The sequence below is a fragment of the Pseudomonas sp. Sample_11 genome (genome assembly GCF_004307505.1).
GTDB lineage: Bacteria > Pseudomonadota > Gammaproteobacteria > Pseudomonadales > Pseudomonadaceae > Aquipseudomonas > Aquipseudomonas atacamensis.
In genome coordinates this window covers 1-57,326 of sequence record NZ_RCOD01000017.1, presented here as the reverse complement: position 1 = coordinate 57,326, position 57,326 = coordinate 1, and the positions used below count along the sequence as shown (strand labels likewise).

The window sequence follows — 57,326 nt, the reverse complement described above, 5'->3', positions numbered from 1 at the left end:
GGTTTTCGTAACTAAAAGCGAATCCACTCTTACTGAGCGTTTTTTTTATCCAGGTCTTCGGAATCGCTCGACGTCGCGGCATCCTTTTCTGTCTCATGCGGCTCTGATCCCGCGTTGGCGCCTGAGGACTCTTCGCCTTTCTTGTTCGCCTTCTCGTCATGGTCGCGAGAGCTTTCTGCATGATTGACGCCGGGCAAGGCCGTGGCAGGGGTTGCTGCGCCCGCCGTGGATTCGGCTGCCGAAGCGTGAATCGGGCCGATCAGGCACAGGCTGAAAAACGACAGGGCGAAAATTTTCTTGTTCATCACGTGGGCCTTCTGCGCGGTGGGATGTACAGCGTTGGATAGGCCTGTCTGGCGAAGGTGCGCGGTACTGGACGAACGGCGAATTTCACCCTGATGAGAAAAATCCTGAGAGCAGGCAAATTGCTGGCCCCCAGAGACATTTCGCCCCGGCAAAATCGCCTTTTTTCAAAAGGTTAGGCTGGCTATATGCGGACGATTGTCATCACCGTTACGATGCTTTCCCTGGCTTTGATCGCCTCGGGAGTGCAGGCAAAAGAGTTAAGCAAAGGCCATCGCTTTGCCTGCACTTGGGGCTCGGATATCGCTGCCGGGGCGCAGCGATCGAAATTGTCAGGAGTTTCATTGTATGGCGCGCGCAAGCAATTGCAGGTTCGCCGGTTCCAGCAGCCTTGGATGCGCATGACCGCGATGGGGATTACCGAGCAGACCTACAACAGCAGTTCCAAGCTCAAACCGGCAGCGGTCAAGCAGACCTATTATGAGCAATGCGTACGCCACGAATTGGCTCGGCGCTGATGCCCCTTTATCCAGCACTGGTAACACAGCTTAGGAATCGCCAGAACCCTTGGCGACGGCTGGCCCGGCCACCCGCGGCAACGGCTTGCTCTGCATCAACGCATCCAGAGCCTTGCGATACCCCTGACCGCCAAGCGCCATGCTGTTGTTGTGCGTTGCTCCGGGCACCAGCAACAGGCGCTTGGGCTGCTCAGCGGCATTGAACAGCTGCTGGCTGAAGCGCGGCGGCACGAAGGCATCAGCCAGGCCATGCACCACCAAAAGCGGCATATGAATATCGGCGATCTTGTCGATGGAATCGAATTTTTGCGACAGCAACCAGCGCACCGGGAGCGAGGTGTTCGCCACGGCGGCAGCGACATCGGCCAGGGAAGTGAAGGTTGATTCGATGACCAGACCGCGTACCGGCAGAGGTGTGTGGTTGCGCGCCGCGTTCTGTCCCAGTTCGGCCGCCAGATCAATCGCCACCGCGCCACCGAGAGAGTGGCCGTAGATCAGGCGCTTGTTCGGGTCCGGTTGCAGCAACTGGAAGCGCTCCCAGGCCACGCGGGCATCCTCATAAACGCTGCTTTCGGATGGTAAATCACCCTTGCTTTGTCCGAACCCTCGATAATCGATGGCCAGCACCGAATAGCCCGCCGCGCGTAGTTGCTCTATGCGAAACAGTTGCCCGGTGAGGTTCCAGCGCACGCCATGCAAGTAAAGGATTGCCGGGGCATTGGCACGTTCCGCCGGCCACCACCAGGCATGGATGTTCTGCCCGGCCTTGAAACTCTTCGGTTGCAGATCGAGTTCCTGAACGCTGCCGGGCAGTCCGCGATACCAGCCGGCAGTGCCCGGCTCAATGCGAAAAAGCAGTTTGCGCTCGGTGTGTTCCAGCACCGCACAACTCGTCGGCACGCCAATGATCAGCGCGGCCATCATGGCGAATGCCAAGCGGCGGCGTCGCAGACGAGTCAGCAAGGACAGGAACATTAATCGTTTCACCACGGCGCAGACAAAGAACGCTTTTTACCAGATGCCTCGGTCTGCGCGTGATTATTTTCGACCACCGTGCATGTGCAACGATTACAAGATGCTGCAATCACTCACGCCACTTGCAGGACGATCTTGCCGATATGATCGCCGCCCTCCATGCGGGCATGGGCCTGAGCCGCGTCAGCCAGCGGGTAAACCTTGTCGATGATCGGCAGGCAGCGCCCGGCGCTGAGGGCAGGCCAAACGTGTTCTTGCAGTTGACCGGCGATGGCGGCTTTCTCCGCAGCGGTACGCGCGCGCAGCAGCGAACCGGTGACCACCGCGCGTTTGCCGAGGATCGCCAGCAGATCGATGTCGTTGGCGCGGGCGCCGCCGAGGAAACCGAGCATCACCAGTCGGCCGTCCATCGCCAGTGCGCTGATGTTGCCGTTCAGATACGAGCCACCCATGATGTCGAGAATCACGTTCACGCCTTGATCTGCGGTCTTCTCGGCAATGACCTTGGCAAAATCTTCTTCCCGATAGTTGATCGGCTGCCCGCCAAGTTTACTGATTGCGGCGCATTTTTCAGGACTGCCGGCGGTCGCGAACGCCTCAATACCAAATTCACGGCAGAGCATCAGCGCGGTGGTACCGATGCCGCTGGTGCCGCCGTGAATCAGCACGCGCTGGCCGGCCTTGGCACCGCCGAGGCCGAACAGGTTGGCCCAGACGGTGAAAAACGTTTCCGGAATCGCGGCGGCCTGGACCCAATCGACTCCATCCGGCACAGGCAAAGTCTGGCCGGCTGGTACCGCGCAATACTCGGCGTATCCGCCGCCATTGGTCAGTGCGCACACACGATCGCCCACAGCGAACCGCGTAACTCCGGGACCCAGTGCAACCACTTCGCCAGCCACTTCCAGGCCGGGAATCGGGTCCATCCCGGGTTTCATCGGATATTTGCCGGCGCGCTGCAAGGCATCCGGACGATTGATGCCGGCAGCGTGAACGCGGATAAGCACTTGGCCTTCGGCAACGGTCGGCAGAGGCACGCGCCTGGCTTGCAATACTTCAGGGCCGCCGGGTTCGGTGATTTCAATACGGGTCATTTCGTTGGGCAGTGACATTGTCGATTCCTGTGAAAAAGGTCGTGTAGATGGGAACGCTGGCAGCGCGCAATGATTCCCTTCAGTTCGCCGCGCAACGTGGTTCAGTTGTAGAGGGCAGCCAGCGCATGGCTTGCTCCAGCAGTAGAGCGACGACGATCGCGCCAGCGGCGATCACAAACAGCAGCGTGTGCTGGCCGCCCGAGGCATTGAACAATGCCGAATAGGCAAACCCGGCCAGCGCCTGAAAGGTTGCGAATGACACAGTGGCACGGCTCCAGGCGATCTGCTGGCGGTGATGCGACGGCACCAGTTCATGCACCCGGGCCAGGGCCAGCGGCACGATGCCCGGCGGGAACGAGCCGAGAATCACCGCCAGTAAAGCCAGCGCCAGAAATGAATGGGAGACGGCCAGCAAACCGAGGGCGATGGCTTGCACTACCAACACCAGTCGAATACCAGTGCGGGCGCCAAGCTGGTCAGCCAGAAACCCGTAAGTCACCGGCCCGACAATCGCCCCCAAGCCATACATGACCCAGACCATTGCGCCGATATGCGCCCCGGCACCCAATCCGCGCGCCACGTAATCCACCAGAAACACCATTGCAGGCACCAGCCCGGCGGCCATGAACGCGTATTGAGCGAATAACAGGTAGACGCCCGACGGTGTTGGCTCATCAGTCGACGTTGCGTGCGCAGCCACGGCATGCGTGGTATCCGCAGGCCAGCCGAACCAGCTCACCGCGGTCAGCAACAACGCCAGCGCGCCCAGTCCCAGCCAAGTTGCCTGCAAGCCAAGAGCCAGCAGCGGCGGCACGATGGTTCCGGAACCGGCAATCCCCAGGCCGATGCCCAGGAAGATTGCGCCGCTGGCCAAGCCTCTGCGTGAAGCCGGAACATGAGGCAGCACGGTTGCCGCGACCAACACCATGATTGCGCCACCAGCAATCCCGGACAGCAAACGCCAGCCGAAGAACCAGCTCACCGATAGCGGATAAGCACAGGCAAAGAATGCTCCCGTGACCGCGAGCATCATCAGGCGCAAGGCGTTGCGGTTACCCAGTCGATGGGCCATGGGCCGACCGAGCAGGGCGCCGATCAAATAGCCGACCAGATTGGCCGCGCCGAGATAGACGACATCATTGGCCGAAAACCACTGCGCCTGAATCAGCGAAGGGATCAATGGCGTGTAAGCGAAACGCGCCAGACCAATGCTGACCAGACTGGCGCAAAGTCCGGCGAAGATCGGCAGCCAGATGCCGGTAGAGTTTGCAGTACGCATGATCGCGATCTCACAAGAGGTGTATGACGCTCAGCTTATCGGCTATGGTTGCTGCGCATACGCAGCGATTAAGCGGCACGGTGATGCAAAAATGCTTCAAAGAGGATCAGTATGAATTGGGATGATGCGCGAGTGTTTCTGGCGGTCTGTCGCGAGTCGACATTGCGCGGGGCTGCGCGTGTTCTGGGCGTCGATCAGGCCACGGTCGGACGGCGCATTACTGCGCTGGAGAAGGCATTGAGCGCGACGCTGTTCCTGCGTACCTCCGACGGTTATGCGCTGACCGCCGTTGGTGAAGCGGCGCGTAAAAGTGTGGAAAAAATGGAGCATTCGGCGCTGGAACTGGAGCGACACATCCACGGGCTGGATGACCGTCTGACCGGTAACGTACGGGTCAGCACCACCGACTCGATGGCCATTGACTTCATCATTCCGGCAATGGCGCGCCTTCATGATCAACATCCAGATGTGCAGATCCAGCTGGATGCGTCGACGCAAATCCTCAGTCTGGCCAAGCGCGAGGCCGATATCGCGGTGCGCAATACCCGGCCGGATAACCCCGATCTCATCGCTCGACGGATCGCCCGTTGGCCTGTAGGACTTTTCGCAGCACAGGCCTATGTCGAGCGCCATGGAGAACCGCAGCCCGGCAGCGCTTTCGAGGGCCATGATCTGGTGGTCTATCAGCCGTACTTACAGAGCAAAAAAGACCTTACGCTGGTCTCTGAACCGTTGACCCGCGGACGCATCGTCACCACGCTCAGCTCCAGCCTTCTGGTGCGCCGTTCTATTGCCGCTGGCCTCGGGGTAGGCGAGATACCTGTGTACATGGGCGAACGCGACGGCCTGGTCAGACTCTGGCCGGAGCGGACCCGGCCGCAGCCGTATGAAGTCTGGCTGGTCACCCACGCCGACTTGCGCCACACCGCGCGGGTACGGGCCGTGATCGAGCAGATCGTGGAGGCGTTTGCGCCGGAAAACCAATAGTGAGTTCAGGCCTTTGCCGAGGCTACAACGTCTGACGAAACAGCCTACGTCCGAGGCAGAATGGGCCGGCTTGTTGTAGGCAGTGATGAGTTCTATTGTGACTGCAGCTCGATGCGAACCTCAGTTACGCATCGAAACGAAGAGCCAGGGAAGGCCGCGTAGCCATGGAAAGGTGCCGAATTGAAAATCAGGGAAGTGAATCAATATGCAGTCACGGACAGATCGGACGCGGGGCGGGACAGGCAAATCATGACCAGCATAAGTCGCGAAGAATTCGATGCCAGGATAGAAACCATCGAGACGAGGATGGATGGCCGCGTGGCAGAAATGCGCGCCGACATTCGCGGGTTCCTGGCTGCTCAGGCAGAGCGGGACAAGGTCTATCTTGAACGGGACAAGGCACTACAGGAACGGGACAAGCGTTATGACCTGATGTGGATGGGCGTGCAGAAAATTGCCGACGAATCGCGGGAAGCGATCAGACAGGCATCGACGGTCAAGGCCAATTACTGGGCTGCCACCACTGTGCATTTCCTCGGCGTGGCTTCCTTGCTTGTTGGCGCACATTTCGCCAATCAGGCGGCGGTGTTGACCACCATACAGACCACGCTGGCAGCGATTCAGATTGGCAAAGAGGTATCGTCACCCAAACCGGTCGTACAGCCCTCAACAGTGCCGCCGCAATAAAAAACGGCCTTCATTGGAAGGCCGTTCTGCATCGCGCCAGATCATGGCATTTCCGGCAACTCCTGAGGGCGCAAGTCGAACACCAGCACTTCGGCATCGACCCCGTTGCTCAAAGTGAGCAGCTGTTCTTCACGAACCCGCACGCCATCGCCTTCCTGCAAGGCTTGGCCATTGAGTTCGACACTGCCACGCGCAACGTGCACGTAGGCGTAACGATTGGCCGGCAATTTCAGCGTGGCACTTTCCTTGCCGTCGAATAACCCGGCGTAGACCCGCGCATCCTGACGGACTTTCAGAGAACCGTTGCTACCGTCCGGCGAGATGATCAGTTGCAGGCGACCACGTTTTTTCTGCGCGCTGAAGTGTTCCTGTTGATAGCGCGGCTTGGCGCCACTGACGTCCGGCACGATCCAGATTTGCAGAAAGTGCACGGGCTTGGTGGCCGAGTGGTTGAACTCGCTGTGCGCCACGCCGCTGCCGGCACTCATCAATTGCACGTCCCCGGGACGGATCACCGAGCCAGTGCCGAGGGTGTCCTTGTGTTCCAGCGCGCCTTCGAGCACATAGGAAAAGATCTCCATGTCGCGGTGCGGGTGCTGGCCAAAACCTTTGCCGGCGGCGACCCGGTCATCGTTGATCACCAGCAGATCGGAGAACCCCTGTTCACGCGGGTTGCGGTAGCTGGCGAAAGAAAAGGTGTGAAACGATTTCAACCAGCCGTGATTGGCGAGGCCGCGATCGGAGGCTTTGCGAAGAGTCAGCATGATGAAATCTCCTGGCTGGACGTGAATTCGTCCGAGTGAGGAGAAGGTTACTGGTTACCTTGGGAGGCAATAAGTAGATGGAAATTGAAAGACTGTCCGGCTCAGGTTGACAGTTTTGCGTTATGGTTCACGTATTCGATTACGCTCATCACGACTCAGTTGGCCATAATGCCCCGGCTGTAACGTGCGTCTTGACCCTTGAATATGTGTGATGCCTCCCATGAAAACCGTGGCAATGGTGCTGTTCCCCGACTTTCTGATGCTCGACATGGCCGGGCCGCTGGAAGTGTTTTCAGTCGCCAACCGTTATCTGAAACCTGATTTGCACTATCAACTGACGACACTAGGGACGGAGCGCGGCTTGCTCAAGGCTTCCAATGGTGTGCAGGTTCAGGCTGATCTGCACATCGACGAGGCGGCCGAGCGCTATGACCTGTTATTGGTGCCCGGCGGCCCCGGCGCCTATAACCAGAGATTTCCCGAGCTGTTTGGCTGGTTGAAAAAAACCGTGCCGCGCGCGGAGCGTTACGGTTCGATTTGTACCGGCGCATTCATCCTCGGCCATGCCTGCCTCCTTGATGGTTATCGCGTCACCACGCACTGGAACTACACCGAGCGCCTGATCAAGGCTTTCCCGAAAACCACGGTGACCACCGACCAGATCTACGTTGAGGATCGCAATCTCATCACTTCGGGGGGCGTGACCGCTGGCATCGATCTGGCGCTGGCGGTGGTGGCCAGGGATCACGGCAAGAAAATCGCCCAGGACGTCGCCAAGGTCTTGTTGGTGGTCATGAAGCGCCAGGGCGGGCAAGCGCAGTTCAGCCCGTTGATGGCGGCAGTCTCACCGCAAGAAACGCCCATCACCCGCGCGCAGAATTACGTACTTGAACACTTGGATGAGCCCTTCACAGTGGAGCGCATGGCCGGATTGGCCAATATGAGCGCACGGCACTTTGCTCGCCTGTTTGCTCGTGACATCAACATGACGCCGATGGAGTTTCTGCAGAATGCCCGCATTGACTGCGCGCGAAACCTGTTGGAAACCAGTGATCTGCCACTGAAAACCATCGCCTACAAAAGTGGTTTTGGCAGCGTTCGGCACATGCGCTCGCTATTCGCCGAGAAGCTCGGTCTTACGCCGTTACAATACCGCGAACAGTTCAGCTAGAGCGGTTCTGTCCGTCAGACGCAGCCGGATGTCCGTGCTGCGTCGGCTCCGGCGGTTGTATCGTCACGCAACAGTGCCAAGATGTTTGGCATGAATAATCACAACGACACAAGCCAAGGTTCGGTGCTGCGTTTTGGCCCCTACGCCTTTCATGTGCGCCAACGTCTGGTCCTTGAAGGCGAGCAGCCGCTACGCATGGGCGGGCGCGCCATGGATATCCTGCAGGTGCTGCTCGAACACGCTGGGCGGGTGGTCAGCAAAGAGCAGTTGATTGCTCGTGTGTGGCCGACATCGATCGTTGAAGAGATCAACCTGCGGGTGCACATCGCGGCGTTGCGCCGCGCACTGGGCGACGGCACCAACGGCCAGCGTTACATCATTCACGTGGCGCAGTGCGGCTACAGGTTTGTCGCCCCGTTGGAGCAGGGCACAAGTGATGCGCTGCACATGCCCGCTGCCGCCCTCACGCCACTGCACAATCTTCCGGCACGACTGACGCCAGTCAGTGGGCGCGACGCCCTGATCGGTAGTCTGGTTCGACAAATGCCGGTGTGCCGCTTGATGACCATTACCGGTGCGCCGGGTGTTGGCAAAACCACTGTGGCACTGCGCGTGGCGGAGTTGCTGCTGCAATACTTTCGCGATGGCGCCTGGTGGGTCGACCTTGCCAGGCTCGAAGATGACAAGCTCTTGCTCGACCACCTGTTGCACACCCTGAACACAGACTTTTTCACACTGACGGGCCGGCACGCCTTGTTGGTGCTGGATAACTGCGATCACCGGCGCGACAGTTGCGCGACTCTGGTAGAGACTCTGTTGCATGCCGTGCCTCGCCTGTCGATTCTGGTCACCGGCCGCGAAGCCTTGCACATTCCACAGGAAGCCGTTCATTACGTGCCGCTGCTGGCGATTCCCAAGCGCTCTACATTGAACTCCGTCGAGGAAGCCATGGGCTATCCGGCGGTGCAGTTGTTCGTCAATCGCGCGCGAGCGCGGCAACAGGGCTTCAGTTTGCGTCAACAGGATTTGTCAGGCGTGCGCGAGATCTGCCGTCAACTGGACGGTCTGCCGCTGGCGATCGAGCTCGCCGCTGCGCAGATCGACGCGCTGGGCTTGATCGGTTTACAGGCACAGGTTGAAAACGGTCTGCAGTTGCTTGGCCAAGGACGGCGCACCGCGGAGCCGCGCCATCAGTCGATGGCTGCTGCGATCGATTGGAGCTTCCAGTACCTGACGGAAATGGAACAGCGTGTTCTGCTGCGTCTGTCGGTGTTCAGCACGGGCTTTACTCTGGAGGCTGCACTTAGCGTGATCAGCAGCGTGGATCTGGCGGGATCCAGGTTGAGCGCAATTATCGAAGGGTTGGCGCGCAAGTCATTGCTCATTCAAGAACCCAACCGGGCAACGGCGCGCTATTGGATGCTCAACACCGTGCGCCGCTATGCTCGTGATCGCTTTGAGCGCAGCGACGACAGGCTCGAACTGCAACAGCGTCATGCGCGCTATTTCAGCCACACGCGCAATGCGTCACGCCGGACACTGCTCGCGCAGGCTGTCGAGTAGCCGGCAGACCTTGCGCAAGTCCGGTGTGGCGTAGCCTTCGGTGAAGCGCTGATAGATGGGGCTGAGCAAATCCAAAGCTTCGCGATGGCGGGACTGGCGTTGCCATAACTGAGCAAGGTCCGTGGCGCTGCGCAGTTCCCAGGCCAACGCGCCTTGGCTTCTGGCGATGGTCAGCGCTTGTTGCAGGATTTGTTCGGCTTCTCGAGTTTCAGCGGTGTCTGAGCGGGCCGATTCGCGAGCAGGCTCGCTCCCACAGGAAACAGCGCACAACTCGGAATTTGCGCCCGACACCGACCCCTTGTGGGAGCGAGCCTGCTCGCGAAGGGGCCACTCCGAACCCTTCACTAATGCCGCCGCCCGCGCCCGCAGTATCTCCGCTGCACTCCATCCCGCATCGCCATTGCGCGCGCGCTCCACCAGTGCATCATCGACAAAACGCTCATCCAGCGTAACCATCACTTCCCGGATCAAACCGCTGCTCTGCGTCGATATCGGCGCGGCATTATCCGGATCAATCACCAGCGCATACTGCCGGCCCCAATTATTGAACAGCAGCACCGAATGCTTCTGCGACTGCTCCAGCAGTAATTGCAACAAGGCGCGGGCGTTGGCGGCGTCGCCGTTGTAATGGGCGATCAGACAACTGGCCAGCGCCAGCGTGTAGCAGATCGATGTGCCATGGTCGATCTGCACGGCAATATCCAGCGCCTGCCGTGCCGCGCGCCATGCCTGTTCTGGCAGACCCTGCAACCACAGCACCCGGGCCAGCACCGTCAGCGAAGCGACGCTCTGGTCGTACTGCACGCCAAAGCCATGGGTGAAGCGATTGAGATGGCCGCTGTGCGCCATGCGTTGCAGCACCTGCTCGGCATGTACGCGGGCCTGCGGCTGGTCGCCGGCATAATGCAGGGCCAACACCCGCAAGCGATGAGTGCTCAGTGACAGCAGCGGTTCGCCGTGCACGCCGATGCGGTCGAATTGCTCACTCTGGGCCAAAGCCATGCGGTAATGCCCGCAACTCAGATTGACCGCCATATGCCCTGATATCGCACGCAGTTGCCCGGCCAAGTCACCGTGTTCTTCGGCTAAGCGGCAGGCGTCGACGAAGGCCTGGATCGTTTGTGGCGTGCCGCCCCAGGTGTGATAGCTGGCGCTGCCGAGCGCCAGTTTCAAGGCGATTTGCAGGCGAGGGCAGGGCGGCAGGAGCGAGTCTGCTGGCGAAGCCTCCAGCAGACTCAGTGCCCGGCGCACATAGCGGCTGTAATCGCGCAGCAACGACAGCTCCTGCCACAAAGGCGCCGACGCGGCTGCCAGTTGCACGCCCAGCTCATCTGGTCCCGGCCCGTCGAGGCTCCAGTCCAGCGCCGCGCGCAAATCCTCCAGCCCCCTGGCATAGCGCTCCATCCACAATACAGTCGGAGTATTGTCCCAATCCGCCTGCGCCTGCTGCATCAGTGTCAGGCAGCGCTCGGCGTGGCGTTGGCGGGTTGCGCTGAGCTCGTCAGCCTTTTCGAGTTTTTCCAGTGCGTAGTGGCGCGTGGTATCGAGCAACCGGTAGAAAACATCTTCGTCGCCCACTTCGACGCTCAGCAGGGATTTGGCCACCAGTTGCGTGACAGCGGTGAACACCGCGCCAGGGTCGATCTGTTGGCCGATGACCACCGCTGCCGCCGAGGCGAGGGTGAAGCTGCCGCGGAAAATTCCCAATCGCCGCAAACAGGTTTGCTCGCAGGCGTTGAGCAGGTTAAAGCTCCAGTCCATCGTTGCGCGCAGGGTCAGGTGGCGCTCGGCGCTGCTGTGGTGTCCGGCCGACAATGGCGGCAAACCCTCGCGCAATTGCTTGAGCAATCCGTCCATGCCCAATTCGCTGACCTGCGCGGCGGCCAATTCCAGAGCCAGCGGAATGCCGTCCAGGCGCAGGCAGATTTCGATCGCCTGCGGTAGCTCGGCGTGGCTCAGTCGGAAGTTTTCCCTGGCTGCGGTGGCGCGCTCGACAAACAACTGCATCGCAGCAAAGCCCAGCGCCTGAACCGGCTCCATCGGGGTCGACATGGACGGGCATTCGAGCGATTCCAGACGCTGCACAAATTCACCTTCAGCACGCAGACTCTCGCGGCTGGTGGCGAGGATATGCACTTTGGGCGCGCCGCGCAGAATCTGCTCGCTGAGCGACGCGACCGCATCGATCAAGTGCTCGCAGTTGTCGATCACCAACAACATTTGCCGTTCTCGCAGGCCGTCGACCAGACCAGCCTGCGCATCGCCTTCTGGCGCGGACAGATCAAGCAGCGTCGCCAGATGCGAGCCGATCAGCGCGGGATCGGCGATGGGCGCCAAGTCCACCAGGCGGATGCCGTCGCGATACTGGTCGAGCAATTGTTCGGCGACGCGCAGGGCGACGGTGGTCTTGCCGATGCCGCCGGGACCGACCAGAGTGATGCAGCGTCGGCGCGGCAGTTGCGCGATCAGGTGATCGATCACGGGCTGGCGCCCAATCATTCGCGTACGGCGCAGCGGCAGGTTGTGTCTGGCGACGGGCATCGCCGGTTTTTGTTCGATGCTGTCGAGCACGATCGGTGCGACAAAACTGTAGCCGCGCTGCGCCACGGTGACGATGTAGCGCTGACCGTTCTGTCCGTCGCCCAGCGCCTTACGCAGCGCCGCCATGTGCACGCGCAGATTGATGTCTTCGACGACGCTGTCTGGCCAGACCCCGGCCATCAATTGCTGTTTGCTCACCACTTCACCGGCGTGGGCCAGCAAAATCAGGAGGATGTCCATCGCCCGCCGTCCCAGGCGCAGAGGCTGTTGGCCTTCAAGTAGCAGTCGTTGCCCGGGATGAATCCGATAGGGGCCAAACGCAATGGCCTGATTCGGGGAAAAGCTCAACAGCGCGCTCCTGCGGTGACGCGGCGGACAGGGCGAATCAGTGCCTGGCGCATGCGCAGGCCGTCTGATCCGGGGTGTCCGGGCATAATCCTCAGGTTTGAGCATCAGTGCAACGGGTGGCGTAACGGCAGCAGTCAAAACACCGCAGGCTGCGCTGCGTTGTTTTTCGGTTTATCCATGACTCGACAGCGCCAGGCGAAGGGATTGATGCCCTCGCTGCGGGTGAACATGTGGCAGAAGTGCGCCTGATCGCAGAAGCCGCATTCCAGGCTGATTTGCGTGAGGCTGAGGTCGGTGTGCTGGATCAGCAACTTGGCCCGGGCCAGGCGCTGGGCGCGGATCCAGTCCTGTGGCGACAGGCCGGTGCTGCACTTGAATGCGCGGGAGAAATGACTGCGTGACAGTGAGCAGGCACGGGCCAGTTCAGCCACTTCGAGACTTTCGCCCAAGCGATCGAGGATCAACTGTTTGATCTGGCGTTCACGCTGTGGACTGAGTCCGCCAGTCGTGTTTTTCCGCGGTTCGCAGGCAGGGGCGAGGGCGACGGTTTGCTGTAGATAAGCCATGGCCAAGGTCCGTGTCGGTGGGGAATACACGGTCGGCGCATTCCCTCAGGTCAAAAAAGCAACGCTGCGCAGAGGGCTTCATTGTTGGGTGAGGGCGTGAGGCTGACGAGTTAATCGTTGTTAATTTCCTCGCTCAGGCTGGAACTCAGCACATCCTTGCAAGTCAGCGCCCGGTGCTTTGCGCGACGATGTCGACAAAGCACGGCCGCCGTTGGCCAGGTTCAAAGGGGAATGCAATGAAAGGCTTGGTGAAAGCAGCAACGACCCTGGCGGTCATGCTGGCAATGTCCGGCGCGATGGCGCAGGCACCGCAGGTGGGCACTCAGGCGCCGGGTTATTTCCGCTTGGCGGTGGGCGATTACGAAGTCACCGCGTTGTTCGACGGTTACAACGATTTGTCGCCGAAGTTGTTGCAGGGCATGAGCCAGAGTCAGATTCGCGCGCTGCTCGCACGCCGTTCGATTGAAACCCCGGGCGTGCAGACGGCGTTCAATGCCTTTCTGGTCAACACCGGCACACAACTGATTCTGGTCGACACCGGCGCAGGGCAGTGCATCGGCGCCACCGCAGGCCAACTCTCGGCCAACATGCAGGCCGCCGGTTACAAGCCTGAGCAGGTCGACACAATTTTGCTGACCCACCTGCACCTCGATCACGTCTGTGGTCTGGTCGATGCAGAGAAGAAGCCGCTGTTCGCCAATGCCACCGTCTATGCGGCCAAGGCAGAGGCCGATTACTGGCTTGATCCGGCAGCATTGGCCAAGGCTCCGGCCGGCGCCAAAGAGTTTTTCAAGATAGCCCAGGACTCTACGACGCCCTATGTTGCCGCTGGCCGCTTCAAGACGTTCGCCGCCGGGCAGTCGCCATTGCCGGGACTGGTCGAAGCAACCCTCGAAGCCGGGCATACGCCGGGCAGCACCACGTACCGCCTCACCTCGCAGCAGCAGAGCATCGTGTTCATGGGCGATCTGGTGCACAACCTCGCGGTGCAGTTCTTGCACCCGGAAGTCTCGATCGGTTTCGACGTCAACAGTCAGCAAGCGATCGCCAGTCGGCAGGCAGTGTTCAGTGCTGCGGCAGCGAGCAAGACCTGGGTGACGGCAGCGCATCTGCCGTTCCCGGGCATCGGCCACATCGCCGCCGAGGGCAAACATTTCCAGTGGGTGCCGGTGGAATACGGCCCTTACAAACGCGCGGCGAAAGTGCCGTTGATCGAGTAAAGTGCCCAGCGCCAGTGGCAAAAAGCGTCTGACACCGATAAGGAAACCACGCCCATGAACCGTAACGATCTGCGCCGCGTCGACATGAACCTGCTGGTGATTTTCGAAGCGTTGATGTTCGAAAAGAACCTGACCCGCGTTGCCGAAAAACTGTTCATGGGCCAACCGGCGGTCAGTGCTGCGCTGGGGCGCTTGCGTGATCTGTTCGACGATCCGTTGCTGCTGCGCAACGGTCGCGGTATGGAACCGACGGCGCGGGCGCTGGCGATCCTCAAGGAGCTGCAACCGGCGATGGACGTGATTTCCGGTGCAGTCAGCCGCGCCAAGGAATTCGAACCGGCGAGCAGTTGCGATGTGTTTCGCATCGGACTGTCGGACGACGCCGAGTTCGGTCTGTTTCCGCCGCTGTTGCGCCAGCTTCAGCAGGAGGCGCCGGGGATTGTCGTGGTGGTACGCCGCGCCAACTACCTGTTGATGCCGGCGCTGTTGGCCTCTGGCGAAATCTCCGTGGGCGTCAGCTACACCACGGATCTGCCGGCCAATGCCAAGCGCAAGAAGCTGCGTGATATTCCCTGCAAAGTGCTGCGCGGCGACGACCGTCCGGGGCCGCTGACGCTGGACGAATATTGCGCGCGTCCGCATGCAATGGTGTCGTTCTCCGGTGATCTGAGCGGCAATATCGACCTGGATCTGGCCAAGATCGGCCGCTGCCGCCGGGTAGTTCTTGGTGTGCCGCAGTTCAGCGGCTTGCGCGCCTTGCTCGCCGGTACCGAGATGATCGCCACGGTGCCGGATTACGCCGCCTGTGCCTTGGTCGAAGGCTGCGCCCTGCGTGCCGAAGACCCGCCATTCCCGATCGATGCCGCGCAATTGTCCATGGCGTGGAGCGGGGTGCACGACAACGACCCGGCAGAGAAATGGCTGCGCTCGCGCATTAGCCAGTTCATGTCGGCGCCGCTGGATATTCCTGTGTCGTAAACAACCGCTCGTCTGAAAGGCGGCTTAACCTGTTAGTTCTGACAGTGGCGCGATTTTGTCTTCCGATGTCTGATGGCTGAAGCCCCGAAGGCTAGCCCTCAAAGGACATGAACATGGACACGTTGATCCCTGCACTTGACAGTGACCACTTGCCGCCACCCTCGATCAAGGAAAGTCGCCCGGACGGTTTGCTGGATCCGCATGCTGCTCGATCTAACCTGACGGTGGGCGTGGACTTTCCCTGGCAGAAAGGAGACGTCATTACTATTGAGTGCGCTGGTACGCCTGGTCTCGGGTCTTACCTGTCTCCGCAGATACCGATCGGAGGGTTTGCACGGCCCTTTCAGACCCACATTGATAACCTCCTGATCGCCTTCAACTTCAACCGAACGGTCAGCTTCACTTATACCCTTTATCGTGGCACCGAGACGCCCGTTGTTTCAGAGCCTCTAGCGCTGTTCATAACCCGTATCAATCAACTGGATCTACCACGTCCGTTCATCCGCCAGGCCGAAGACGACGGGCAGGGACGCGAGCTGAAAGTCATTGATCTGGTCGACTTCACCTTGCGTATCAATGCGTGGCTGCTGGGCAGGCGCGGCAACCCCTTCTGGCTAAGGCTCAAGGGCACAAATGCCGATGGCAGCGTTTTCGAGGCGCCTTATTGGCGAACACCGGAAAATAAGGTCGATGACGAATTCAACCGCTATGGTTTTTTCGAACAGAACTTTCCCGCCGCACCACTGCAAGGATTGGCAAACCGCAGCGTGCTGACGCTGGAGTTCATGGCCGGCCTGCAGGGCAGCGAGGAGCTATCCCTTGCCGAACCTTTTGCCCATCGTAACTACATCGTCCTCACAGAATCGTCCGATGCGCCGAAAATATTGTCGGTACGCGATCAGGACGGAGAAGTACCCGATGGCACGGATACCCGTTACACCCGTGTCACTCTAAGCGGCAGTGCCCCTGGCGCAATCGATGTGTTCGATGGTCCTGTTCGCATCGACACGGTCGATCCTGTCGCGGGTAACTGGACGTACAACACGGTTGACCTGGACGCGGGATCTCATGCATTTACGGTCCGGTTGGCAGATGGAACCGGAAGTGCCTCAAGTCCGAGGCGAATCAATGTCGTGCTGTCAAACCTGACGCTGATGATTGCCGAGGCTCCCGACAACATCACCCTTGATCCGCTGAGAGCAGTCGCGACTTTCACAGCGGTGGTCAATGACGACTTGCTGCCCACTGACATGGTTTTCGTGACGGTGACAGCTGCTGAGGGCACGCCCGCTGCGGGCTCACACAGCACCACGCCGATTGCGGCCGGCACTGCGCGTCCGATCCGCACGGTGCTGCCTGTATCGCTGGTGGCATTCAGCATCGGAAAAATAATGAATGTTACTTTTTCGTACATAAGAGGCAGTGCTGATCCGGTGACCTCAAGACCCTTGCGTCTCAACGTGCTGCCAATTGCACTGGAACATCTTGTAGCGCCGGTGATTACTCAGGCCAATGGTGACATTCTTGATCTGAAAGACGTACAAGCGGGGGGGAGTCTGCAGTTTGGAGTCTGGCCGCACATTTCCCGGAGTCAGCGAATCTCGCTCTATCTGGAAGGGCAGAGCGCAACTGGCGCGCATAACCTGCGAATGTGGGTGGTGACTACGAATATGGTACATGCAGCATGGGTTACAAACGGCGGCTATGTGGCTTCTATCTCGGCAAATTATCTGCGGTTACTCAAAGATGGCAGCAAGCTTTCAATCCGGTTCATGGTCAATCTGGATCAGGTGCCGAACGAGGCTGCGGCAACGGTCTTTCAAACGCGGGAGTACACCATTCGCTCACTACCTTGAAACCGACGCCACCCGCCAGTCTCGATACCTGTAGCAACTAAGCACATTCATGCAATTTAACTGCGCCCGTCATTGGCATGCTTCCCGTCAATGACATTCAAAGGGTCGGGTCATGATTGCTACGAGGGATGAACAGGCGCGCGACATCGGGTTGCTGTTCCTGCGGGTCAGCGGCGGGTTGTTTCTGTTGTGGGTGCACGGCTTGCCGAAGTTGCTGGACTTCACCGCGCAGCTGCAACTGATCGAAGACCCGTTCCATCTCGGCGCCCACCTGACCCTGATCCTGGCGATCTTCGCCGAAGTCCTCTGCCCGTTGCTGATCGTCGCCGGTGTGCTGGCGCGTTTGGCCTGCTTGCCTATTCTCTTTGTACTGCTCGTGGCGCTGCTGGTCGTGCATCCGCAATGGAGTGTGGCTGAAGGGCAGTTTGGCTGGTTGCTGTTGATTCTTTTCACCACCGTATTGATCGCCGGGCCCGGACGGCTGGCGATTCCTGTTCGTTTGCCCGGAGTGCTGCGTTATGCCTGAAGTCCTCAATTCACAAGCACCGGGGGCCGATGAGACCGTCACGTTGATCATCAAACACTCGGTCAAAACCGGTTTCGAATCGGCGTATGAAGCATGGCTGCGCAACATCGTGCGCGTCGCCGGGCAGCGCGAAGGGCATTTGGGTGTGGACGTGGTGCGCGGCAAGCGCGGGCGTCTGGATTTTTACACGTGCGTATTGCGCTTCAGCTCCACCGAAGCGATGCAGGGCTGGTTGGAATCCTCCGAGCGTCAGGCGCTGGTGGCTGAAGCCGCACCGATGCTGGCCGATGGCGATCAGACCGAAGTCGCGCCGGTCAATGAATTCTGGTTCACACCGCTGGCCGAAGCCGGCTCGCCACCGCCGCGCTGGAAGCAGGCCGTTGTCACCCTGTTGGTGATTCTGCCGCACACCCTGCTGGTGCCGCTGATCTGGGGCCCGCTGCTGGCGCTGCATCCGCTTCTGTCCAACTACGTGGTCGCCACGTTCCTGATTACCCTGACCATCGTCCTCTCGGTGGTCTACGTGGTGATGCCGCCGGTCACCCGTTTGTTCACCCCGTGGCTGGAAGCCAGCCAAGCCCATGAACACCTCGATTCCCGAGAAACCTCGCCGCGTTGAGCGGGGTTTGCTTCTTTTCACTTTCGCTTGAGGAATTGCGATGAGCGCCGATCTGATTTTATTCAATGGCCAGTTTCATACCGTAGACCGGGAAAAACCACTGGCCAGTGCGGTGGCGATCAAGGACGGCCGTTTCGTTGCCGTCGGTAACGATGCCGAGGCCATGGCCCTCAAGGGCAGCGCCACACAAGTGGTCGACATGAAGGGCCGCTGCGTCATCCCTGGCCTCAACGACTCGCACCTGCATCTGATTCGTGGCGGTTTGAACTACAACCTCGAACTGCGCTGGGAAGGTGTGCCATCGCTCGCCGACGCGCTGCGTATGCTCAAGGACCAGGCCGATCGCACGCCGACCCCGCAGTGGGTGCGCGTGGTCGGTGGCTGGAACGAATTCCAGTTCGCCGAAAAACGCATGCCGACCCTGGAAGAAATCAACCAGGCCGCGCCGGATACTCCGGTGTTCATCCTGCACCTCTACGACCGTGCGCTGCTCAACCGCGCCGCCCTGCGTGTGGCCGGTTACACCCGCGACACGCCAAACCCGCCGGGCGGCGAGATCGTGCGCGACAGCAACGGCAACCCGACCGGCATGCTGGTCGCGCGGCCGAACGCGATGATTCTCTACTCCACACTGGCCAAGGGGCCGAAGCTGCCACTGGAATACCAGGTCAACTCGACCCGCCAGTTCATGCGCGAACTCAATCGTCTCGGCCTGACCAGTGCGATCGACGCCGGTGGTGGTTTCCAGAACTATCCGGACGATTACCAAGTGATCGAGCAACTGGCCAAAGACGATCAGTTGACCGTACGCATCGCCTACAATCTGTTCACCCAGAAGCCGAAAGAAGAGCTGACCGATTTCCAGAACTGGACCGGCAGCGTCAAGTTGCATCAGGGTGACGACTACCTGCGCCACAACGGCGCCGGCGAAATGCTGGTGTTCTCCGCCGCCGACTTCGAAGACTTCCTCGAACCGCGCCCGGACCTGCCGCAGACCATGGAACAGGAACTCGAGCCGGTGGTGCGCCACTTGGTCGAACAGCGCTGGCCGTTCCGTCTGCACGCCACGTACAACGAATCGATCAGCCGTATGCTCGATGTGTTCGAGAAGGTCAACCGCGACATTCCGTTCAACGGTCTACCGTGGTTCTTCGACCACGCTGAAACCATCACTCCGCAAAACATCGAGCGCGTGAAAGCGCTGGGCGGCGGCATCGCGATTCAGGATCGCATGGCGTTCCAGGGTGAATACTTCGTCGATCGCTACGGCAAACAAGCCGCCGAAGCCACGCCACCGATCAAGCGCATGCTCGCCGAAGGCGTGCCGGTCGGCGCCGGTACCGACGCCACCCGCGTGTCCAGCTACAACCCGTGGACCTCGCTGTACTGGATGGTCAGCGGCCGCACCGTTGGCGGTCTGGCCCTCTACGAAGAAGGCTTGCCACGCAGCACCGCGCTGGAACTGTTCACCCACGGCAGCGCCTGGTTCTCCTCGGAGCAGGGCAAAAAAGGCCAGATCCGTGTCGGCCAACTGGCAGACCTCGCTGCACTGAGCGCGGACTTCTTCAGCGTTGAAGAAGAAGCGATCAAGTGGATCGAGTCGGTGATGACCGTGGTCGGCGGCAAGATTGTCTACGCCGCCGGCGACTTCGAAGACCTCGGCCCGCGCTCGATTCCGGTGCTACCGGACTGGTCGCCGGTAGTCAAAGTCCCGGGCCACTGGCGCCCGAACTCGCCGTTGCAAGCGCAGGTTCACCAGTGCAGCGGGCCATGCGCCGTGCACACCCACAGCCATGAAAAAGCGCGGATGTCGAATGCGCCGGTCAGCGATTTCGCCGGTTTCTGGGGCGCGTTCGGCTGTTCCTGCTTCGCGTTCTGAGTTTGAAAAAAGCGCCGGGCATCAGGGCCGGCGCTTCCCGCAACAACCATCCATCCAGGAGTTTTGCCATGAGCGTTCCTTACAAGCGTCTGAACAAAGATGATGCCGTCGTCCTGCTGGTCGACCACCAGACCGGTCTGATCTCGCTGGTGCAGGATTTCTCGCCGAACGAGTTCAAGAACAACGTGCTGGCACTGGGCGACATCGCCAAGTTCTTCAAGCTGCCGACCATTCTGACCACCAGCTTCGACGCAGGTCCAAACGGCCCGATCGTGCCTGAGCTGCTCGAGCAATTCCCCGACGCGCCGTTCATTCAGCGTCCAGGCCAGATCAACGCCTGGGACAACGAAGACTTCGTCAAAGCGATCAAGGCCACCGGCCGCAAGCAACTGATCATCGCCGGTGTAGTGACCGACGTTTGCGTAGCTTTCCCGACCCTGTCGGCGATCGCTGAAGGCTTCGAAGTGTTCGTCGTCACCGACTCGTCGGGTACTTTCAACACCACCGTGCAACAAGCGGCGTGGGCGCGGATGTCCGCCGCCGGTGCACACCTGATGAACTGGTTCGCTGTGGCTTGCGAGCTGCAAGGCGACTGGCGCAACGACATGGAAGGCCTGGCGCATCTGCTGTCCGAGCGTCTGCCTAACTATCGCAACCTGATCAACAGCTACACCAAGTTCACTGCCAAGTAAGACAAAAAGATCGCAGCCTGTTGCAGGCTGCGATCTTTTGCTTTCAACGCTTCTGCAACCACCCCAAAAAACCACCTTTTTTCACCGCCACCGGTTTGGCCATCAACGCGAGGCGACTGTTCTGCTGACGCACCGCCTGCAACTTGTTCAAGGCCCGGCCGACTTCGCTGCGCTTGTCCATGCACTCACGGGTCAACTGTTTGTCGAGACGATAGATGATGCTCGACGTCAGCGCCGTGAACGTCGCCTGCGACGGTGTATCGGCAAGAATGCTCTGCTCACCCATGACTTCGCTCGGCCCCATGCGCCCGGCCTCGGTCTGGCCATTGCCGTCCGGCACCGTCGCGCTGACCACGCCCGTGGCGATCACGAACAGACTGTCCGGCACCTCGTCCAGATCCAGCACCACCTGACCGGCCGTGTACTGCTGCGCGACCATCGACTCAGCGAGGCGATCGCGTTCTTCACTGCTCAGCGAACGGAAAATCTTCACCTCGTCCAGCAACGCACGGGCGCGGCTCGACGGTTCGATCACGCCGTCGGGATGGCGCGAAATACCCGCCGCTTCGAGATGGCGGTGGGCGAGGTCGAACAGTTGATTGCGCACTTCGCTCTTCTTGCCCAGCTCAGCGATGAAACCGCTGGCAACGTATTCCGACATGGTTTCGCCGGCCTCTTTGAGCACGGCTTTCGGCGCCGGGCTGAGCAGCAGCGAACTGCTGCCCTGCAAGGTACGATCAAGGGCATCCAATACCCGCCGCGGGCGAATGTGGTTCGGCACCTTGATACTGATCGAGACGCCGTGCATGTTGCTCGGCCGGCTGAGGTTGACGATTTTCGCCTTGGCCGCCACCGAGTTCGGTACGACGGCCATGGTGCCGGCGCTGGTCAGCAGGTGCGTGGCGCGCCAGTCGATATCGAAGACCTTGCCTTCGACGCCGTCGATCATCACCAGATCGTCCACCTGATACGGCTTGGTGGTGTTGAGGACGATGCCGGAGAACACGTCGGCGAGGGTGCTTTGCAGCGCCAGACCGACCACGATGGCGACCACCCCGGAAGTGGCCAGCAGACCTTTGACTGGCAGCTCCAGCACGTAACCGGCTGCCGCAACAATGGCGACCAGAAACACCAGCGCGCCGATGACATCCTGCAACAAGCGTCCGCTGTGACCGATGCGGCGCATCAGCGCCAGGCCGATCACTTCGGTCAGCACCCGTGCTGCGTACAACCACCAGAGAATCCCCAGCGCCGTCGCCCCCAGTTGTGCCACGCGATCATCAGCGAACAGCGGAGCCTGCAACGGGCTGACACCGGCATTGATCACCAGCGCGCTGAACGCCAGAAACAGCGCCAGACGCACGCCGACTCGCGGCGCGCGGTGGCTGAAGGGCGAGAAGTGCCAGAGTGCGGCGTCGAGCAGGAGCAGGACGGCGCTCCAGGACAGCAGGTGGGCGTAGAAAAGAGTCATGACCGGTACTCCGCGACGCTGGTGAGAAAAAAGATCGCAGCCTGCGGCAGTTCCTACAGGGAATCGTATTCCAGGGTAGGCGCTGCCGCAGGCTGCGATCTTTCGCTTTTATGGATTCAGATGAGTCTTCAGTTCAGCCGCCGCTTGACGCACCGCTGCTTTGACTTCCGGAATCTGGCTCAGCGGATTGAGCAGGCCGAAGTCATGAATCATCCCGTTGTAACGCACCGAGGTCACCGGCACTCCGGCCGCATCCAGGTGCCGCGCATAGCCTTCACCTTCATCACGCAGCACGTCGAACTCGGCGGTCTGCACCAGCGCAGCGGGCAGGCCCTTGAGCTGTTCGCTGCTGGCGTTGAGCGGCGAGGCATGGATCTGCGCACGCTCGGCCGGGTTGGTGGTGTAGTTGTCCCAGAACCACTGCATCATGCCCTTGGTGAGGAAATGGCCCTCGGCAAATTGCTGGTACGAACCGTCGTCGAACTGCGCATTGGTCACCGGCCACATCAACAGCTGGAAGCGCAGGGCAGGGGTTTTCTGCTCCTTGGCCATCAACGCCACGACCGCTGCCATGTTGCCGCCGACGCTGTTGCCGGCCACCGCCAGACGCTTGCCATCGACACCGATGTCCTTGCCGTGCTCGGCCACCCATTTCGTCGCGGCGTACGCCTGGTTGATCGCGGTCGGGTACTGCGCTTCCGGCGATGGCGTGTAATCGACATACACCGCAACAGCGCCCGAGCCGACCACCAGATCACGGATCAGGCGCTGGTGCGTCGGGAAATCGCCCAGTACCCAGCCGCCACCGTGGAAGAACATGAACGCCGGCAACTCGCCTTTCACCTTGGCCGGGCGCACCACTTTCAGGTTGAGGGTCTGGCCATCGACCTTGATCGCCTTGTCGCTGACTTCCACACCGGACAGATCAACCTTCACCGAAGCCTGCGCACCGGTCAGCACCGCACGGGCGTCTTTCGGGCTCAGTTGCTCCAGCGGACGACCACCGCCAGCGGCGAGGGCATCGAGGAACGCTTGGGTGTTGTGTTCGACGCCAGGGCTGCCAGCGGCGAAAGCGCTGCTGACGGAGAGGGCGAGGAGGGACGCGGCGAGGGTTTTCTTGACGATGTTCATGGTGGAAATCCTTTTGAATGATTTTGATTTTCTGATCGTTCCCACGCTCTGCGTGGGAATGCAGCCGGGGACGCTCCGCGTCCCAACGATCAGATGGCTGCCTTCGGCAGCTCTTTGTGTTCAGGGTTGTTTTCAAACCGTGAGCACAGATTAATGGGCTGCTGAAAAGCGAAAAAGCGGCTATAAAGCGTTTAACTGTCCACCAGAGAGTGACAATGAACCCGTTCGAAGACATGCGTATTTTTTGCCAGGTCATGGACTCCGGCAGCTTCACCGCTGCGGCCGATCAGTTGGGGCTGTCCAAGCAGTTCGTCAGCCGCCGTTTGATGCAACTGGAAGAGCGCCTCGGTGTGCGCTTGTTGAACCGCTCGACCCGCCGCCTCGACGTCACCCCGCTGGGGCAGAGCTATTACGAATCGGCGTTGCGTTTGCTCGGAGAAGTCGAGCAGGTCGAGCAGGGCATCGCCGGCGAAACCGCCGAGCCGCGCGGCACGATTCGCCTCAGCGCGCCGCTGTCGTTCGCGGTGGCGCATCTGGGTTGTCTGCTGCCGTTGTTCCTGCAGCGTTATCGCGAAGTCACCGTCGAGGTCGATTTAAGCGATCGCCCGGTCGACCTGCTCGGCGAAGGTTACGACCTGGCCCTGCGCATCGGCGTGCTGGAAGACTCGACACTGATCGCCCGGCGCATCGCCAGCATCGAACGGGTCTACTGCGCCAGCCCGGCCTACCTCGCCGAACGCGGCACACCACTCAAACCCGAAGACCTCCACAGCCACGACTGCCTGCCTTACGGCCACGGGCGCTCGGTGCAATGGCGCTTCAACGAAGCGCCGGGCAAACCGCTACTGATCAACGTCACCGGGCGCATGCGCGTCAACAACGGCGAACTGCTGCGGGACGCCGCGGTGCAGGGGATGGGAATCACTTATCTGCCGACCTTCATCGTCGGCGCGGCGCTAAAGGACGGGCGGCTGGTGCCAGTGCTGGATGATTTACGCCCGGAGCCACTGACCCTGTCGGCGGTTTATCCGCAGCATCGCCAGGCTTCGCGGCCGGTGCAGGCGCTGGTGGAGTTTTTGCGTGAGCGGCTTAACCAGAGTCATGTGAATCTTTGATAGTGGTTCCTGCTGGGCAAACGGCGTGTTATCGATCGGGCGAACGTCACACCGTTTTTTCCTGCGATGTCTTTATGGATATTCCTGTCGGGTATGCAAAACGCTAAGTATCTCGATTCGATCCGTCACCTCATAAATCACTACGTAGTTAGGATGTACAACGATTTCCCGGGTGCCGGGAGATCGATCTTTACGGTAGAGATGGGGATGAACGGAGAGTGAGGTTGTGGATTCTTCGATGGATTTCGAGAGACTCACTGCGGCTGCAAAGTTTCTCTCGCCAATGTATCTGAGGATGTTCGAAAGATCGGCCTTGGCTTCGGGCCGCCACTCAATCTGCATCGGCCTTTTTTCGCATGGATTCGATCAAGGCATGCATGTCCGCCATCACGTCCTCATGGGGGAGACTCGGATGGGGATCATCTCTGGACGCCTGCACCTTGGCTCGCAACCAGCGATCATGACTGGCAGCCTGCTCGTCGTTTTCAAACCCTGAATCGTCGGGAAAGATTTTGCCGTCCATTGTGCCTCCGGGATCAATACCTGGCAGTCTATTCGGTACAGGGATTGCTGTCGTCGTTGTCTGGATGAACTGCATCTTGGTCGAGCTCCATGAGTACTTGTAGTTCGACAAATCCTAGACTGAGCGCTTCCGACGGCCAACCGACGGAAGATGTAGGAAAACGGTTGGGGTTTCCCGAGTTCCTTCCTTTTTCTGTAGGACTCGCTGAAGAGGACTGCGCAGTGTGATTACAACATTGGAACAACCGCCACCCCGGGTCTGTTCTAGACTCACGCCGCTCAATCACGAGCCTCACCCGGAGTAGCGCCATGGAAGTGCCCAACCCCAAAACCGCCATCGAAAGTAATCGACAGGCGTGGAACGATTCCGCCCGTCATCATCAGGATTCGCCGGACTGGCAGGCATTGCTCAACGATGTCGCGCAGGCGGAGTTTTGCTGCCTTGATGACACCTCGCGCGGCTTGCTGGACGTCGACGGCAAAGACGTGATTCAACTGGGCTGCAATAACGGTCGGGAGAGCCTGTCACTGTTTGCGCTGGGTGCCCGCAGTGTCGTCGGCGTCGATCAATCCGCAGCGTTTCTTGAGCAGGCCCGCGAGCTCAACAGCCGCTCGCCGCATACTGCCGAATTCGTCGAGAGCGACATCCACCATCTGCCCGCATCGCTGCATAACCGCTTCGACGTAGCCCTGATTACCATTGGTGTACTCAACTGGATGCCTGACATCGGCGAATTCTTCCGTCATGTCGCGCAGGTGCTGAAGCCGGGCGGCAAGCTGGTCATCTACGAAACCCATCCGTTTCTGGAAATGGTTGATCCGCAGGCTGAAGATCCTTTCCGCCTCGCCAGCTCGTATTTCCGTGTCGAGCCGTTTGTGCAGGAAGAACCGATTGTGTATGTCGGCAAGGTCGAGCAGCCGGCGGCGAAGTCGTACTGGTTCGTGCATACGCTGGGCGCGATCTTCAGCGGCGCCATTGGAGCGGGGCTGAGCATTGTGGATTTTCAGGAATATGCGCATTCGAACCGGGAAGAGGTGTATGACTGCTACCTGAACCAGCAGGCGCAGCTGCCGATGTGCTTTAGCCTGGTGGCGAGCAAGGCCTGAGAACCTTTTTTTGCGACGGCTGGCCTCTTCGCGAGCAGGCTCGCTCCCACATTGGTTTCGCGTACGGCGACTATCCAGTGTAGGAGCGAGGCTGCTCGCGATGGCGGCCTTGCGACCGCTACAAAATTCAGGTAACGGCGCGATTGAGTACGTGCCCCGGCTGCGCATAAAGATCAATGCCCAACGCATGAATCACCTTCAACACTGTGTCAAAGCGCGGCTTCGCTCCGGGAGCAAAAGCCTTGTACAAACTTTCACGACCCATGCCTGAATCCTTGGCGATCTGCGTCATTCCTCGCGCCTTTAACACGTAGCCGATTGCGCGAAGGAATTCTTCGCTGTCTCCGTCTGCAAGCACCTGTGACAGATACTCACTGATGGCTTCATCACTGTCGAGCAGCGCGACCATGTCGAAATTCGTCAAAGTCTGGCTCATGGTTAAACCTCCTTTGCCATTTTTTGTGCGCGTCGGATGTCTGCGCTTTGTGAGGATTTGTCGCGCCCGATGTCGTGCTTGACTCTATCCAAGTGGATAAAGATAAACAGTCGGCCAAGTCTTTCCCGAATGTTGGAAGTGTCGTCACAGTTTGTAGGCAACCAGCCAATCGCTTGTGAGAGCTGCGGGTGCAGCTACTGGCCTCTTCGCGAGCAGGCTCGCTCCCACATTGGTTTCGCGTACGGCGACTATCCAGTGTCGGAGCGAGCCTGCTCGCGATGGCGGCCTTGCGACCGCCACATTTCACAAGACCGGATCACGCTTGCGCCGCGGCACTTACCACCGGCCGGCCCGGTTTGCGCAGCGGATCCAGGCGTGAGCCTTCATAGCGGGTTTCGCGGAAGAATTTCCAGCGGCCGAACAGGCAGTAGACGTGGGTCACCCGACCTTGTTCCTGATAACCCATGCGGATATGCAGTTTAAGCGCCGGGATGTTGTGGGTTTCACAGACGTCGACCACCTTGGTGCAACCCTGCGCCGCCATCGCTTGCCACAGCGCGACCTGCACGTCCACCGACAGGCTGCTGCCGAAGTAGGCGCGGATCATTTCGCCGCCGAATTCGAAGAACTCGCCGGGTTTGACCGGGAAAGTGCAGCCGTAATAGTGGCGGTCGTGGTAGTCGCGAATGCTGCCCCAGATAAAGCCCACGGCGTGGCCATCGGCGTCCAGGTACATGTGCCCGGTGTGGCCCTCGGCAGCCAGTTCGGCCATGGTGCCGACTCGGTCGCCGAAGTGTTTGCTGAACGCCACGGCGTTCTCCGGGGTGATGTCGACTTTGCGCAGGCCTTCATACGGGCGCAGTTTGTGTGGCGGCACCGGGCTGACCAGGTCGCGCTCCATCCACAGCAGTTCCCAGTGGAAGAACACGTAGCGTTTCCACAACGTCCCGACGGTGCGGCTCAGGCCTTTGTGTCTGATGCGATCTTGCACTTTGGTGATGATGCTCATGATGCCCCTCCAGGGTCTTGGCCCGGATGTTGTGGTGAGTGTCGTTACAGCGGTGATTCATTCGAGCGCCGTAGCGCCCTGCGTTTCTTCTCGATTGAGGTCGGCATACGAGACTCGCGCGACGCCCCTCAAACCCTGTTCGAGTACCTCGCTCAACGACTCGCCGGAGTCGAGATAGGCATCACCGAAATCGACGCCGAGGCGGGTCGGGTGGGCGACGATTTCCAGCACGCCGTCGCTGGGGACGCTGGCATTGCGCACGTCCACCGGGGTGCAGACGTAGTCGGCGGTGACCCGCGCCAGGCTCTGCAAACGGCCATTGAGCAAACCCTTGAATAGGCGCTTGGGCAGCGTGAGGTTGAGCCCGAGGTTGCGCGCCAGCCGGATCGGTACGCCTTGCTCGGCGGCAAACTTCGCGACGATTTCGCCGATCGGCCAGATGTTGTGTACGTGCTGGTGCGAGTCGATATGGCTCGGGCGCATGTCGTGATCGACGCAGCGTTGCCATTGCGCCTGCAACTCGGCGCGCACCGCGTCACGATCTGCGCGACCCAGCCACAGGCTGTGGCGGGGCAGGTTGAGGTCGAACACGCCGTTGCCATCGCAGAAGGTCCGCCGCCCCAGGATCGCCTGGCTCAGAGGGCGTCCGTAGGTCAGGTTGAAGTGCAGGCCGATCCGCCCTTGCAGCGTCGGATGGCGAGCCATGGTGCAGGCGGCTTCAAACGCCGGCATGTTGGCCATGGCCGTGGCTGAGCTGATCAGGCCGGCCTGGAAGGCAGCGAAGATCACTGCGTTTTCGTTGGCGCTGAGACCGAAGTCATCAGCGTTGACTATGACTTGGCGAGGCATGGCCGCCCTCCGGAGTGATTGCGACAGGTTGCACCAGCGCTGCAGGTTTTTTGTTTGCACGGCGGGCCCGCCACTGCTGCACGGCGGGCTTGCAGCGATACCAGATGCGCAGCGCCAGACCCAATGCCAGCCCACTTGGGCGCCACGAATAGAAACTCCAGCGCCAGTGTTCCAGCTGCCCGGTCATGCGTTCGTGCAGTTGATGGCTGGAGTTTTCCAGGCTGACCCGCGAGGCATCGATCCAGTGCCAGTGCTCATCCAGGCCCCAGCGAATCCATTCCTCCAGCAACACCCGGCCACTGCCAAGGTCGGCGTATTGCGGCAGGAAGGCGAGGTTGTAATCGTAGAGCCGGCCCTGTTCGAGCAGGCCGAGGCGATAGCTGATGCAGCGGCCGTTCAGCTCGAGCATCACCACGCGCACCAGGCCTTGGCCGGCGAGGGCGGTGAAGGCGCGTTCGATCCATTGGCGGCTGCGCGGTGTGGCGAAAATACCGACGCCTTCATCGCCTTTCCAGCTCACCGCCTCGACTTCGCTGATGGTCTGCAACAAGGCAGCCATGCTCAGCGCATCTGGAGTGATCCGGCGGATCTGCGCACCGCACGCGGCGATCCGTTTGCGAGCCCGGCGCAGTTTGTAGCGCGGGTCGCCGGAGACTTCCTGATGGTCGGCTTCGCTGATCAGATGCACCGGCACCCGGCAGCTCAGGCGCCGTTCGGCAGTGGAACTGCGCGCCATCCATGCGGTGACGGCACTTTCTTCACCCGCAGGCTCCGACAATTCATTGAGTTGCAACAGCGCATGGGGCAGGCGCTGGCGAATCAGCACCAGCGCCTCGTGCATGTCCTCGCCGCCGAGCAGCGACAGCAAAGCCAGACGATCAGCCAGCGGATAACCCAAGTGATGCAAGACCCGAAACGGCACGCCGGCGAAGCGCTCGCGGCTGGCTACCAGCGGCAGGCACAGGCGTAGTTCTGCGGCTTCCCAACCGAGCAGAATGTGCAGGTGCTGATCCTCGGCCAAAGCCTGTTCGGCCGCGCACAACCAGCCGAGATTGTTGAACGGCGTATGGTCGCTCACGCCCAGGCGCAGCGTTTCATACGCGGTTGCCGGGAAGTCGGCGGCGCACAGGGACGTGCGCCATTCGAATCGCATCACCATAGGTTCAGGCCGCCGTTGCGTTGACAGGTGGACGGGAAGTTTTACCCAGCGCCGCCAGGCGCGAACCGCTGTAGCGGGTTTCGCGATAGAAGCGCCAGCGACCGAACAGCGTGTAGATATTCATGATCCGCTGTTGTTCGGTATAGCTCATGCGCAGGTGCAGCTTGAGCGCCGGGATGTTGGTCGACTCACAGACATCGACCACTTTGCGGCAGCCCTGGGCGGCCATGGCTTCCCACAGGCGCAATTGCAGGTCCACCGACAGCTCTGTACCCCAGTAGGCCCGGGCCAGTTCGCCACCGAACTCGAAGAACTCACCGGGTTTCACCGGGAACCGGCAGCCGTAGTAATGCCGGTCGAAATAATCCCGCGGCGTGCCCCAGATAAACGCTACGGCATCGCCTTGCTCGTCGACATGCATGTGCCCGGTGTGGCCCTCTTTGGCCAGCTCGGCCATCGTGCCGACACGGTCGCCAAAGTAACGCGCGAAAGCGCTGGCGTTGTCCGCCGTAATCCTGACCACGCGCAGTGGCGGATAGGGTTTGAGGCGGTGCGGCGGCACCGGGCTGACCAGGTCGCGCTCCATCCATAGCAGTTGCTGATGGGAAAAAATGTACAGTTTGCGGATCTTGCCCAAGGTCGCTCGCAGGCCTTTACGACGAATATGTCCGCTGAGTTTTTGCAAAACATCCATGGTCTCTTCTCCTGATGAGGGTGCCATGCGCGGCATCAAGCCCGCGCGGCAGAGCATCGAAGGGCGGCTCATGAAGCGCTCCAGCTCAGGGCAAACAGGGTTTGTCCCGGCAGTTCGAAACGCACGCGCCCGTTGTCGCAGGCAAACGGTGCGTCGCGGCTGCGATTGTCGGCGCCGAAGTAACGCAGGGCGCCATGGTTCAGCGGGCACCTGGCGCCGCTCAGATCGACGCGTTGCAGGCGCGTCCCTTTGTTCACTCCGAGCAACGTGCGCTGCTCGTCGCCGGCCATCGCCAGCACATCCACCTCGAAGGCGTCGTTATCCAGTTGCAGCACTTGGCGCAGCCAGTGGCGGGCGATGAATTGCTGGGCCAGACCGACCGGTTTCAGCTCGAAGCGATCCTCGCCCAATATGCGCAACATGCCTTTGGGGTAATGCGGCTCATCGGCGGCCTGAAACCAGTTGAGCATGCTCAGCAAGCCGTCCTGCGAGGCATTGATCACCACCGACGCCCACCACAGCGAGGTGTAGTGGGTTTCCTGATCGTAGGGGCTGAGGCTGGAGCCGCTGGACAGGTTGGTCTGATCGAGCAGCAAGGCCTTGCGCGGCTCACCATTGGCGTCGAGGCCGACCAGTGCGGCGGCGCGCCGCACACTGTCGCGGTATACGCGGGTGGCGAGCAGATCGCGAATCATCCATTCATGCCAGGCCAGTGCATCGATCTGGTCGGCTGACTCGCTGAGCAGGCGCCGTGCCCAATCGATTCCGCGCTTGTCTGCCGCATTATCGGCGAACGGGCCGTTGACCAGTCGCGAGCTGGCCGGCATGGCGATGCGCACACCGGCGCGGGCGTTGGCCGGGTCGCTGCGCACCTGACGCGCCATGCTGGTGAAAATCGCCTGATATTGCCCATAGCTGGAATAGTTGAGATTGGGTTCGTCGGCAAAGCCGATGTAATGCGTGCCGTTGCCGCCGAGGGCGCGGGTGCTCGCCAGCCAGGCGTCGAGGCCGCTGTTGCTCTGCACGTCGGCGCGCAGATCGGCCTGGCGCTGACTGCCGGCCAGCAGGGTGATGTCGTTGCGGATGCCGAAACGCTGCTGGTACACCCGGCGGAAAGCGTCCTCGAACTGTGGATTCTGCGCCGTGACGTCGACGAAACTGTAATAGCTCGCCGCCGTCGGCTTCAGCGCATCGAGCAGCGCATGGCTGGCTGCTGGCGGCATCACGTAGGGCAGGGCGATGCCCAGATCCGGCGTGCGCCCAAGGACTTTGTCATGCAGCACCAGCCGCACCTCTGCGACCTCTTCGCGCAGCGGTTGCAGTTGCTGCGGATTCTGCGCAAACAGATTGGCCGTGCCGTCGAGCCAGAACGCCGCTTTGCCGCTGCCTTGCAGTTGCAGACGCCAGACCTGCTCGCGGGGGCTGACTGGCAATGCAATCTGATCGAACTGCCAATAGGCGCGATAAGGCTTCAGGGCGAGGGTCAGCGCCTGGTGGTCGCCGATCCGCTGCGCCTGCAACGCGGTGACGCCGCCATGGAATTTGCCGGCGAGCACTGCGCGCTCACCGGCTGCAACTTTGAAATACAGCACGTCGCCATTTTTGCTTTCGGCACTGAAGTGCACTTTGGCCGGGGCAAACAGGGCGACGGTGCGCGCATCGTGTTCGATGCGGTAGTGGCGGAAGCTGTAGCCGGGAATTTCCAGTCGATAACTCGCCGCGCCGGGCAGCAGCGGCCAGGTCTGACTGCCACGGGTTTCGCTGGCCTTGATCAAGCGTTCGCCGAGCAATTTACCGCGACCGTCGAGCAGGTACAGCTGCTCTTCGTTGGCGTCCGCTTGCCACGCCGGGGTCCAGCGCACGGTCACGCTGTCGGGCTGATCGGTTTGCAGAAACAGACTGCCGTCACGAATCTCGCCCCAGCGCATCGACGCCGCCAAAGCGTCCAGCGACAGGCCGAGACCGAACAGCAGGTACCAGCCTTTCATGCGGGTTTCCTCTGCAGCATCGACCACATCGGCAGCACGTCGCGGGGCAGGATGATCAGGGTTTGCCAGAACGGCACAGCGCTCAAACGGCAATACAGCACCAGCATGGCCACGGTCACCGCCAGATAGGCGATCGATGAGGCGGCGGCGGCGCCGACGATGCCGTACGCCGGAATCAGCACCAGGTTCAGCGCCAGATTGAGCAGCGCGCCCAGGCCCATCAACAACGACACCGAACCGGGGCGATTCTTGCCCAGCAAGTCCAGGCGCAGAATGCTCGCGTAGCACAGACCCAACAGCCCCGGCAGCAACGCCAGCAGCGCCGGGTACGCCGGTTGATAGGCAGCGCCAAACAGAGTAACGATCAACCATTCGCCGATCACGGCCATACTCAGGCAGGCGCCAAGCATGACCGTCGCGGTCAGGCGCAGCGCCAGCGGAGTGACCTTGTCCATGCCTTCATCCTGTTGCAGCAGGCGTTTCATCAGCGGTGTGGTCACCGCTTCGGGAACGATCAGCAGCAATTCGGCAGCAGCGCTGGCCATGGCGTAATGGCCCAGCGCGGTGCTGCCGAGCAGGGCGCCGATGAACAGGTAATCGGAGCGCAGAATCACTTGCTGGAACAGCAGATCGGGATGGCTGCGCGCGCTGTAGCGCAGCAGCTCCTTCTGGCTGGCGCGATCCCATTGCAGCTGCAATGGCTGCGCCCGCTTCAGCCAGACCCAACCGGCGAGCACCACCAGACTGATCCCGGCCAGCCAACTGATCAGCGCTGCCTCCAGCGCCGCGCTCTGCCACATCCAGAACAGTGCGACGAACAGCAACAGCGGCGCCAGCGATTCGATCAGGCGCAAGACGTTGAACGCGACCACGCCACCCGAGGCGTTGTGCAGAGTCAGCAGGCCGCTTTTCAACACGGTCAACGGCACCGCCAGCAGCAACAGCCAGGCGAGCAGGCCCAGTTGCGTGGTCACGTCCAGTTGCGTGCCAAATTCGCGCACCAGCGCCACCACCAGCAAAGTCAGCAAACCGGCCAGCAGACAACCGAACACCAGCACCTGGCTGAGCAGTAAACCCATCGGCCGCTGCTTCGCTGCCTGATAACCGACCGCCGAATTCAGACCGCCGCTGGTGGCCGCGCTGATCAGGTCAGGCAGGGTGCTGAGCAGGGCGAACAGGCCGCGTTCGCTGGGGCCGAGAATCCGCGCGAGCAACACGTTGCGCAGCAAACGCAAGGCGATCATCGCCAGTTTGGTGCCCATGCTCAGCGCCAGATGCTTGAGGTAGTTGCCTCGGCTCATGGCCGCGCTCCCCGGTAAATCCGCCACGACAGCAATTGCGGATGGCGCGCGGTGCGCTGGCTGACGCCGAAACGCGGCAGGTTCAGCGGATCGCCGTCGCCGCGATAGATTCCGGTGCCGGTGCCCAGCGCAAACGGGTAATCGTGATCGGCGACCTGCTGGCGAACGCGATCATCGTTGTCGCCGTTGGGGTAGCAATACACCGGTAGAGGTCGGTTGCAGCCGTTGTTCAATGCGTCGCGGCTGCGGCGGATTTCTTCGCTCAGGCGCGCATCATCGAGACCGGTGAGGATTGCGTGGCTGGCGCCGTGCGGGCCGAACCGCACCAGACCGGAGGCTTCCATCGCCCGCACCTGATGCCAGTCCAGTGCCTGTGGCAGCGAGTCCTTCGGGCATTCGTCGGTGAGCTCTTCCAGTTCCTGCGGAGCCAGGCTTTTCAACCCTTGCAGGTAATGCAGCAGCGCCAGACTGCGGCGCTCGACATCGATGTCATCAAGCAGCACCGGCAGCGGATGCTTGCGCGCATGCAGGCATTCGATCAGGTGCATGCGTGCTTTATCGCCATGGCTGCCCCAAAGGGTTTCGCCGAGGCTTTCCCACCAGAAGCGCTGGCGGCTGCCGATGAAATCGGTGGAGAGAAAAATGCTCGCCGGCACCTGATGTTTTTGCAGCAGCGCGAAGGCGTTGACGGCGTTGTCACGCCAGCCATCGTCAAAGGTCAGCGCCACCCGTGGGCGCTCGCTGCGCAGGGCGTTGGGCTGGAGAATTTCCATCAGCGGCACGCAGTCGAAATGCTTGCGCAGCCACACCAGCAAATGCTCGAACGCTTTCGGTCCGACGCACAGTTCATTGCGGTGCGGCAGGTCGGCGGCGCGGTCGTTGGACAGCACGCGATGCAGCATCAGAATCACCCCTGCGCCCTGCAACTGCTGACGGCCCACCGGCGAGTTGAGGTAGAGCCAGCCACTGGTGCTTTTTATCAGTTGTTTGATCGCCATGGCTTCGGTCCTCTTAACGGTTCTGTTCCGGATTCCACTGGGCATACCGCTGACCGCGCAGGAACTGCCACAGGCCGAGACTCATCCCGGCGAGGGTGACCAGCAGAAACGCGGCGAGGCGGAACGGTTTCGGCAAGCGGTGTTGCGCATCCAGCAGGCCGGCAATTGCCACGCTGTAGCCGAACAGTTGCGCGATCAGGCTCAGGCGATAGAAGCCGTGCTCGTCCCACAGCCAGCAATTGCTCAGCAGCAATGGCAGAAGAAGAACCGGCGCCAGGCGGCGGATCAGTTTGTGGCTGATCAACGCCAGTGAATACAGGCCATGCTTGAGCGGATTGAGCAGCTCGCGGCGCTGGGCCAGGCTTTGCAGGCCGCCGACGGTGACGCGCTGACGACGGCGAAACTGCTTGTCCGCTTCGTCGACGCCATGGTCGATAACCTGCGCTTCGGGCACGTAGACGATGCGCTTGCCGGCCACCGGTGCGCAGGTGCTGATGAAGAAATCGTCGTTGACCTCGGCCGGTACGTTCTGGAACAACTCGCGGCGCAGGGCGAGCAGGGCGCCGTCAGCGGAGACCATGCAACCGGTGCGGTTCTCGACCCGGCGCAGCCAGCCTTCGTAATGCCGGTACAGGCTGTCGCCGATGCTCAGGCCGCCACCAGTAACCGGGATCACCATGTGCCCGGCGCAAGCGCCGACCTGCGGATCGCTCAGCGGCGCGAGCAAGTGGCCGAGGGTGTCGCGCGACCATTGGTTGTCGGCATCGGTGAACACCAGAATGTCGCCGCTGCTCAGGGCAGCGCCGGCATTCAGCGTGGCGGCTTTGCCCTGACGCGGCAGGTCGAGCACGGTGATGCGCGGATCAATCACCTTGTGTGCGCAGGCCACGGTGTCGTCGGTCGAGCCGTCGCTGGCGAGAATGATCTGCAGCGTCGCCGGTTGATAATCCTGCGCCAGCAGCGTGCGCAACTTGTGCTCGATATGCCGCGCCTCGTTGTGTGCGGCGATGACGATGCTGACGTTCAGCGGCGGCGCCGGCGTGTGTCGCCACGCCGGAAACAGCGGCGCGAGAATCGTCAGCAAAAGCGGGTAGCCGATGTAGGCATAGACCGGCAGCAACAGGCACATCCAGAAAATGAACTCAGCCACGGGCAGGCCTCCTTGCGTTCCACTGACACAGACTCAAAATGAACGCCGCGCCGGCCAGGTGCAGGCGCAGCCAGTGCAGGCCCCACAGTTGCAGGGTCAGGAGCGGATCACGGTGCTTGAGACTCTGGCGAACGCTCAGTACCAGCCCCGGCATCAGGGTCAGCGTCACCATTAGCGCTGCGTGGTGCGGAAAACCGTCGAGCAGCGCCGAGATCGCCAGAAAGTCCAGCAGCCAGACGAACAACGACAGCATCGGGAAGCGCAGCAGGCGCAGGCTCATGCCGTGGGTGCGCAGCAGTTGCAGATGGCTGCCCTGACGCCACATTTCCTTGCCCATCCATTCGCGCCAGTTCATTTCGTAACCCCAGTGCAGCGCGACCTTGTCATTGACCGACAGCAGGCGCGCGCCCTGTTCGTGCAGGCGCAGGGTGAATTCCTTGTCTTCGCCGGTGCGCAGGGTCTCGTTGAAACCGCCGACCTTGTCGAACCAGTCGCGACGCATCAGCAGGTTGGAACTGGGCAGCCAATCGACGCTGTGGCTGACGCGGTGCGAGGGCTGCGAGGTGCGGCGTTGCCAGGCCGTGGCGAACCATGGCGCTTCGGCCGGGGTGTGCAGATCCAAGCCGAACACATCGGCCTGGCCACTGGCTTGGATGTCGAACAAGGGCTGCAACCAGGTTTCCGGCATTTCCACGTCGGCGTCGATGAAGGCCAGCCATTCCCCGCTGGCGATCGCCGTGCCGCGATTGCGCAGCGCGCCGATCAACAGCCCCGGCAAACTGAGCACGGTTGCGCCGAACTGCCGGGCAATCTGCGGGCCCTGATCGGTCGAGCCGTTGTCGACCACGATCAGCTCGCACTCGACATTGGCCGCGTGTGCGGCTTTCTGCGCAGCGAGCAGGGTGCGGCCAATGTGCCGCGCCTCGTTGTACATCGGAATGATGATGCTGATCCGCTTCATGCCTGCGTCTCCGGGGTCAGTGGCGCCTGCTCGGCCTTGATGCGCAGGACGCTGGTCAGCGCCAGCATGATCCACACGTATTTCTGGTTCGGCGCGCTGAGGAACATCAGGAACAGGGTCAGCGACAGAAAGCTCACCCCCAGGTGGGTCATCATGTCAGCCCGATATCCGTCACCGCGCAGCATCCACGCCGCCCGCGCGCGGATCAGGTTGTACAGACCGAGCCCGAGCATGCCGACGAAGAACAGCCCGGCGGGCACGCCCAGTTCGCTGAAGATTTCCAGATAGGTGTTGTGGGCGCGGCGGTACAGGTCGCCGATCTTGCGGTTGGCGGAAAACGCCTTGGCGTAACCGGTGGTCGCGTAATGCAGCGGGAAGGTCCCGGGGCCGGAGCCGAGCACCGGGTGCTCGCGGATCATCTGGCTGCCGACGACGATGTAGGAAGCACGGCGGCCGAGGGATTCGTCCTGCGCCTTGGAGCCGGCGCTGAGGATGCTCAATGACTGGATCCGCGCCATGTAACCGGCCGGCATGGCGTAGATCGCCAGCGGAATCACGATGGCCGCACCGAGCATGACGAAACCCAGGTGCCGTGGGCGGATGTGGGTCAGTTGCGCGCGGTAGTGCCAGATGCCGATGAGCAGACTCAACGCCAATACCACCAGGCCTGAGCGCGATTCGGTCTTGGTCATGCCACCGAGCAACAGCAGGCAGCAAGCGCCCCAGAACAAGCGGTGCAGCAGGTTCGGACTGCGGATCACCAGCAGCAGTCCAAGAGGAATGGCGAAGGCGATCAGCATGGCGAAGGCGTTGGGGTCTTCGAGCAGGCCGGCGGCGCGGCCCTGATCCTGAAACTTCGCCGAGAACATCGCCATGGCGCAGGTCGCGGTGACGGCGAGGGTCACCAGCCGGGCGAACAGGTCGAGGTTCAGTTCGCGGCCGATCAACAACGTAATGACAAACAGCACCAGACCAACGCTGAGCTCGCGCAGGTGCCCCAGCGACATGCCCATGTCATCGGTATTGAGCAAGCTGAGAAAATACAGAACCATGAAGCCGATCAGGCAGTGCCACAGATTGCTGCGCAGGCGCTGCGACGGAATCTGGTGCAGCGCCAATTGCAGCATCACGATCACTGCCAGCGAGGCGCCGAGCAACTTGCTGCCCGACACCGAGCTGTCCTTGAAGAACCCTTCGAACGGCACCAGCGCGGCAATGCCGAGCAGGCCCCAGGTCGGCTTGCGGTACAGAACGGTGAAACCGACCAGACCAATAACCGCCCCCGGTGCCAGATACGGCCAGGGACTGGCCAGCAGACCGAGGCTGACCAGGGCGAACAGACTGACGATCGAGAGCGGGAAAATCATGCGCGTGTCTCCCGTGCCGTTTGGATGTACAGCTGCGACCAGCGTTCGGCCAATGCCTTGAGGTCGTAGCGCTCCTGTTGGGTGCGTCTGGCGTTGTCGCGCAACTGCGCGGCCAGCTTCGGTTCGGCCAGCAAGGTGTCGAGCTGGCGGGCGAGGGCGGCGGTATCCGTCGGCGCCGCGAGCAGGCCGTTGTGACGATCCTGCAGGACATCCGGAATACCGCCGACCGCGAACGCCACCACCGGCACGCCGGCCTGCATCGCTTCGAGCAGAATCATTGGCGTGCCCTCGGTGCGCGAGCTGATCACCAACGCATCGAGTTGCTGCCACCAGCCTTGCATCGCCGTCTGGTAGCCCGGCAGGCGAATCCGCTGCTGCAACCCGGCAGCATCGATGCGCGCCTGCAAGGCCTCGCGTTCCGGGCCGTCGCCGAGCATCACTGCGTCCAGTTGCGGATGCTGGTGACACAACGCAATCAGCGCATCGAGGAACAGGTCCGGGCCTTTTTCACTGCTCAACCGCCCGACGTAACCGGCCAGCCAGCGTTGCCGCTCCGCCACCGGCTGCATTGCCGGTGCTGCCGGCAAACCGTTGGGAATCACCTGCAACTTCTCCGCGCTCACGCTGGCCTTCAGATGCAGCGTGGCGATGCTTTGCGCCACGCAAACCACCCGTTTCACCGACGCCGTGCGGCACAGTTGCAGGCTCAGCCAGGTGTAGAACTTCTGCTTGCGACTGCGCGGGGTGAAGCCGTGCTGGGTGATCACCAGCGGCAGGCGCAGCAGCGCGGCGCCGACCCAGCCGAACAGCAGCCCTTTGAAGTTGTGGGTGTTGAGCAACGGTTTGTCGCCCCGGCGCTGACGCAAGTGCCGCAGCAATTCGCCGAGCCCGGCACAAGCGCGAGCGTCCACCCCGGCTTCACGAAAGCGCGCGATCAGTTCTGGCGGCGCGTCGAGGAACAGCACCTGGTGCTGCCCCGGCGTGGCCAGGCAATGATCCAGCAACATCCGCTCGGCCCCGTAGAAGCCGCCGCTGCTGAGCAAATGAATGATCGGCAGGGCGACGATTGGGGTGGACACCGCGTTCAATTGCGCACCCAGTGCACCAGGCTCGGCATGGTCCAGTTCTTGTGCGGATTGCCCGGCTGCGACGTTTCTTCGTTGAGCACCAACAGCACCGGCAGGCCCAGCTCATGGCTGATTTGCGCCGGATGCTTGAAGCGGTGATCGAAGAACTCACGCACGTAGACGAACGCGATTGCCAGCAGCAAACCGGTGAACAGCCCGAACGGAATGATCAGCAGTGGTTTTGGGAACGCCGCCTCGGTCGGTTCGAACGGTGGGCTGAGTACCCGGGCGTTGGACAGGTCATCGTTGAGCGAGCGCGTGGTGCTGCTTTCGGCAAAGCGCTGGGCATAGGTCGAGAACGCTGCGTGCAGCGCATCGATCTCGGTGTCCATCTGGCGCAGTTTGCTCTGGGTCTGCTGCAAGTCGCGGATGCGGTTCTTGAACTCGGCGATGCGTGCGGTTTTCTGCTCGATCACCTGCTTGACCACGGCCAGGTCGGCGGTGCGTTCCTGGATGCGGTTGCTCACCACTTTGAGAAACTGCTGACGGGTGCGGGCGATCTGCTCGCGGGTCAGCAGCATCGGTTCGCTGCCGGGCTGGAACACCGCCAGATCGTTCATGTAACGGCTGACCTGGCTGGTCAGTTGCTCGCCCATCTGTTTGATTTCCCGGTCCTCGAACGCCACGTTGTCGACGGTGGTGGTGAAGGTGTAGGGGAAGGTGTAGTCGTTGAGCTTGCTGCTGCTGGCGGCGGCGAGCGCGGTTTTCAGATACTCGAGCCAGCGTTGGCTTTGCAGCAGGCGGTCCTGATACAGGTTCAGCGCCTGTTCTTCAGTGTTGATGGCGTTGAGGCGGAAGGTGATTTCCTCCTTCGGATCTGCCGCGCCGACATTTTCCAGCAGCGCTTGGCGGTTACCTTCCAGACCATCGAGCCGCACTTGATACTGGTGTTTTTTGGTCTCGTAGAACGACTGCGGCAAGTCGATCGATTGCAACGCCTGACGGCTGACCAGATAGTTCTGCAGCAGGGCGCTGACAAACGTCGTGCCTTGCTGCGGATCCGGGAAGCTGTAGGTGATCGAGATCACGTTGGAGCCGGGCAGGGTCTCGATTTTCAGGCTGTCGACGGCTTGCTGGGTCAGGGCGTCGAGGGTGGTGTCACGCACCGGATCGGTTTCCATGCCGAGCCCGTTGCGCAGCGGGTTGATGACGTACTCGCGCAGCGGTGTCGAGACGTAGCGCTTGAACGGTTCGCCAAGCAACTTGGCGAACACCCCGGGTGGCGGGCTGTATTCACCGTTGTCGCGCAGTTCGCTGATGGTCTGACGGATCAGCGCTGGCGAACGGAGGATATTGCTCTCGGTTTCCATGTCCGCCAGCGACGGCGGAATGAAGGTGGCGTTGTCCACCGTGAGCGACGTGGTGGCGTCACCCTGAGAGAGTTTTTTCGACTGCACGATGACCTGCGCGGTGATATCGAAGCTCTGTTTGAGCAGCAGCGGCAGGAGCAGGGCGATGACTGCAAAGGTCAGGAAGACGCGCTTCACCAGTTGCTTGTTGGCGAAGAAAATCCTGAAGAACTCATGCAGGTAGTTTTCCTTTGGGTTCATGTCGGTCACCTGTGAGTTAGTTGTCGCTGTCTTTGTTGTCGACGCGGTAGCCGAAGCTGAAACCGACGCCCTGGAACAGCACCACATCAGCCAGTTGGCGGGCGAGTTCGCCGGCGCTGGCCAGTTTGGTTTTTGGCACGTAGAGCATGTCGTCCGGTTGCAGGTAAGCGATTTGCGGGGCATCGCCGGACAGGGCTTTTTCGACGTCGTAGCGCACCGCTTTCACCTGATTGCCGTTGCGCCGCATGATCACCACCGAATCCAGCCGCGCCTTGACGTTGGTACCGCGCGCCAGAGTCAGCGCCTCGAGCACCGACACCGGCCGGCGTATCGGATACGAGCCCGGTTGTGCGACTTCACCCAGCACGTAGATCTCGTTGCCGGCGGTGGACTTGAGCAGCACGTCCACAGTCATCCGGCCCGGCAGTTGCGCGTACTTTTTGTTGAGGAAGGTTTCCAGTTGATTGACGGTCATGCCTTGCAGCGGCACGGCGCCGATTTCCGGAAAACTTGCGTAGCCGTCAGTACCTACGGTGATCTCGCGGCTCATACCGGTGGCCGGGTGGTTCAGCGCACTTTTCAAGTTCTGCTCGTTGCTCAAGGGGCTGATGATCTGCACGGTGAGCTGATTGCGGTTGGGCTGGAACAGCTGTTTGCGCTGATAGACGCGCTGGATTTCCTGACGGGCTTCTTCGCTGGTCAGCCCGGCGATTTTCACCGAGGTGTTGGCGCCTGGCAGTTCGATGGTGCCGTCGGGCAGCACCAGTTGATTGCCGTTGAGCTGGCTGGCGGCGGTGAAATTCAGGCCGATCTGGTCGCCCGATTGCACGCGGTAGGCGTCCGAGCCGCTGGTGCTGATATGGAAGATCACGTCCAGCACATCCTGCGGGCGCAGGGTCTGCTCGATCTTCGGCATATCGGTCGCCTGGGCATTGGCCGGGGAAGCGGTGAGAATATTCACCGGCATGTTCTGGGTGTCGGAAGTGCTGGAGCAGCCCGCAAGCGGCAGCAACAGCAGGACAAGCATTCTGGCGTTCATGGCGTCATCCTTTGCGTTCGCTTACAGGTTTTTGTAAAGCCATTTGGGCATGTAGTACTTGCGCCGGTTGAACACGCTGCCGACCACTTTCGCCCCGGCCTGAGTCAGGCGTTGCACAGCGGCCTGGGCGACTTCCCAGCGGGTGTCTTCGGCGCGCACGACAAACACCACGCCGTCGACCTGAGTGCTGATGACCAGGGTGTCGGCGGCGGAATACACCGCGTCGCCGTCGATCACCACAAAGCGGTACTGGCTGCCCAACTGGTCGAGCAACGGGCTCAGGCGCTCGGCGGTCAGGTGTTCCAGCGTGCGGATCGGCCGGCCGTTGGGCAGCACATGGAAGGGCAGGCTCGAGACCTGCACCACGCAGTCCTGCAACAGCGGCGGGTTGCCCGGGTTGAACAGCAGGTCGCGCAGGCCGCGCTCCTTGCCGAGGTTCATCTGCTGGGTGAGGTTGTTCGCCGACTGGCTGGCATCGACCAGCAGCACCTGGCCGCTGCTCATCTGCGCCAGTTGACTGGCCAGTGCCAGCGCGCTGGTGGTGGTGCCGGCGCCGGGGTTGGCGGCGGTCAGGAACAGAATGCGCAGGTCGAGATCCAGCACGGTCGAAGTCAGATTCGATTCGCTGGGGCTGGCGATGCTCAGGCTTTTATTGGTTGAACCGTCCATTAGCTTGCTCCGTGGCCGCTGAATACTTTGAAGGGGGTTTTCAACAGAATCTTCAGATCAAGCAGAAGGCTCTGCTCGGCGATGTAGCTGAGGTCCAACTCAACGCGCTGGTCGAAGTCGATGTTGCTGCGTCCGGAGATCTGCCACAGACCGGTCATGCCGGGGTAGATCGCCAGACGCGCGAGGTGATTGTCCTTGTAGCGGTAAGCGTTGAACGAGGTCGGGCGAGGGCCGACCAGGCGCATGTCGCCGGTCACCACGTTGATCAGATTCGGCAGCTCATCGAGGCTGGTGCGCCGCAGAAAACTGCCGATGCCGGTGACGCGCGGGTCTTTGTCGATCTTGAAGTCGATGGCGTCTGCGCCGTGCTTGTTCAGGTGGCGCAGCGACTCTTTGAGTTCTTCGGCGTTGCTGACCATGGTGCGGAACTTGAACATGCCGAACTTGCGCCCGCGATAACCGGTGCGTTTCTGCACGAACAGCACCGGCCCCGGGCTGGTGAGCTTGATGGCCAGGGCCAGGCCCAGCAGCACTGGCGAGATCAGCACGAGAATCGTCAGCGCACCGAGGCAGGCGACCACCCGATTGGTCCGCGACAGCTGCCATGGGCGGCCACCATCGCGGCCGCTGAGCCAGCCGCGACCCTGACGGTGGATCGCCGCGTCGAGGCGCATGCGATGTTCCGGGTCGACGCGCTTGTCAGGGCGCATCTGTGCAATCGACACACTTCTTTCATGTCCAGTCATGGCGTCCTCCGCATTCAATCAGCCGCAAGCGGCGCACGGGCAGTGGGGTAGTAGTCGCGGAACCAGGCGATGAAGCGGCCCAGTCCTTCATCCAGTTCTATCCGGGGCTGGAATCCGGTGGCCTGGGCCAGATCGCTGGCCTCGGCGCAGGTGTTGAGCACGTCGCCCGGTTGCAGTGGCAGCAGCTCGACAATGGCTTGCTGATCGAGATGTTTTTCCATCAGCGCGAGGTAGGTTTTCAGCGCGACCGGCTGCTGCCCGCCGATGTTGAACAGGCGCCACGGCGCCATGCTGCTGGCCGGGTCGGGCTGTTCGCGATCCCACTGCGGATTGGCTTGCGGTGGCTGATCGATGAGGCGAGCGATGCTTTCGATGATGTCGTCGATGTAGGTGAAATCGCGCTGATGCTCGCCGTAATTGAACAGCTTCAGCGGCTCGCCTTCGCTGATTGCCCGGGCGAACTGGATCGGCGACATGTCCGGCCGGCCCCAAGGCCCGTACACGGTGAAAAAACGCAGGCCGGTGCAGGGAATGCCGAACAGATGGCTGTAGCTGTGCGCCATCAGTTCATTGGCTTTCTTGGTCGCGGCGTACAGCGACAGCGGGTGGTTGACGCCATCCTTGACCGAGTAAGGCGTGTGTTGATTGGCGCCGTACACCGAACTCGACGAGGCGTAGATCAGGTGCTCGACCGGGTGGTGCCGGCAGCTTTCGAGAATGTTCAGGAAACCGTTGAGGTTGCTGTCCAGATACGCCCGGGGATTGTCCAGCGAATAACGCACCCCGGCCTGCGCGGCGAGGTGGATCACCACTTGTGGCAGCTCGCGGGCAAACAGCGCGTCGATCGCTGAAGCGTGGGCCAGATCCACCGTGGCCAGAGGAAAATCGCCAACCTGCCCGCGCACCCACTGCACGCGGTCGTGCTTGAGCTGCGGGTCGTAGTAGTGGTTGAAATTGTCCAGGCCGACCACCGAATGCCCGTCGCGCAGCAAGCGCAGGACGCAATGGGCACCAATGAAACCGGCGGCACCGGTCACCAGAATCTTCATGGCCGCAGCCCTTCAGGGGCGATGTGGCGCAGACCGATGCCGCTGTAATGCAGGCCGGCGGCGGCAACCTGTTCCGGGTTGTACAGGTTGCGTCCATCGATGATTACCTTCGAACGCAGCTTCTCTGCGAGCAGTTCGAAATCGACCACCCGGAAGTTTTTCCACTCGGTGCAGATCACCAGCGCGTCGGCGTCTTCGAGGGTATCGTCGCGGGTCGCGCACAGGTGCAGGTCGTTGCGGTAGCCGTAGATGCGCCGGCACTCGGACATGGCTTCCGGATCGTAGGCCTGCACGCTGGCGCCTTCGGCCCACAACGCGTCCATCAGGTAACGGCTGGGGGCTTCGCGCATGTCGTCGGTGTTCGGTTTGAACGCCAGGCCCCAGACGGCGATGGATTTGCCGGCCAGGCCTTGCGGGAACTGCGCGCGCAATTTGCTGAACAGGATGTGCCGCTGGCTGTCGTTGACGTCGGTGACGCTGCGCAGCAGTTTCAACGGCATGCCGTTGTGTTCGGCGGTGTGCAGCAGGGCACGCAGATCCTTGGGAAAGCACGAGCCACCGAAGCCGCAGCCCGGATAAATGAAGTGGTAGCCGATGCGCGGGTCGGAGCCGATGCCTTTGCGCACCGCTTCGATGTCGGCGCCGAGCAGTTCGGTGAGGTTGGCCAGTTCGTTCATGAAACTGATGCGGGTGGCGAGCATCGCGTTGGCCGCGTACTTGGTCAGCTCGGCGCTGCGGTTGTCCATGAACATCAGTTTTTCGTGGTTGCGGCAGAACGGCGCGTACAGCTCGCTCATCTGCTCGCGGGCAGCGTCGTCGCGGGTGCCGATGATGATCCGGTCCGGGCGCATGCAGTCGGCGAGGGCGCTGCCTTCCTTGAGAAATTCCGGGTTGGATACCACCCGCACCTGCAGCTCGGTTTTGCCGCGCAACAGCAATTCGCTGGTGGCCGTGGCCAGGACTTGATCGGCAGTCCCGACCGGCACCGTGGATTTGATGATCAACGTGCGATCAGCCTCCATCAGGCCGGCGATCTGCCGGGCGACGTTAAGCACATGGCTGAGATCGGCAGAGCCGTCTTCGTCCGCCGGAGTGCCGACGGCGATGAAAATCAGCTCGGCGTGAGTCACCGCATCACTGGCCTGAGTGCTGAACAACAAGCGCCCGGCCTTGATGTTTTCTTCAAGTGTTGCGGACAGGCCTGGTTCACTGATGGGCGGCACCGCTTGTTGCAGTTGTTTGATCTTGTTCGGATCAATATCAATGCATAAAACCCGATGGCCGACATCGGCAAGTGCAGCGGCTTGTATAAGTCCGACATAGCCAGTGCCAAATACGCTCACGTCCATCTGCGCACCTCAATAAAACCAGAAAAGTTAATTACGGATGAGATTGTTAAAGGGGTATAGCGCAGGGTTTGGAAAGCGTGTCAGCAAAATGACATGTTGCACGGGTATAACACTTGAGGCGTTTTTGGCGATTGGCCATCAAGTCATTGCTGCCATTGAATTTGTTGTTTTCTTGCAGATTTGTTCAGATTTTATTTAACCGACAGACGGTCTAAGTCCCCGAAATTAAAGGCTTTCATCCCCGCAGGTGTGTCAGATTTGAGTCACCGTTTTTTTGACGCTTTACCCGGCTATCAGTCATTTCTTGCGCTTTGATGGCCGGGTGCTAGTGTCAGGTTCTGACCGACAAAGCTTTGACAACCTCCCATTTCGGACGGCCGGTATCGCCATGTTCAAATACGCCAAGGAACTGCTTTTAGTTGCCTATCTATTGCTCTTTTCCGACTATTACCTTGATCGGTTAAATGCTATCGGGTGGGGTTTGAATGTACTTGTTTTTGGCGCGATGTTTTTGGCGCTTACTTTTGCTTTATATCTAACTGCCTATATACGTCAGGCTCTCGTTCGACATGCATTCGCATTAACGATGTTTGCCGCAGCAGTTTTTTTTGATGTTTACACCCGTGTCACCGCGGATTACCTGAGGTACAGCGATTTTGTCTCGCTGGTGTACTCCGGCGGCTTCATTCAGGAAGCGGCCTATCAGTATCGCGATGCGATCCTGCGCGCGGTGCTCAGTGGCTTGCTGCTGTTGTTCGGCATCGGACTCAAGCCGCGTCATGCGCTGTTCATACCCAACACGTTGCGGGTCGCGGCGCCCCTCGTCGGCGTATTGATGCTCAGCGGATTATTGTTTCTACGAGCGGGTGAGGGCGCACGTGGCCTGCCGATCATGTACACGCCGCTGGCCTACCTGAACCTGTTTGCCTACGAGGCGCTACACGATACCGTTGGCCCCCGTGAAGCGGTGACGCTTGCGCGCGCCACGCCCGCCGTCGGCCATGACATTGTGCTGATCATTGACGAAAGCATTTCCGGCAATTACCTCGACATCAACGCGCCGTTCGGCGTGCACAGCAACCTCAAGCAAGCGCCGGCCGGGGTCGATGTCTTCAACTTCGGTTATGCCGCGTCCATTGCCAATTGCAGCGCCGACACCAATGTCACCTTGCGCTACGGCGGCACCCGCGCCGACTACAGACGCATCAACAGCACGTTGCCGTCGATCTGGCAGTACGCGAAAAAGGCCGGGCTCGGCACGGTCTACATCGACGCTCAGCGCACGGCCGGCAATTTGCAGAACCTGATGACCGCCGCCGAGAAAAACGACATCGACAGTTTCGTGCAATTCGACCAGACCAGCGTGCGCGACCGCGACATGGCGGCAGCGGCGAAGCTGATCGAACTGCTCAACGACAATCGCCCCGAGCTGATCGTGATCAACAAGGTCGGCGCGCATTTTCCGGTGCATGACAAATACCCGGACGCGTTCATGGCCTACCGGCCGACGCTGCCCCGCGGACAGTTCACCGAAGTCGCCGACACTGGCGAACGCACCGGTTTCAACGGCCAGCCGGATGACTGGGTGCTGTATCGCAACGCCTACAAGAACACGCTGTTGTGGAACGTCGGCGAGTTCTTCGCCCGGGTGTTTGCCCAGGCCAACCTGAACAATGCGCTGCTGATCTACACCTCCGATCATGGCCAGGATCTGCATGAGCGCGGCAACCCGGGCTTGAATACTCATTGCGGCGGCGACCCGGTGGAAGAGGAGGGGTTGGTGCCGCTGGTGGTGATCCAGGGTCGTGGATTGCAGACGCCGGACTGGGCGGCGAATCTGCCGGCAAACAAGGATCGCTCCAGCCACTACAACATCTTCCCGACGCTGTTGCAGGTGATGGGCTACGACTTGGGCGCAATCGAAGCGGTATATGGCAAACCGCTGAGCGTGCCGACGGCGGATGAGTTCACTTTCAACTACCGCTTCAATGCGCGCTTGGGGGCCAAGCCTGAGTGGAAGCATATCGATCTGGGCAGCATCGTTACGCCTGAGCGGGCACCGGCGAGTGTGGCTGCGGGGCAGTGAGTTTCGGGTCGCTCGGGCGGGCCTCTTCGCTGGCAAGCCAGCTCCCACAGGGTTCGAGGTTGTTCACAAATCCTGTGTCAGCACTGGCCTCTGTGGGAGCTGGCTTGCCAGCGATGGGACCAGCACTGACACCAGCCAATTCAAAGCTTCAGCCACCGCGCCCGATACTCCCCAGGCGCGCACCCCAGCCAGCGCACGCAAGCCCGGTTGAATCCCTGCACATCGCTGTAACCCAACCGATCCGCCACTTCGACCAGCTCCAGCGCCCCGGACTGCAACAGGTCCTCGGCCCGATAGCGCCGATGCTCATCAAGCAGTTCGCTGAAGGTCCAGCCCAACGCCTTCAAACGCCTTGCCGCCGTGCGCTCAAGCACATGCTGTGTAGCACAGAACTGCTGCCAATCCGCTGAAGCCAGATCTTCGATCAGATAATCGCTGAGCTGTCCGAGCAAGGTCGATTCACTGAGGCATCGGGTCTGTTCCAGCAGATCGACAAGCGTTGTTTCCAATCTCGGATTACCCGGTGTCAACGGCATCACGAACAGCTGAGGATCCAGATAAATCGCCGCGCATGATTGCTCTGCGCTCACCGGGGTGCGCAATGCCGATTGATGCTGCTCGCGGCTTGCCGATGCCAGTGCCACACCCAGCACCGGATCACCGGGCACGCCGCTGGCGAGCAACTTGCGTCGCACCAGGCTGCACAGGCTGACGAGGATGTAATCGGTCAGCGCCGCCGGAGCACCAAGACGGCCGGCTTCGACCAAGCGCAGTGTTACGCCGCCATCTTCACGCAGGATTTGCACACGGAAGTGTCCGTTGAAAAACGCAAAGTACTCGGCGAAAAATTCACAGGCACGTTCCAGCGACACGGCGACATCGAACAGATAGGTCAGTCCATTGGTGGCCGTCGAAACGAAACGTTCACCCGCAGCCAGACCGATCAGTGGATCGCCGCTCTGTTCCACGGCAAACGCCCAGAAGCGCCGCGACATCAGCAGCGGCATGCGTGTGAACGGCGTGCGCAGATCGAACAGGCTGCGGCGCAGTTGTGCTTCGATTGCGCCTTGGCTAATGCCGCGCGCGAGCAATTCTTCAATGGCCGGAAGCAAGGTCGGCGCGTAAAAAGCGTTAACGGATTGCGGATGGGTTTTGCTCATGTTGCGCGCGCGTCTCCCGTCGCTCCGTTAGCCGCCAGCAACCGCTGATCGACGCTGAGGATCGCCTCAATCATTGCCCGCGCTGCTGGCGTCAGGGTAAAACCGGCGCGGCTGACGATGCCATAACCCAGTTGCAGCGCCGGCTCGTCATGGGGGACGTCGACAAAGTCGAGCAGCTCGATCAGGCCGCGATCAAGTTGTTCACGCAAGGCCTCAAGCGTGGCCAGCCCCACCGCGTCGGAGCGCAGCACTACGCGCTGGATCGCGTCAAATTGTGCGCACTCGACGCTCGGGTTGAAGTCCTGCTCACCAAGGATATCGGCGAGCACCTTGCGGATCATCGGTGGAATGCGCGTGCCGACGATCGGGTAATCGAGCAGGGCGCGCAATCGCAGGTCTCGTTGCGCGAGGAGCGGATGGCCGGCGCGACAGAAAAACCGTCCCGGCCGCGTGCGCAGCAGGTGCACCTGATACTGCGGATCGCTGACAAAGTGCCGCGCATCGGCGACGAAAAACTCGATCTGCTGCTCGCGCAACCACAGCGTCAGCTGCTGCCAGTCGCCCTGATGAAACCGCGTGCGAATCGCCGGATGCGCATCAATGAAGTCGGCCAGCGCTTCCGGCACCAGCACCTGCGCCGGATACGGACCGCAACCGAATTGCAGTTCGCCGCCGGTGAGGCCGTTGTATTGCGTCAATTCGTTGTGCAGCGCCTGGCTGCCAGCGAGCAGGCGCCGCGCATGTTGCAGCACCAGCTCGCCTTGCCCGGTCAGGCGAAATTCGCGGCTGCTGCGCTCGACCAGCTCGCAGTCAAGATCACGCTCCAGAGTCTGGATGCTGCGGCTGAACGCCGGTTGACTGAGGTTGATCGCCTCGGCGGCGCGACCGAAGTTGCGGTAATCAGCGAGGGCGACCAAGTGGCGAAGCTGGCGAAGATCCATCATGCGTCTCCTGCATTTAGCGGATACTTTTAATGCATTGGATCGATAGCACGTCCGCTGGCATAAGTACACGCCTGTTCTTCGATGGCACGCCTTCATGTCTCAGCCTCTGTTCGCCTCCAGCGCGTTTACCCGCACGATTCTCGCGCATGCTCGCCAGTCCGGACTGTGCCCGCAACGCTTGATGGCGCGCGTGGGGATCTGCCCGTCTGTGCTTGCCGGACAGCATCAATTGATCGCCGCACAAGCGCTTGAACAGTTGTGGCTTGAGTGTGAATGGTCAGGGGTAGCGCCGACGTTTGGCTGTGAACTGGCCGACGGGATGGCGACCGATTGCCTGCAAGGACTGAATATCCTACTCGACTCGTCCGCGACCTTGCGGGCCAGTCTGAAGTGCTTCATCGACTGCTTGCCAAGGGTGATCAATTACGTTGCGGTGGAACTCGTCGAGGCGGGCGATTTTGCTCATTTGCGCCTGCGTTCGCAGCAGGGGCAGTTGCATCATTTCGCTCTGGATGCGGCAGTGATAACGCTGGTGCGCAACATTGCCCGTCGATTGGGCGGGGCGCCTGGAGATTTGTTTGTGAGTGTCAGCCTGCGCCCGGCGCAATTGGCCGGTGGCTGGCTGCGTGGAGTGGGTATCGCGGTGGAGCAGGGCGAACATCTGTGCCTGACCTTGCCGAGATATAGCCTCGATCAGGTCTTGCTTGGCGCCAACCCGTTTCTGCACCAGAGCATGCTGCGTCACTGGCACGCTGAAACTCGCGCACCTGCGCGTGAGGACAATCTGACAATGGCGCGGCACTGGCTGACGGCGGGTGATCAACCGATCGAACGGATAGCTGAGCGGCTGGGTTATCGCCAGCCGAGCAACTTTATCCGCGCGTTTCGCAAACAGTTCGGGATTACGCCGAAGCAGTTCCGGTTGAATCCGGGGCAGGTTTGTTGAAAGCACAATTGAGGTGATTGATCGTTATTGAGGGTGCCAGCAAGATTTACCCCCTCACCCCAGCCCTCTCCCCCAAGGGGGCGAGGGGGAAAGGGAGCCGATCTTCATGGCGTTCGGAATCTGAGTTCAACTCGGTATCCCACGTCGGCGTATCTCGTACATCCAACACGGTCAGTCCCCTCTCCCTCCGGGAAGGGGGCTTGTGAATCATGGGAGCTGATGTGCGTGTTATTCAAAATTGCATTCAACTCGTCATCCCACGTCGGCGTATCTCGTACATGCAACTCGGTCGGTCCCCTCTCCCTCCGGGAGAGGGCTAGGGTGAGGGGCTTTTGACTTACGGCGTGACGATATTGAACTGCGGCCCGAACGTATCCAGGCTGCCCATCAATAATCCGAATTTCTGACCATTGCCCTGCAACTTCACCAGTCCTTTTTGCATCGCCGTCGGGAAGTCCAATTGTTTCAGGCTGATCTTCTCCAGCGTATCGCGGCTCAGACTGACGCTCGCATCCGCCGCCGGATTCAAGCCGGCGCGGTGAGTCAGCACGCCATTGCGCAAGGTCAGGGTGAAATCTTTTTGCACATCGTCGAACGTCCAGTTCAGCGTCAGGTCATGGGCCACGGCTTTGTCGCTGTCCAGGCGTACCGCGAGGTAGTCGAAGAACATTTCCGGACTCATCGCCCGGACCATGTCCACCGATACGGTATTGGCAGACTGCGGTGGTACGCCGTTGCGCAGTTCCATCGCACCGGTCAGGTACATGTTGCGCCAGGTGGCGTTCTCGCTTTGATAACCCAACTGCTCCAGCGTCTCGGCTTGAGCATTGCGTGCATCCGCGTTGTCCGGATCGGCGAACAGCAACTGGTTGCCCAACTGCGCGGCCCATCGGTAGTCAGCGCTGGCCATCGCACTGCGCATTTTCTCCAGCACCGACGCGGTACCGCCCATGGCCTCGACCGAGCGTTTAGCCGCATCGACCGGGGGCAGCGGGTTGAGGTTGGCCGGGTTGCCGTCGTAGAAACCCATGTAGCGCTGATACACCGCGCGCGTATTGAAACTCAGCGAACCGTAATAACCACGGGTGTACCACTTCTGATCGAGCGAGCCGGGCAGCTTCTTGATCGCATCAGCGATTTCCAACGGCGTCAGGCCCTGGTTGAGCAAGTGCAGAGTGCGGTCATTGATGAAGGCGTACATGTCACGCTGATCGGCGAGCAAAGTACGAATCCGCTCGCCACCCCAGGTCGGCCAGTTGTGTTGGGCGAACAGCACGTCCGCCTTGTCGCCGTAGCGGGCCAGACTGTCATCGAGGTATTGCGACCAGGCTTTGGCATCACGCACCTGCGCACCGCGCGGGGTGAGGATGTTGTGCATCATCTGCGTGGCGTTTTCGGCCATGCACAAGGCTTTCAGCTGCGGTAGATAAAGGTTCATTTCCGCGGGCGCTTCGGTGCCCGGGGTCAGCTGGAATTCGATTTGCAGGCCGGCGATGGTGCGGGTTTCCAACGGCTCGGCAATCAGATCGGTAGGCGCGATCAGTGTGACCGTGCCACCGCTGGGCGCGCTCTTGCCGAGGCCAGCGTCGACCTGGCCTTTTTCACTGCGCGGCAACAGGCTGCCGAATTGGTACTGCGCGCGGCGGCTCATGGCGTTGCCGGCCATGACGTTCTCGCTCATCACGTGTTCCATGAAGCCGACCGGCGCGTAGACCTTGACCTTGCCGGACTTGACATCGGCCTCGTCGATCACCCCGCGCACGCCGCCGAAATGATCGACATGGGTGTGGCTGTAGATCACCGCGACGACCGGTTTGCGCGGCCGATTGGCGTAGTACAGGTCCAGCGCCGTCCTGGCGGTTTCGGCCATGGTCAGCGGATCGATGATGATCAGCCCGTCGTCACCTTCGATGATGGTCATGTTGGCGAGGTCGAGGCCGCGCACCTGATACAGCTTGGGGCTGACCTCGAACAGACCGGCGTGGACATTGAGCTGGGCCAGTCGCCACAGGCTTGGATTGACCGATTCCGGCGCCTTGTCTTTGGCGAGGAAATCATAGGCATTGACGTTCCAGATGACTTTGCCGGCGGCATCCTTGATCTGACCCTTGAACGGTGCGATCAGGCCTTTGCTGACGGATTCGAAATCGGTGCGGTCGCTGAAAGGCAGGGTTTGCAGGACGGCAGCGTTGCTTGCGGCGGTTTGCATGCTCGGCGCAACCGCACCGTCAGCAGCGAGCAACGGTTGGCTCAGACAAGTGGTGATCAGGCAGGTCAGCAGGCCACGCGGGCTCAGGATGAAACGGGGCATGGGTGTCTCCGGTTTTTTTATCGTTATGGCCGAACAGCCAGCAGCGTAGGGCGCGTCCCGGAGTTGGCGATGATCATCAGCGGACAAAAACCATTCAGGGCCGCTATCCTAGGCCCAGGTTCACTGATCGGGTTTGCCCATGCTTGAGGTTCGCGACGTTTTCAAAAGCTATGCCACGCCACAGGGATTGTTGCCGGTGCTGCAAGGCGTCGACCTGACGCTGGAGGCCGGTGGCAGCCTCGCGCTGATGGGCGAGTCGGGCAGTGGCAAAAGCACGCTGCTGCATCTGGTGGCGGGGCTGGACAAGGTCGACAGCGGCAGCATTCGCAGCGGCGAATATCGCTTGGAAGCCATGAGCGAAGCGCAACTGGCGAACTGGCGGCGCACGGAAATCGGTCTGGTGTTTCAGCAGTTCAACCTGATCGGCAGCCTGCGCGTGGAAGACAACCTTGCCTTTCAGGCGCGCCTCGCCGGGCGCCATGAGCCGCGCTGGCAAGCGCATCTGGTGCAGCGTCTGGGGCTGGGCGATCTGCTCTCGCGGTATCCCGAGCAACTCTCTGGCGGCCAGCAGCAACGAGTTGCATTGGGCCGCGCATTGGCTTCGCAGCCGAAATTGCTCTTGGCCGATGAACCCACCGGCAGCCTCGATGAAGCGACCAGCGATGAAGTGCTGCGGCTGTTGCTGGAATTGCTCGATGACACGCCGACGACTTTGTTGATGGTCACTCACAGTCAGCGCGTGGCGGCGCGTCTGGCTCAGCGCGTGGTGTTGTCGAACGGACGGGTCGCCTGATGATCTGGCGGCAAACCCTGCGCGCGCTGCTCAGCCACTGGCGGCGCCATCCCGTGCAGTTTTTCAGTGTGCTGACCGGGCTGTGGCTGGCCACTAGTCTGCTCACTGGCGTCGAGGCGCTGAACAGTCAGGCGCGCGACAGCTACGCGCGGGCCAGCCAGATGATCGGCGGCGAACCGCAGGCCAGCCTGAGCACGCCAAATGGGGCATTGTTTCCCCAGCTCTGGTTTATCGAATTGCGCCGTCAGGGCTGGCCGGTGTCACCGGTGTTGCAGGGCCGGCTGACGCTCAAGGGCCACGAAGACCAGCGGATTCAGGTGATGGGCATCGAGCCGGTGTCGCTGCCGTCGGATTCCGCAGTAGCCGGGCAGGCGATGCCGATCGAGCGCATCGTCGAATTTTTCAGCCCGCCGGGCAGCACCTGGATTTCCCCGGACACGATGCAAATGCTCGGCTTGCGCGAAGGCGATACACCGCAAACCGTAAACGGCCAGACCCTGCCGCCGCTGCTCGCGCAGAAGGACATGGCGCCGGGGTTGTTGCTGGTCGACATCGGTGTAGCGCAACGCCTGCTCGAACAACCTGAGCAACTGTCGCGACTGCTGCTGCCCAAGGACTTTCATCAAGAATTACCAGCGAGTTTCACCGATCGCTTGCAGCTCAAAAGCAGCGGCGAAGAAAACAATCTCGCGCGGCTGACCGAGAGCTTTCACCTCAATCTCGATGCCCTTGGATTTTTGTCGTTTCTGGTCGGCCTGTTCATCGTCCACGCTGCCATCGGCCTCGCTCTGGAACAGCGCCGAGGCTTGCTGCGCACGTTGCGCGCCTGTGGCGTCAGTGCACGAATGCTGATCGCATGTCTGGTGGTTGAACTGGGTGTGCTGGCGCTGATCGGTGGATTGTTCGGTGTGATCAGCGGCTATTGGCTGGCCAGCGTGCTGCTGCCGGACGTCGCCGCCAGCCTGCGCGGTCTGTATGGCGCGGAAGTGGCGGGGCAGTTGCGTTTGAGCCCCTGGTGGTGGTTCAGCGGCATCGGTCTGAGCCTGCTTGGCGCCTTGCTGGCCGGGGCCAATAGTCTGCTGCGGGCGGCGCGCCTGCCGTTGCTGGCGGTGGCCGATCCGCAGGCGTGGCATCAACAGTATTCGCGCTGGTTGCGCCGACAGGGTTGGCTGGCGACAGCGCTGCTGATGATTGCGCTGGCGGCGCTGATCTGGGGCGACAGCCTGAGCAGCGGCTTCGTGCTGATGGCCGGGCTGTTGCTCGGTGCCGCGCTGGCCTTGCCGGTGCTGCTCAGCGCGTTGTTGAACCCGTTGCTCGGGCGTAGTCGGTCGGTGCTCGGCCAATGGTTTCTCGCCGACTGCCGCCAGCAACTGCCAGCCCTGAGTCTGGCGCTGATGGCGCTGCTGCTGGCGCTCGCCGCCAACATCGGCGCCGGCAGCATGACCGCCGGTTTTCGCCAGACCTTCAACGACTGGCTCGAACAACGCCTGAGCGCCGAGTTGTACATCAACCCGGCCAATCCGGCGCAGGCCCGCGAGATGCACAGTTGGCTCAAGCAGCAGCCCAACGTGACCGCTGTGCTGCCCAACTGGCAGGTTTCGGTGACACTGCAAGGCTGGCCGGCCGATGTCTACGGCATCATCGACCACTCGTACTATCGCCAGCATTGGCCGTTGCTCGACAGCAGTGGCAGCGATCCGTGGGGCAAACTGGCCACGGATGATGCGGTGATGCTCAGCGAACAACTGGCACGACGCCTGAAGTTGCGGCCGGGCGAGCATCTGAACATTCCCACGCCAAACGGCACATGGTCGCCGCGTATCGTCGGCATCTACGCTGACTACGGCAATCCGAAAGGGCACGTGCTGATCAGCAGCGAGCACCTGTTGCGCGGCTGGCCGCAACTCACGCCCAACCGCTTCAATTTGCGAATCGACCCAGCGCAGATTCCGGCGCTGCTCAACGCCTTGCAGGCGCGTTTTGCGCTGGATGACAACCGCATTGTCGATCAGGCGCGGCTCAAGGGCTGGTCGGTGCAGGTCTTCGAACGCACCTTTGCCGCGACGGCGGCGTTGAACAGCCTGACCTTGGCCGTGGCTGGCGTGGCGCTGTTCATCAGTCTGCTGACCCAGAGCCAGAGTCGCCTCAGTCAACTCGCACCGCTGTGGGCGCTGGGCGTGACGCGCAAACAATTGATGCTGCTCAACCTCGGCCAGACCTGGCTGCTTGCCGTATTGACGTTGCTGTTGGCGCTGCCGCTGGGCATTGCTTTGGCGTGGTGCCTGGATGCGGTGATCAATGTGCAGGCATTCGGCTGGCGCTTGCCGTTGCGGGTGTTTCCGTTGCAGTTGTTGCAACTGATGGGCCTGGCCTTGCTGGCGACTCTGTTGGCTTCGGCATGGCCGCTGTATTCGCTGTACCGCACGCAACCGGCGGACTTGCTGAGGACGTTTGCCCATGAGGACTAAATGGCTCGTGCTGATGATTGCACTGCTGCTCGGTGGCTGCGATCAGCCTGCACCTGAGGAAAAGGGCTTTGCCGGCATGGGCGATCAGGCGCAATCCTTCACCCCGGTGCTGCCCGGTCGGGTGTTCAGCTTCCCCGCCGATCATGGCGCGCATGATGGTTTTCGCATCGAGTGGTGGTACGTCACCGCCAATCTCAAGGATCAGCAGGGCAATGATTTTGGCGTGCAATGGACGCTGTTTCGCAGCGCCCTGAAACCAGTCGCCGAGCAGGCCGGTTGGGGCAACCAAACGATCTGGCTGGGCCATGCGGCAGTCACCTCGCCCTCGGTGCACCACGCCGCCGAGCGCTACGCCCGGGGCGGAGTAGGCCAGGCCGGCGTGCGCCTGGCGCCGTTCGAAGCGTGGATCGATGACTGGATGTTTGCCAGTCAGGCGCAGGATCCGTTGCGCGATATGCAACTCAGTGCTCGTGACAAGAATTTCGCTTATCAACTGCGCCTCACCTCCAGCCGCCCGCTGGTGCTGCAAGGCGACAACGGTTTCAGCCAGAAATCCGAAGAAGGTCAGGCCTCGTATTACTACAGCCAGCCATTTTTCCAGGCCAGCGGCACGCTGCAGATCGATGGCCAGACCTACAGCGTCAGCGGCCCGGCGTGGCTCGATCGCGAGTGGAGCAGTCAGCCACTCACCGCCAATCAAACTGGCTGGGACTGGTTCTCGCTGCATCTGGACAGCGGCGAACATGTGATGCTTTACCGCATGCGGCAGAAGGACGGCGCGCCTTATCTGACCGGCACCTGGATCGCCGCTGACGGGCAGATTCAGACATTGCACAGCGAGCAGATCAGCCTCGTTCCTCAGGATACGGCCAAGGTGGCTGATCGACCGATGCCGGTGAAATGGTCGATCCGCATTCCCGACAAGCAACTCGATATCAGCGTTGACGCGATCAACCGCAATGCCTGGATGGATTTGCGTATTCCGTATTGGGAGGGGCCGGTGAAGATTGACGGCAGCCATCCTGGCCAGGGCTATCTGGAAATGACCGGATATTAACGGTAGGTGCAGTTTCCCTGTGGGAGCGAGCTTGCTCGCGAAGGCTTTTTGTCGAGCGATGATTTGTTCTCCTTGACCGGGTACATATCCGTTGCTGCGGTAACGGCTGCTTAGGGATTCGCCCTTACGGCGACTTACTTTTTTACAAGCGCCAAAAAAAGTAAGCAAAAAACGCTAGCTCCTACGTTCGGCCCTCGCAGGCTCGGGT

51 protein-coding genes are annotated in these 57,326 nt (G+C 61.1%); 19 read left to right on the top strand and 32 right to left on the bottom strand.

Annotated features, from left to right (window positions below; all coding sequences use genetic code 11):
* Positions 1-29: 29 nt before the first annotated feature.
* The gene (locus tag D8U60_RS03685; protein WP_130899493.1) at positions 30-305 is read right to left on the bottom strand and encodes a hypothetical protein; all 276 of its coding nucleotides are present in this window, start codon (positions 303-305) and stop codon (positions 30-32) included.
* A gap of 186 nt (positions 306-491) precedes the next feature.
* Here D8U60_RS03685 and D8U60_RS03680 point away from each other — a divergent pair, with 186 nt between their 5' ends.
* Positions 492-821: a hypothetical protein gene (locus D8U60_RS03680; RefSeq protein ID WP_122700529.1), complete on the top strand. Its 330-nt coding sequence runs from the start codon at positions 492-494 to the stop codon at positions 819-821.
* Positions 822-851: 30 nt separating this feature from the next.
* Here the strand turns inward: D8U60_RS03680 and D8U60_RS03675 are convergent, their stop codons facing one another.
* The 3 genes from D8U60_RS03675 to D8U60_RS03665 all read right to left on the bottom strand — a co-directional run bounded on the left by D8U60_RS03675 (position 852) and on the right by D8U60_RS03665 (position 4,169).
* Positions 852-1,796, bottom strand: a complete 945-nt coding sequence (locus D8U60_RS03675; RefSeq protein ID WP_122700530.1) for an alpha/beta fold hydrolase — start codon at positions 1,794-1,796, stop codon at positions 852-854.
* A gap of 113 nt (positions 1,797-1,909) precedes the next feature.
* On the bottom strand, positions 1,910-2,908 hold the full coding sequence (locus D8U60_RS03670) for an NAD(P)H-quinone oxidoreductase (RefSeq protein ID WP_122881480.1): 999 nt from the start codon (positions 2,906-2,908) through the stop codon (positions 1,910-1,912).
* Positions 2,909-2,969: 61 nt separating this feature from the next.
* Positions 2,970-4,169: a YbfB/YjiJ family MFS transporter gene (locus D8U60_RS03665; RefSeq protein ID WP_122700532.1), complete on the bottom strand. Its 1,200-nt coding sequence runs from the start codon at positions 4,167-4,169 to the stop codon at positions 2,970-2,972.
* 111 nt (positions 4,170-4,280) lie between these two features.
* Here D8U60_RS03665 and D8U60_RS03660 point away from each other — a divergent pair, with 111 nt between their 5' ends.
* Together D8U60_RS03660 and D8U60_RS03655 are read left to right on the top strand one after the other, a co-directional pair.
* The gene (locus tag D8U60_RS03660; protein WP_130899492.1) at positions 4,281-5,156 is read left to right on the top strand and encodes a LysR family transcriptional regulator; all 876 of its coding nucleotides are present in this window, start codon (positions 4,281-4,283) and stop codon (positions 5,154-5,156) included.
* Positions 5,157-5,405: 249 nt separating this feature from the next.
* Positions 5,406-5,843: a hypothetical protein gene (locus tag D8U60_RS03655; protein WP_130899491.1), complete on the top strand. Its 438-nt coding sequence runs from the start codon at positions 5,406-5,408 to the stop codon at positions 5,841-5,843.
* A gap of 41 nt (positions 5,844-5,884) precedes the next feature.
* On the opposite strand, the gene D8U60_RS03650 is transcribed toward D8U60_RS03655, so the two are convergent.
* Positions 5,885-6,607 carry a pirin family protein gene (locus D8U60_RS03650; protein WP_071171748.1) on the bottom strand — a complete coding sequence of 241 codons (723 nt, stop codon included), beginning with the start codon at positions 6,605-6,607 and terminating at the stop codon, positions 5,885-5,887.
* 220 nt (positions 6,608-6,827) lie between these two features.
* On the opposite strand from D8U60_RS03650, the gene D8U60_RS03645 reads away from it, so the two are divergent.
* Both D8U60_RS03645 and D8U60_RS03640 read left to right on the top strand, forming a co-directional pair.
* Positions 6,828-7,778: a GlxA family transcriptional regulator gene (locus D8U60_RS03645; RefSeq protein ID WP_122610284.1), complete on the top strand. Its 951-nt coding sequence runs from the start codon at positions 6,828-6,830 to the stop codon at positions 7,776-7,778.
* Positions 7,779-7,868: 90 nt separating this feature from the next.
* Positions 7,869-9,341 carry a winged helix-turn-helix domain-containing protein gene (locus D8U60_RS03640; RefSeq protein WP_130899490.1) on the top strand — a complete coding sequence of 491 codons (1,473 nt, stop codon included), beginning with the start codon at positions 7,869-7,871 and terminating at the stop codon, positions 9,339-9,341.
* Here the strand turns inward: D8U60_RS03640 and D8U60_RS03635 are convergent.
* On the bottom strand, positions 9,306-12,230 hold the full coding sequence (locus D8U60_RS03635; RefSeq protein WP_130899489.1) for a winged helix-turn-helix domain-containing protein: 2,925 nt from the start codon (positions 12,228-12,230) through the stop codon (positions 9,306-9,308). The genes D8U60_RS03640 and D8U60_RS03635 overlap by 36 nt on opposite strands.
* Before the next feature lie 134 nt (positions 12,231-12,364).
* Positions 12,365-12,796 (bottom strand): AraC family transcriptional regulator, encoded by a 432-nt coding sequence (locus D8U60_RS03630; protein ID WP_130899488.1) that lies wholly within the window; start codon positions 12,794-12,796, stop codon positions 12,365-12,367.
* Between the two features lie 236 nt (positions 12,797-13,032).
* Between D8U60_RS03630 and D8U60_RS03625 the strand changes: the two genes are divergently transcribed.
* The 7 genes from D8U60_RS03625 (at position 13,033) to ycaC (ending at position 20,566) form a co-directional block, all read left to right on the top strand.
* Entirely contained in the window at positions 13,033-14,016 is a 984-nt protein-coding gene (locus tag D8U60_RS03625) for an MBL fold metallo-hydrolase (protein ID WP_130899487.1), read from the top strand.
* Between the two features lie 54 nt (positions 14,017-14,070).
* Positions 14,071-14,994: a LysR family transcriptional regulator gene (locus tag D8U60_RS03620; protein ID WP_130899486.1), complete on the top strand. Its 924-nt coding sequence runs from the start codon at positions 14,071-14,073 to the stop codon at positions 14,992-14,994.
* A gap of 113 nt (positions 14,995-15,107) precedes the next feature.
* Entirely contained in the window at positions 15,108-16,850 is a 1,743-nt protein-coding gene (locus tag D8U60_RS03615; protein WP_130899485.1) for a hypothetical protein, read from the top strand.
* 112 nt (positions 16,851-16,962) lie between these two features.
* Positions 16,963-17,376, top strand: a complete 414-nt coding sequence (locus D8U60_RS03610; RefSeq protein ID WP_024012430.1) for a DoxX family protein — start codon at positions 16,963-16,965, stop codon at positions 17,374-17,376.
* Entirely contained in the window at positions 17,369-17,995 is a 627-nt protein-coding gene (locus D8U60_RS03605; protein WP_130899484.1) for an antibiotic biosynthesis monooxygenase, read from the top strand. The genes D8U60_RS03610 and D8U60_RS03605 overlap by 8 nt, the downstream gene beginning before the upstream one ends.
* 40 nt (positions 17,996-18,035) lie before the next feature.
* A complete protein-coding gene (locus D8U60_RS03600; protein ID WP_042609477.1) occupies positions 18,036-19,874 on the top strand; it encodes an amidohydrolase in 1,839 nt (612 codons plus the stop codon).
* 68 nt (positions 19,875-19,942) lie between these two features.
* A complete protein-coding gene (gene ycaC, locus D8U60_RS03595; protein ID WP_016774080.1) occupies positions 19,943-20,566 on the top strand; it encodes an isochorismate family cysteine hydrolase YcaC in 624 nt (207 codons plus the stop codon).
* A gap of 43 nt (positions 20,567-20,609) precedes the next feature.
* Here ycaC and D8U60_RS03590 read toward each other — a convergent pair whose 3' ends face one another.
* A complete protein-coding gene (locus D8U60_RS03590) occupies positions 20,610-22,037 on the bottom strand; it encodes a mechanosensitive ion channel family protein (RefSeq protein ID WP_073474277.1) in 1,428 nt (475 codons plus the stop codon).
* Positions 22,038-22,145: 108 nt separating this feature from the next.
* Positions 22,146-23,168 (bottom strand): alpha/beta hydrolase, encoded by a 1,023-nt coding sequence (locus D8U60_RS03585; RefSeq protein ID WP_073474278.1) that lies wholly within the window; start codon positions 23,166-23,168, stop codon positions 22,146-22,148.
* Between the two features lie 215 nt (positions 23,169-23,383).
* Here D8U60_RS03585 and D8U60_RS03580 point away from each other — a divergent pair, with 215 nt between their 5' ends.
* Positions 23,384-24,283, top strand: coding sequence for a LysR family transcriptional regulator (locus D8U60_RS03580; RefSeq protein WP_024012435.1), 900 nt, complete (start codon positions 23,384-23,386; stop codon positions 24,281-24,283).
* Between the two features lie 72 nt (positions 24,284-24,355).
* On the opposite strand, the gene D8U60_RS03575 is transcribed toward D8U60_RS03580, so the two are convergent.
* A complete protein-coding gene (locus D8U60_RS03575; protein WP_130899483.1) occupies positions 24,356-24,625 on the bottom strand; it encodes a type II toxin-antitoxin system RelE/ParE family toxin in 270 nt (89 codons plus the stop codon).
* The gene (locus D8U60_RS03570; RefSeq protein ID WP_038862015.1) at positions 24,615-24,806 is read right to left on the bottom strand and encodes a hypothetical protein; all 192 of its coding nucleotides are present in this window, start codon (positions 24,804-24,806) and stop codon (positions 24,615-24,617) included. The genes D8U60_RS03575 and D8U60_RS03570 overlap by 11 nt, the downstream gene beginning before the upstream one ends.
* A gap of 308 nt (positions 24,807-25,114) precedes the next feature.
* Between D8U60_RS03570 and D8U60_RS03565 the strand changes: the two genes are divergently transcribed.
* Complete coding sequence (locus D8U60_RS03565; protein ID WP_130899482.1) at positions 25,115-25,912, top strand: class I SAM-dependent methyltransferase; 798 nt, start codon at positions 25,115-25,117, stop codon at positions 25,910-25,912.
* Between the two features lie 127 nt (positions 25,913-26,039).
* On the opposite strand, the gene D8U60_RS03560 is transcribed toward D8U60_RS03565, so the two are convergent.
* The 18 genes from D8U60_RS03560 to D8U60_RS03470 form a co-directional block, all read right to left on the bottom strand.
* Complete coding sequence (locus tag D8U60_RS03560; RefSeq protein ID WP_071171759.1) at positions 26,040-26,348, bottom strand: addiction module antidote protein; 309 nt, start codon at positions 26,346-26,348, stop codon at positions 26,040-26,042.
* Positions 26,349-26,664: 316 nt separating this feature from the next.
* Entirely contained in the window at positions 26,665-27,357 is a 693-nt protein-coding gene (locus D8U60_RS03550) for an N-acetyltransferase (RefSeq protein WP_122700563.1), read from the bottom strand.
* A gap of 57 nt (positions 27,358-27,414) precedes the next feature.
* Entirely contained in the window at positions 27,415-28,206 is a 792-nt protein-coding gene (locus D8U60_RS03545; RefSeq protein WP_122700564.1) for a ChbG/HpnK family deacetylase, read from the bottom strand.
* Positions 28,178-29,365, bottom strand: coding sequence for a GNAT family N-acetyltransferase (locus D8U60_RS03540; protein ID WP_130899480.1), 1,188 nt, complete (start codon positions 29,363-29,365; stop codon positions 28,178-28,180). The genes D8U60_RS03545 and D8U60_RS03540 overlap by 29 nt, the downstream gene beginning before the upstream one ends.
* Positions 29,366-29,369: 4 nt before the next feature.
* Positions 29,370-30,059 (bottom strand): hypothetical protein, encoded by a 690-nt coding sequence (locus D8U60_RS03535; RefSeq protein WP_064363960.1) that lies wholly within the window; start codon positions 30,057-30,059, stop codon positions 29,370-29,372.
* A gap of 68 nt (positions 30,060-30,127) precedes the next feature.
* Positions 30,128-32,047 (bottom strand): hypothetical protein, encoded by a 1,920-nt coding sequence (locus tag D8U60_RS03530; protein WP_130899479.1) that lies wholly within the window; start codon positions 32,045-32,047, stop codon positions 30,128-30,130.
* Positions 32,044-33,348, bottom strand: a complete 1,305-nt coding sequence (locus tag D8U60_RS03525) for an oligosaccharide flippase family protein (protein ID WP_130899478.1) — start codon at positions 33,346-33,348, stop codon at positions 32,044-32,046. Before D8U60_RS03525 ends, D8U60_RS03530 begins: the two co-directional genes overlap by 4 nt.
* Positions 33,345-34,346, bottom strand: coding sequence for a polysaccharide deacetylase family protein (locus tag D8U60_RS03520; RefSeq protein ID WP_122610239.1), 1,002 nt, complete (start codon positions 34,344-34,346; stop codon positions 33,345-33,347). The genes D8U60_RS03525 and D8U60_RS03520 overlap by 4 nt, the downstream gene beginning before the upstream one ends.
* A gap of 13 nt (positions 34,347-34,359) precedes the next feature.
* The gene (locus tag D8U60_RS03515; protein WP_122700568.1) at positions 34,360-35,496 is read right to left on the bottom strand and encodes a glycosyltransferase family 2 protein; all 1,137 of its coding nucleotides are present in this window, start codon (positions 35,494-35,496) and stop codon (positions 34,360-34,362) included.
* Positions 35,489-36,457 carry a glycosyltransferase gene (locus tag D8U60_RS03510; RefSeq protein WP_130899477.1) on the bottom strand — a complete coding sequence of 323 codons (969 nt, stop codon included), beginning with the start codon at positions 36,455-36,457 and terminating at the stop codon, positions 35,489-35,491. The genes D8U60_RS03515 and D8U60_RS03510 overlap by 8 nt, the downstream gene beginning before the upstream one ends.
* On the bottom strand, positions 36,454-37,824 hold the full coding sequence (locus tag D8U60_RS03505; RefSeq protein WP_130899476.1) for an O-antigen ligase family protein: 1,371 nt from the start codon (positions 37,822-37,824) through the stop codon (positions 36,454-36,456). Before D8U60_RS03505 ends, D8U60_RS03510 begins: the two co-directional genes overlap by 4 nt.
* Positions 37,821-38,912 (bottom strand): glycosyltransferase family 4 protein, encoded by a 1,092-nt coding sequence (locus D8U60_RS03500; RefSeq protein WP_130899475.1) that lies wholly within the window; start codon positions 38,910-38,912, stop codon positions 37,821-37,823. The genes D8U60_RS03505 and D8U60_RS03500 overlap by 4 nt, the downstream gene beginning before the upstream one ends.
* Positions 38,909-40,501, bottom strand: a complete 1,593-nt coding sequence (locus tag D8U60_RS03495; RefSeq protein WP_041478598.1) for a Wzz/FepE/Etk N-terminal domain-containing protein — start codon at positions 40,499-40,501, stop codon at positions 38,909-38,911. The genes D8U60_RS03500 and D8U60_RS03495 overlap by 4 nt, the downstream gene beginning before the upstream one ends.
* Positions 40,502-40,517: 16 nt before the next feature.
* Positions 40,518-41,540, bottom strand: a complete 1,023-nt coding sequence (locus D8U60_RS03490; protein ID WP_041478599.1) for a polysaccharide biosynthesis/export family protein — start codon at positions 41,538-41,540, stop codon at positions 40,518-40,520.
* A gap of 21 nt (positions 41,541-41,561) precedes the next feature.
* Positions 41,562-42,209 carry a CpsD/CapB family tyrosine-protein kinase gene (locus tag D8U60_RS03485; protein ID WP_024012451.1) on the bottom strand — a complete coding sequence of 216 codons (648 nt, stop codon included), beginning with the start codon at positions 42,207-42,209 and terminating at the stop codon, positions 41,562-41,564.
* Complete coding sequence (locus D8U60_RS03480) at positions 42,209-42,955, bottom strand: sugar transferase (RefSeq protein WP_016774101.1); 747 nt, start codon at positions 42,953-42,955, stop codon at positions 42,209-42,211. The genes D8U60_RS03485 and D8U60_RS03480 overlap by 1 nt, the downstream gene beginning before the upstream one ends.
* Positions 42,956-42,969: 14 nt before the next feature.
* A complete protein-coding gene (locus D8U60_RS03475; RefSeq protein WP_130899474.1) occupies positions 42,970-44,004 on the bottom strand; it encodes an NAD-dependent epimerase in 1,035 nt (344 codons plus the stop codon).
* Complete coding sequence (locus D8U60_RS03470; protein WP_016774103.1) at positions 44,001-45,353, bottom strand: UDP-glucose/GDP-mannose dehydrogenase family protein; 1,353 nt, start codon at positions 45,351-45,353, stop codon at positions 44,001-44,003. Before D8U60_RS03470 ends, D8U60_RS03475 begins: the two co-directional genes overlap by 4 nt.
* A 388-nt stretch (positions 45,354-45,741) precedes the next feature.
* Here D8U60_RS03470 and D8U60_RS03465 point away from each other — a divergent pair, with 388 nt between their 5' ends.
* The gene (locus D8U60_RS03465) at positions 45,742-47,439 is read left to right on the top strand and encodes a sulfatase-like hydrolase/transferase (protein ID WP_130899473.1); all 1,698 of its coding nucleotides are present in this window, start codon (positions 45,742-45,744) and stop codon (positions 47,437-47,439) included.
* Between the two features lie 140 nt (positions 47,440-47,579).
* Here D8U60_RS03465 and D8U60_RS03460 read toward each other — a convergent pair whose 3' ends face one another.
* Both D8U60_RS03460 and D8U60_RS03455 read right to left on the bottom strand, forming a co-directional pair.
* The gene (locus D8U60_RS03460; RefSeq protein WP_130899472.1) at positions 47,580-48,599 is read right to left on the bottom strand and encodes an AraC family transcriptional regulator; all 1,020 of its coding nucleotides are present in this window, start codon (positions 48,597-48,599) and stop codon (positions 47,580-47,582) included.
* A complete protein-coding gene (locus D8U60_RS03455) occupies positions 48,596-49,540 on the bottom strand; it encodes a LysR family transcriptional regulator (protein WP_130899471.1) in 945 nt (314 codons plus the stop codon). Before D8U60_RS03455 ends, D8U60_RS03460 begins: the two co-directional genes overlap by 4 nt.
* A 97-nt stretch (positions 49,541-49,637) precedes the next feature.
* Here D8U60_RS03455 and D8U60_RS03450 point away from each other — a divergent pair, with 97 nt between their 5' ends.
* Positions 49,638-50,489, top strand: a complete 852-nt coding sequence (locus tag D8U60_RS03450; protein WP_130899470.1) for an AraC family transcriptional regulator — start codon at positions 49,638-49,640, stop codon at positions 50,487-50,489.
* Between the two features lie 337 nt (positions 50,490-50,826).
* Here D8U60_RS03450 and D8U60_RS03445 read toward each other — a convergent pair whose 3' ends face one another.
* Positions 50,827-52,800 carry an alkyl sulfatase dimerization domain-containing protein gene (locus tag D8U60_RS03445; RefSeq protein ID WP_130899469.1) on the bottom strand — a complete coding sequence of 658 codons (1,974 nt, stop codon included), beginning with the start codon at positions 52,798-52,800 and terminating at the stop codon, positions 50,827-50,829.
* A gap of 139 nt (positions 52,801-52,939) precedes the next feature.
* Between D8U60_RS03445 and D8U60_RS03440 the strand changes: the two genes are divergently transcribed.
* Genes D8U60_RS03440 through D8U60_RS03430 form a run of 3 tightly spaced genes read left to right on the top strand, consistent with a single transcriptional unit; the run spans position 52,940 to position 57,118 of the window.
* The gene (locus tag D8U60_RS03440) at positions 52,940-53,593 is read left to right on the top strand and encodes an ABC transporter ATP-binding protein (RefSeq protein ID WP_130899468.1); all 654 of its coding nucleotides are present in this window, start codon (positions 52,940-52,942) and stop codon (positions 53,591-53,593) included.
* A complete protein-coding gene (locus D8U60_RS03435; RefSeq protein ID WP_130899467.1) occupies positions 53,590-56,061 on the top strand; it encodes an ABC transporter permease in 2,472 nt (823 codons plus the stop codon). Before D8U60_RS03440 ends, D8U60_RS03435 begins: the two co-directional genes overlap by 4 nt.
* Positions 56,051-57,118, top strand: a complete 1,068-nt coding sequence (locus D8U60_RS03430; RefSeq protein WP_130899466.1) for a lipocalin-like domain-containing protein — start codon at positions 56,051-56,053, stop codon at positions 57,116-57,118. Before D8U60_RS03435 ends, D8U60_RS03430 begins: the two co-directional genes overlap by 11 nt.
* Positions 57,119-57,326: the final 208 nt, after the last annotated feature.

Coding starts and splice junctions, on each gene's coding strand:
- D8U60_RS03610 (WP_024012430.1), top strand. CDS start 16,963: ATGATTGCTACGAGGGATGAACAGGCGCGCGACATCGGGTTGCTGTTC.
- D8U60_RS03490 (WP_041478599.1), bottom strand. CDS start 41,540: ATGAACGCCAGAATGCTTGTCCTGCTGTTGCTGCCGCTTGCGGGCTGC.
- D8U60_RS03675 (WP_122700530.1), bottom strand. CDS start 1,796: ATGTTCCTGTCCTTGCTGACTCGTCTGCGACGCCGCCGCTTGGCATTC.
- D8U60_RS03460 (WP_130899472.1), bottom strand. CDS start 48,599: ATGAGCAAAACCCATCCGCAATCCGTTAACGCTTTTTACGCGCCGACC.
- D8U60_RS03685 (WP_130899493.1), bottom strand. CDS start 305: ATGAACAAGAAAATTTTCGCCCTGTCGTTTTTCAGCCTGTGCCTGATC.
- D8U60_RS03580 (WP_024012435.1), top strand. CDS start 23,384: ATGAACCCGTTCGAAGACATGCGTATTTTTTGCCAGGTCATGGACTCC.
- D8U60_RS03645 (WP_122610284.1), top strand. CDS start 6,828: ATGAAAACCGTGGCAATGGTGCTGTTCCCCGACTTTCTGATGCTCGAC.
- D8U60_RS03545 (WP_122700564.1), bottom strand. CDS start 28,206: ATGCCTCGCCAAGTCATAGTCAACGCTGATGACTTCGGTCTCAGCGCC.
- D8U60_RS03455 (WP_130899471.1), bottom strand. CDS start 49,540: ATGGATCTTCGCCAGCTTCGCCACTTGGTCGCCCTCGCTGATTACCGC.
- D8U60_RS03540 (WP_130899480.1), bottom strand. CDS start 29,365: ATGGTGATGCGATTCGAATGGCGCACGTCCCTGTGCGCCGCCGACTTC.
- D8U60_RS03665 (WP_122700532.1), bottom strand. CDS start 4,169: ATGCGTACTGCAAACTCTACCGGCATCTGGCTGCCGATCTTCGCCGGA.
- D8U60_RS03505 (WP_130899476.1), bottom strand. CDS start 37,824: ATGATTTTCCCGCTCTCGATCGTCAGTCTGTTCGCCCTGGTCAGCCTC.
- D8U60_RS03530 (WP_130899479.1), bottom strand. CDS start 32,047: ATGAAAGGCTGGTACCTGCTGTTCGGTCTCGGCCTGTCGCTGGACGCT.
- D8U60_RS03440 (WP_130899468.1), top strand. CDS start 52,940: ATGCTTGAGGTTCGCGACGTTTTCAAAAGCTATGCCACGCCACAGGGA.
- D8U60_RS03465 (WP_130899473.1), top strand. CDS start 45,742: ATGTTCAAATACGCCAAGGAACTGCTTTTAGTTGCCTATCTATTGCTC.
- D8U60_RS03430 (WP_130899466.1), top strand. CDS start 56,051: ATGAGGACTAAATGGCTCGTGCTGATGATTGCACTGCTGCTCGGTGGC.
- D8U60_RS03485 (WP_024012451.1), bottom strand. CDS start 42,209: ATGGACGGTTCAACCAATAAAAGCCTGAGCATCGCCAGCCCCAGCGAA.
- D8U60_RS03475 (WP_130899474.1), bottom strand. CDS start 44,004: ATGAAGATTCTGGTGACCGGTGCCGCCGGTTTCATTGGTGCCCATTGC.
- D8U60_RS03630 (WP_130899488.1), bottom strand. CDS start 12,796: ATGGCTTATCTACAGCAAACCGTCGCCCTCGCCCCTGCCTGCGAACCG.
- D8U60_RS03680 (WP_122700529.1), top strand. CDS start 492: ATGCGGACGATTGTCATCACCGTTACGATGCTTTCCCTGGCTTTGATC.
- D8U60_RS03640 (WP_130899490.1), top strand. CDS start 7,869: ATGAATAATCACAACGACACAAGCCAAGGTTCGGTGCTGCGTTTTGGC.
- D8U60_RS03560 (WP_071171759.1), bottom strand. CDS start 26,348: ATGAGCCAGACTTTGACGAATTTCGACATGGTCGCGCTGCTCGACAGT.
- D8U60_RS03650 (WP_071171748.1), bottom strand. CDS start 6,607: ATGCTGACTCTTCGCAAAGCCTCCGATCGCGGCCTCGCCAATCACGGC.
- D8U60_RS03480 (WP_016774101.1), bottom strand. CDS start 42,955: ATGACTGGACATGAAAGAAGTGTGTCGATTGCACAGATGCGCCCTGAC.
- D8U60_RS03660 (WP_130899492.1), top strand. CDS start 4,281: ATGAATTGGGATGATGCGCGAGTGTTTCTGGCGGTCTGTCGCGAGTCG.
- D8U60_RS03525 (WP_130899478.1), bottom strand. CDS start 33,348: ATGAGCCGAGGCAACTACCTCAAGCATCTGGCGCTGAGCATGGGCACC.
- D8U60_RS03575 (WP_130899483.1), bottom strand. CDS start 24,625: ATGCAGATTGAGTGGCGGCCCGAAGCCAAGGCCGATCTTTCGAACATC.
- D8U60_RS03510 (WP_130899477.1), bottom strand. CDS start 36,457: ATGAAGCGGATCAGCATCATCATTCCGATGTACAACGAGGCGCGGCAC.
- D8U60_RS03445 (WP_130899469.1), bottom strand. CDS start 52,800: ATGCCCCGTTTCATCCTGAGCCCGCGTGGCCTGCTGACCTGCCTGATC.
- D8U60_RS03625 (WP_130899487.1), top strand. CDS start 13,033: ATGAAAGGCTTGGTGAAAGCAGCAACGACCCTGGCGGTCATGCTGGCA.
- ycaC (WP_016774080.1), top strand. CDS start 19,943: ATGAGCGTTCCTTACAAGCGTCTGAACAAAGATGATGCCGTCGTCCTG.
- D8U60_RS03620 (WP_130899486.1), top strand. CDS start 14,071: ATGAACCGTAACGATCTGCGCCGCGTCGACATGAACCTGCTGGTGATT.
- D8U60_RS03590 (WP_073474277.1), bottom strand. CDS start 22,037: ATGACTCTTTTCTACGCCCACCTGCTGTCCTGGAGCGCCGTCCTGCTC.
- D8U60_RS03600 (WP_042609477.1), top strand. CDS start 18,036: ATGAGCGCCGATCTGATTTTATTCAATGGCCAGTTTCATACCGTAGAC.
- D8U60_RS03585 (WP_073474278.1), bottom strand. CDS start 23,168: ATGAACATCGTCAAGAAAACCCTCGCCGCGTCCCTCCTCGCCCTCTCC.
- D8U60_RS03450 (WP_130899470.1), top strand. CDS start 49,638: ATGTCTCAGCCTCTGTTCGCCTCCAGCGCGTTTACCCGCACGATTCTC.
- D8U60_RS03550 (WP_122700563.1), bottom strand. CDS start 27,357: ATGAGCATCATCACCAAAGTGCAAGATCGCATCAGACACAAAGGCCTG.
- D8U60_RS03565 (WP_130899482.1), top strand. CDS start 25,115: ATGGAAGTGCCCAACCCCAAAACCGCCATCGAAAGTAATCGACAGGCG.
- D8U60_RS03520 (WP_122610239.1), bottom strand. CDS start 34,346: ATGGCGATCAAACAACTGATAAAAAGCACCAGTGGCTGGCTCTACCTC.
- D8U60_RS03670 (WP_122881480.1), bottom strand. CDS start 2,908: ATGTCACTGCCCAACGAAATGACCCGTATTGAAATCACCGAACCCGGC.
- D8U60_RS03570 (WP_038862015.1), bottom strand. CDS start 24,806: ATGGACGGCAAAATCTTTCCCGACGATTCAGGGTTTGAAAACGACGAG.
- D8U60_RS03535 (WP_064363960.1), bottom strand. CDS start 30,059: ATGGATGTTTTGCAAAAACTCAGCGGACATATTCGTCGTAAAGGCCTG.
- D8U60_RS03615 (WP_130899485.1), top strand. CDS start 15,108: ATGGACACGTTGATCCCTGCACTTGACAGTGACCACTTGCCGCCACCC.
- D8U60_RS03655 (WP_130899491.1), top strand. CDS start 5,406: ATGACCAGCATAAGTCGCGAAGAATTCGATGCCAGGATAGAAACCATC.
- D8U60_RS03495 (WP_041478598.1), bottom strand. CDS start 40,501: ATGAACCCAAAGGAAAACTACCTGCATGAGTTCTTCAGGATTTTCTTC.
- D8U60_RS03605 (WP_130899484.1), top strand. CDS start 17,369: ATGCCTGAAGTCCTCAATTCACAAGCACCGGGGGCCGATGAGACCGTC.
- D8U60_RS03470 (WP_016774103.1), bottom strand. CDS start 45,353: ATGGACGTGAGCGTATTTGGCACTGGCTATGTCGGACTTATACAAGCC.